This is a genomic window from Lentihominibacter sp., from assembly GCF_046951855.1.
Taxonomy (GTDB): Bacteria; Bacillota; Clostridia; order Peptostreptococcales; family Anaerovoracaceae; genus Lentihominibacter; species Lentihominibacter hominis.
In genome coordinates, this window is sequence record NZ_JBKTXS010000001.1 from 11,114 (window position 1) to 68,784 (window position 57,671).

Annotated in this window: 62 protein-coding genes and 2 pseudogenes (1 of these 64 cut by a window edge); 10 read left to right on the top strand and 54 right to left on the bottom strand. The window is 38.7% G+C overall.

Annotated elements, in window-relative coordinates; all coding sequences use genetic code 11:
- The 4 genes from ACLR96_RS00050 to ruvC form a co-directional block, all read right to left on the bottom strand.
- The coding region (locus ACLR96_RS00050) for an S-adenosylmethionine:tRNA ribosyltransferase-isomerase (protein ID WP_412265068.1) at nt 1-99 on the bottom strand (99 nt) is incomplete at its 3' end.
- Between the two features lie 12 nt (nt 100-111).
- Nucleotides 112-1,149: a Holliday junction branch migration DNA helicase RuvB gene (ruvB, locus tag ACLR96_RS00055; RefSeq protein ID WP_177270106.1), complete on the bottom strand. Its 1,038-nt coding sequence runs from the start codon at nt 1,147-1,149 to the stop codon at nt 112-114.
- Between the two features lie 12 nt (nt 1,150-1,161).
- A complete protein-coding gene (gene ruvA / locus ACLR96_RS00060) occupies nt 1,162-1,764 on the bottom strand; it encodes a Holliday junction branch migration protein RuvA (RefSeq protein WP_177270104.1) in 603 nt (200 codons plus the stop codon).
- Nucleotides 1,761-2,264 (bottom strand): crossover junction endodeoxyribonuclease RuvC, encoded by a 504-nt coding sequence (ruvC, locus tag ACLR96_RS00065; RefSeq protein ID WP_177270102.1) that lies wholly within the window; start codon nt 2,262-2,264, stop codon nt 1,761-1,763. The genes ruvA and ruvC overlap by 4 nt, the downstream gene beginning before the upstream one ends.
- Before the next feature lie 141 nt (nt 2,265-2,405).
- Here ruvC and ACLR96_RS00070 point away from each other — a divergent pair, with 141 nt between their 5' ends.
- The 3 genes from ACLR96_RS00070 (at nt 2,406) to recN (ending at nt 5,138) form a co-directional block, all read left to right on the top strand.
- A complete protein-coding gene (locus tag ACLR96_RS00070) occupies nt 2,406-2,774 on the top strand; it encodes a FeoB-associated Cys-rich membrane protein (RefSeq protein WP_177270100.1) in 369 nt (122 codons plus the stop codon).
- Between the two features lie 275 nt (nt 2,775-3,049).
- Entirely contained in the window at nt 3,050-3,502 is a 453-nt protein-coding gene (locus tag ACLR96_RS00075) for an arginine repressor (RefSeq protein ID WP_177270098.1), read from the top strand.
- Between the two features lie 16 nt (nt 3,503-3,518).
- Nucleotides 3,519-5,138, top strand: a complete 1,620-nt coding sequence (recN, locus tag ACLR96_RS00080) for a DNA repair protein RecN (protein ID WP_177270096.1) — start codon at nt 3,519-3,521, stop codon at nt 5,136-5,138.
- A gap of 29 nt (nt 5,139-5,167) precedes the next feature.
- On the opposite strand, the gene ACLR96_RS00085 is transcribed toward recN, so the two are convergent.
- The 13 genes from ACLR96_RS00085 to ACLR96_RS00145 form a co-directional block, all read right to left on the bottom strand.
- On the bottom strand, nt 5,168-5,671 hold the full coding sequence (locus ACLR96_RS00085) for a shikimate kinase (protein ID WP_177270094.1): 504 nt from the start codon (nt 5,669-5,671) through the stop codon (nt 5,168-5,170).
- On the bottom strand, nt 5,668-6,141 hold the full coding sequence (locus ACLR96_RS00090; RefSeq protein WP_177270092.1) for a 2-thiouracil desulfurase family protein: 474 nt from the start codon (nt 6,139-6,141) through the stop codon (nt 5,668-5,670). The genes ACLR96_RS00085 and ACLR96_RS00090 overlap by 4 nt, the downstream gene beginning before the upstream one ends.
- 75 nt (nt 6,142-6,216) lie before the next feature.
- Entirely contained in the window at nt 6,217-8,184 is a 1,968-nt protein-coding gene (locus tag ACLR96_RS00095; protein WP_177270090.1) for a bifunctional 4-hydroxy-3-methylbut-2-enyl diphosphate reductase/30S ribosomal protein S1, read from the bottom strand.
- On the bottom strand, nt 8,162-9,454 hold the full coding sequence (locus ACLR96_RS00100) for a replication-associated recombination protein A (protein ID WP_177270088.1): 1,293 nt from the start codon (nt 9,452-9,454) through the stop codon (nt 8,162-8,164). Before ACLR96_RS00100 ends, ACLR96_RS00095 begins: the two co-directional genes overlap by 23 nt.
- A gap of 40 nt (nt 9,455-9,494) precedes the next feature.
- Nucleotides 9,495-9,986 carry an SPOR domain-containing protein gene (locus tag ACLR96_RS00105; protein WP_177270086.1) on the bottom strand — a complete coding sequence of 164 codons (492 nt, stop codon included), beginning with the start codon at nt 9,984-9,986 and terminating at the stop codon, nt 9,495-9,497.
- Between the two features lie 167 nt (nt 9,987-10,153).
- A complete protein-coding gene (locus tag ACLR96_RS00110; protein WP_177270084.1) occupies nt 10,154-10,699 on the bottom strand; it encodes a DUF6382 domain-containing protein in 546 nt (181 codons plus the stop codon).
- A gap of 14 nt (nt 10,700-10,713) precedes the next feature.
- A complete protein-coding gene (locus ACLR96_RS00115) occupies nt 10,714-11,484 on the bottom strand; it encodes a hypothetical protein (protein WP_177270082.1) in 771 nt (256 codons plus the stop codon).
- Nucleotides 11,450-12,661, bottom strand: coding sequence for a DUF5702 domain-containing protein (locus ACLR96_RS00120; protein ID WP_412265057.1), 1,212 nt, complete (start codon nt 12,659-12,661; stop codon nt 11,450-11,452). The genes ACLR96_RS00115 and ACLR96_RS00120 overlap by 35 nt, the downstream gene beginning before the upstream one ends.
- A complete protein-coding gene (locus ACLR96_RS00125) occupies nt 12,654-13,025 on the bottom strand; it encodes a hypothetical protein (protein ID WP_177270078.1) in 372 nt (123 codons plus the stop codon). The genes ACLR96_RS00120 and ACLR96_RS00125 overlap by 8 nt, the downstream gene beginning before the upstream one ends.
- A 32-nt stretch (nt 13,026-13,057) precedes the next feature.
- A complete protein-coding gene (locus ACLR96_RS00130; protein WP_177270040.1) occupies nt 13,058-13,216 on the bottom strand; it encodes a Flp1 family type IVb pilin in 159 nt (52 codons plus the stop codon).
- A 54-nt stretch (nt 13,217-13,270) separates the two neighbouring features.
- On the bottom strand, nt 13,271-14,290 hold the full coding sequence (locus tag ACLR96_RS00135) for a hypothetical protein (RefSeq protein WP_177270076.1): 1,020 nt from the start codon (nt 14,288-14,290) through the stop codon (nt 13,271-13,273).
- A 13-nt stretch (nt 14,291-14,303) separates the two neighbouring features.
- A complete protein-coding gene (locus tag ACLR96_RS00140; protein ID WP_177270074.1) occupies nt 14,304-15,050 on the bottom strand; it encodes a type II secretion system F family protein in 747 nt (248 codons plus the stop codon).
- Between the two features lie 9 nt (nt 15,051-15,059).
- The gene (locus ACLR96_RS00145; RefSeq protein WP_177270072.1) at nt 15,060-16,289 is read right to left on the bottom strand and encodes an ATPase, T2SS/T4P/T4SS family; all 1,230 of its coding nucleotides are present in this window, start codon (nt 16,287-16,289) and stop codon (nt 15,060-15,062) included.
- A 218-nt stretch (nt 16,290-16,507) separates the two neighbouring features.
- On the opposite strand from ACLR96_RS00145, the gene ACLR96_RS00150 reads away from it, so the two are divergent.
- A complete protein-coding gene (locus ACLR96_RS00150) occupies nt 16,508-18,508 on the top strand; it encodes a papain-like cysteine protease family protein (protein WP_177270070.1) in 2,001 nt (666 codons plus the stop codon).
- A 41-nt stretch (nt 18,509-18,549) separates the two neighbouring features.
- Here ACLR96_RS00150 and ACLR96_RS00155 read toward each other — a convergent pair whose 3' ends face one another.
- Nucleotides 18,550-21,228 carry an NYN domain-containing protein gene (locus ACLR96_RS00155; RefSeq protein WP_177270068.1) on the bottom strand — a complete coding sequence of 893 codons (2,679 nt, stop codon included), beginning with the start codon at nt 21,226-21,228 and terminating at the stop codon, nt 18,550-18,552.
- A 178-nt stretch (nt 21,229-21,406) separates the two neighbouring features.
- Here ACLR96_RS00155 and ACLR96_RS00160 point away from each other — a divergent pair, with 178 nt between their 5' ends.
- Nucleotides 21,407-22,093, top strand: coding sequence for a YczE/YyaS/YitT family protein (locus tag ACLR96_RS00160; protein WP_177270066.1), 687 nt, complete (start codon nt 21,407-21,409; stop codon nt 22,091-22,093).
- A gap of 129 nt (nt 22,094-22,222) precedes the next feature.
- Here ACLR96_RS00160 and ACLR96_RS00165 read toward each other — a convergent pair whose 3' ends face one another.
- Together ACLR96_RS00165 and ACLR96_RS00170 are read right to left on the bottom strand one after the other, a co-directional pair.
- On the bottom strand, nt 22,223-23,971 hold the full coding sequence (locus ACLR96_RS00165) for a DUF4080 domain-containing protein (protein ID WP_177270064.1): 1,749 nt from the start codon (nt 23,969-23,971) through the stop codon (nt 22,223-22,225).
- The gene (locus ACLR96_RS00170; protein ID WP_177270062.1) at nt 23,968-24,720 is read right to left on the bottom strand and encodes a serine aminopeptidase domain-containing protein; all 753 of its coding nucleotides are present in this window, start codon (nt 24,718-24,720) and stop codon (nt 23,968-23,970) included. Before ACLR96_RS00170 ends, ACLR96_RS00165 begins: the two co-directional genes overlap by 4 nt.
- Before the next feature lie 135 nt (nt 24,721-24,855).
- On the opposite strand from ACLR96_RS00170, the gene ACLR96_RS00175 reads away from it, so the two are divergent.
- Complete coding sequence (locus tag ACLR96_RS00175) at nt 24,856-25,623, top strand: YlmH/Sll1252 family protein (protein WP_177270060.1); 768 nt, start codon at nt 24,856-24,858, stop codon at nt 25,621-25,623.
- A 140-nt stretch (nt 25,624-25,763) separates the two neighbouring features.
- On the opposite strand, the pseudogene ACLR96_RS00180 reads toward ACLR96_RS00175, so the two are convergent.
- The 25 genes and pseudogenes from ACLR96_RS00180 to ACLR96_RS00300 all read right to left on the bottom strand — a co-directional run.
- A pseudogene (locus tag ACLR96_RS00180) lies at nt 25,764-26,168 on the bottom strand (manganese catalase family protein); the annotation flags it as partial.
- A 79-nt stretch (nt 26,169-26,247) separates the two neighbouring features.
- Nucleotides 26,248-26,592: a hypothetical protein gene (locus ACLR96_RS00185; RefSeq protein ID WP_177270056.1), complete on the bottom strand. Its 345-nt coding sequence runs from the start codon at nt 26,590-26,592 to the stop codon at nt 26,248-26,250.
- A 9-nt stretch (nt 26,593-26,601) separates the two neighbouring features.
- Entirely contained in the window at nt 26,602-27,336 is a 735-nt protein-coding gene (locus ACLR96_RS00190; protein WP_177270054.1) for a peptidoglycan-binding protein, read from the bottom strand.
- Nucleotides 27,336-27,839: a Thoeris anti-defense Tad2 family protein gene (locus tag ACLR96_RS00195; RefSeq protein WP_177270052.1), complete on the bottom strand. Its 504-nt coding sequence runs from the start codon at nt 27,837-27,839 to the stop codon at nt 27,336-27,338. Before ACLR96_RS00195 ends, ACLR96_RS00190 begins: the two co-directional genes overlap by 1 nt.
- 1 nt (nt 27,840) lies before the next feature.
- Complete coding sequence (locus ACLR96_RS00200; protein ID WP_177270050.1) at nt 27,841-28,122, bottom strand: phage holin; 282 nt, start codon at nt 28,120-28,122, stop codon at nt 27,841-27,843.
- A gap of 177 nt (nt 28,123-28,299) precedes the next feature.
- A complete protein-coding gene (locus tag ACLR96_RS00205; RefSeq protein ID WP_177270048.1) occupies nt 28,300-28,611 on the bottom strand; it encodes a hypothetical protein in 312 nt (103 codons plus the stop codon).
- Nucleotides 28,612-29,012: 401 nt separating this feature from the next.
- Complete coding sequence (locus ACLR96_RS00210) at nt 29,013-29,417, bottom strand: hypothetical protein (protein ID WP_177270046.1); 405 nt, start codon at nt 29,415-29,417, stop codon at nt 29,013-29,015.
- Nucleotides 29,418-29,435: 18 nt separating this feature from the next.
- Nucleotides 29,436-29,849, bottom strand: a complete 414-nt coding sequence (locus tag ACLR96_RS00215; RefSeq protein WP_177270044.1) for a hypothetical protein — start codon at nt 29,847-29,849, stop codon at nt 29,436-29,438.
- Between the two features lie 33 nt (nt 29,850-29,882).
- Nucleotides 29,883-30,317, bottom strand: a complete 435-nt coding sequence (locus ACLR96_RS00220; RefSeq protein WP_412265058.1) for a hypothetical protein — start codon at nt 30,315-30,317, stop codon at nt 29,883-29,885.
- A 15-nt stretch (nt 30,318-30,332) separates the two neighbouring features.
- Nucleotides 30,333-32,264, bottom strand: coding sequence for a DUF859 family phage minor structural protein (locus tag ACLR96_RS00225; RefSeq protein ID WP_177270042.1), 1,932 nt, complete (start codon nt 32,262-32,264; stop codon nt 30,333-30,335).
- A 3-nt stretch (nt 32,265-32,267) separates the two neighbouring features.
- Nucleotides 32,268-35,615, bottom strand: a complete 3,348-nt coding sequence (locus tag ACLR96_RS00230; protein WP_412265059.1) for a phage tail spike protein — start codon at nt 35,613-35,615, stop codon at nt 32,268-32,270.
- Entirely contained in the window at nt 35,612-37,654 is a 2,043-nt protein-coding gene (locus tag ACLR96_RS00235; RefSeq protein WP_177270699.1) for a distal tail protein Dit, read from the bottom strand. The genes ACLR96_RS00230 and ACLR96_RS00235 overlap by 4 nt, the downstream gene beginning before the upstream one ends.
- Complete coding sequence (locus ACLR96_RS00240) at nt 37,654-39,813, bottom strand: hypothetical protein (protein ID WP_177270698.1); 2,160 nt, start codon at nt 39,811-39,813, stop codon at nt 37,654-37,656. Before ACLR96_RS00240 ends, ACLR96_RS00235 begins: the two co-directional genes overlap by 1 nt.
- Before the next feature lies 1 nt (nt 39,814).
- Entirely contained in the window at nt 39,815-40,051 is a 237-nt protein-coding gene (locus ACLR96_RS00245) for a hypothetical protein (protein WP_177270697.1), read from the bottom strand.
- Between the two features lie 110 nt (nt 40,052-40,161).
- Nucleotides 40,162-40,533, bottom strand: coding sequence for a tail assembly chaperone (locus tag ACLR96_RS00250; protein ID WP_177270696.1), 372 nt, complete (start codon nt 40,531-40,533; stop codon nt 40,162-40,164).
- A gap of 84 nt (nt 40,534-40,617) precedes the next feature.
- Entirely contained in the window at nt 40,618-41,121 is a 504-nt protein-coding gene (locus ACLR96_RS00255; RefSeq protein ID WP_177270695.1) for a phage major tail protein, TP901-1 family, read from the bottom strand.
- Between the two features lie 11 nt (nt 41,122-41,132).
- Complete coding sequence (locus ACLR96_RS00260; protein WP_177270694.1) at nt 41,133-41,516, bottom strand: hypothetical protein; 384 nt, start codon at nt 41,514-41,516, stop codon at nt 41,133-41,135.
- Nucleotides 41,517-41,658: 142 nt separating this feature from the next.
- Nucleotides 41,659-41,979, bottom strand: coding sequence for a hypothetical protein (locus ACLR96_RS00265; protein ID WP_412265060.1), 321 nt, complete (start codon nt 41,977-41,979; stop codon nt 41,659-41,661).
- A gap of 219 nt (nt 41,980-42,198) precedes the next feature.
- Entirely contained in the window at nt 42,199-42,615 is a 417-nt protein-coding gene (locus tag ACLR96_RS00270) for a hypothetical protein (RefSeq protein WP_177270692.1), read from the bottom strand.
- Between the two features lie 41 nt (nt 42,616-42,656).
- Nucleotides 42,657-42,782, bottom strand: a complete 126-nt coding sequence (locus tag ACLR96_RS00275) for a hypothetical protein (RefSeq protein WP_412265061.1) — start codon at nt 42,780-42,782, stop codon at nt 42,657-42,659.
- Between the two features lie 281 nt (nt 42,783-43,063).
- Nucleotides 43,064-44,884 carry a DUF927 domain-containing protein gene (locus ACLR96_RS00280; protein WP_177270691.1) on the bottom strand — a complete coding sequence of 607 codons (1,821 nt, stop codon included), beginning with the start codon at nt 44,882-44,884 and terminating at the stop codon, nt 43,064-43,066.
- Nucleotides 44,860-45,381: a CHC2 zinc finger domain-containing protein gene (locus ACLR96_RS00285; RefSeq protein ID WP_177270690.1), complete on the bottom strand. Its 522-nt coding sequence runs from the start codon at nt 45,379-45,381 to the stop codon at nt 44,860-44,862. Before ACLR96_RS00285 ends, ACLR96_RS00280 begins: the two co-directional genes overlap by 25 nt.
- On the bottom strand, nt 45,371-45,529 hold the full coding sequence (locus ACLR96_RS00290) for a hypothetical protein (RefSeq protein ID WP_177270689.1): 159 nt from the start codon (nt 45,527-45,529) through the stop codon (nt 45,371-45,373). Before ACLR96_RS00290 ends, ACLR96_RS00285 begins: the two co-directional genes overlap by 11 nt.
- Nucleotides 45,530-45,559: 30 nt before the next feature.
- Entirely contained in the window at nt 45,560-45,715 is a 156-nt protein-coding gene (locus ACLR96_RS00295; RefSeq protein WP_177270688.1) for a hypothetical protein, read from the bottom strand.
- 57 nt (nt 45,716-45,772) lie between these two features.
- Nucleotides 45,773-45,985 (bottom strand): hypothetical protein, encoded by a 213-nt coding sequence (locus tag ACLR96_RS00300; RefSeq protein WP_177270687.1) that lies wholly within the window; start codon nt 45,983-45,985, stop codon nt 45,773-45,775.
- A 182-nt stretch (nt 45,986-46,167) separates the two neighbouring features.
- Between ACLR96_RS00300 and ACLR96_RS00305 the strand changes: the two genes are divergently transcribed.
- The 3 genes from ACLR96_RS00305 (at nt 46,168) to ACLR96_RS00315 (ending at nt 48,731) form a co-directional block, all read left to right on the top strand.
- Nucleotides 46,168-46,491, top strand: coding sequence for a helix-turn-helix domain-containing protein (locus ACLR96_RS00305; RefSeq protein ID WP_412265062.1), 324 nt, complete (start codon nt 46,168-46,170; stop codon nt 46,489-46,491).
- A 23-nt stretch (nt 46,492-46,514) separates the two neighbouring features.
- Nucleotides 46,515-46,898, top strand: coding sequence for an ImmA/IrrE family metallo-endopeptidase (locus ACLR96_RS00310; RefSeq protein ID WP_177270686.1), 384 nt, complete (start codon nt 46,515-46,517; stop codon nt 46,896-46,898).
- A gap of 207 nt (nt 46,899-47,105) precedes the next feature.
- On the top strand, nt 47,106-48,731 hold the full coding sequence (locus tag ACLR96_RS00315; protein WP_177270680.1) for a recombinase family protein: 1,626 nt from the start codon (nt 47,106-47,108) through the stop codon (nt 48,729-48,731).
- Between the two features lie 12 nt (nt 48,732-48,743).
- On the opposite strand, the pseudogene ACLR96_RS00320 reads toward ACLR96_RS00315, so the two are convergent.
- The 6 genes and pseudogenes from ACLR96_RS00320 to ACLR96_RS00345 form a co-directional block, all read right to left on the bottom strand.
- Nucleotides 48,744-48,950 (bottom strand): annotated as a pseudogene (locus ACLR96_RS00320) (manganese catalase family protein); the annotation flags it as partial.
- Between the two features lie 3 nt (nt 48,951-48,953).
- Nucleotides 48,954-49,208 (bottom strand): spore coat protein CotJB, encoded by a 255-nt coding sequence (locus ACLR96_RS00325; protein ID WP_187525661.1) that lies wholly within the window; start codon nt 49,206-49,208, stop codon nt 48,954-48,956.
- Nucleotides 49,205-49,435: a spore coat associated protein CotJA gene (locus ACLR96_RS00330; protein ID WP_243206969.1), complete on the bottom strand. Its 231-nt coding sequence runs from the start codon at nt 49,433-49,435 to the stop codon at nt 49,205-49,207. Before ACLR96_RS00330 ends, ACLR96_RS00325 begins: the two co-directional genes overlap by 4 nt.
- A gap of 69 nt (nt 49,436-49,504) precedes the next feature.
- Nucleotides 49,505-50,116 (bottom strand): hypothetical protein, encoded by a 612-nt coding sequence (locus ACLR96_RS00335; protein WP_177267621.1) that lies wholly within the window; start codon nt 50,114-50,116, stop codon nt 49,505-49,507.
- 3 nt (nt 50,117-50,119) lie between these two features.
- The gene (locus ACLR96_RS00340; protein WP_177267622.1) at nt 50,120-51,352 is read right to left on the bottom strand and encodes an MFS transporter; all 1,233 of its coding nucleotides are present in this window, start codon (nt 51,350-51,352) and stop codon (nt 50,120-50,122) included.
- Nucleotides 51,353-51,492: 140 nt separating this feature from the next.
- On the bottom strand, nt 51,493-52,716 hold the full coding sequence (locus ACLR96_RS00345) for a saccharopine dehydrogenase NADP-binding domain-containing protein (protein WP_177267832.1): 1,224 nt from the start codon (nt 52,714-52,716) through the stop codon (nt 51,493-51,495).
- Between the two features lie 365 nt (nt 52,717-53,081).
- Here ACLR96_RS00345 and ACLR96_RS00350 point away from each other — a divergent pair, with 365 nt between their 5' ends.
- Nucleotides 53,082-54,026, top strand: coding sequence for a cation transporter (locus ACLR96_RS00350; RefSeq protein ID WP_177267833.1), 945 nt, complete (start codon nt 53,082-53,084; stop codon nt 54,024-54,026).
- A gap of 64 nt (nt 54,027-54,090) precedes the next feature.
- Here ACLR96_RS00350 and ACLR96_RS00355 read toward each other — a convergent pair whose 3' ends face one another.
- The 3 genes in view from ACLR96_RS00355 to ACLR96_RS00365 are tightly spaced (at most 22 nt apart) and all read right to left on the bottom strand, a layout consistent with a single transcriptional unit that may run on beyond the window.
- Nucleotides 54,091-56,397 (bottom strand): cation:proton antiporter, encoded by a 2,307-nt coding sequence (locus ACLR96_RS00355; RefSeq protein WP_177267834.1) that lies wholly within the window; start codon nt 56,395-56,397, stop codon nt 54,091-54,093.
- Nucleotides 56,398-56,419: 22 nt separating this feature from the next.
- The gene (locus ACLR96_RS00360) at nt 56,420-57,385 is read right to left on the bottom strand and encodes a sensor histidine kinase (protein WP_177267835.1); all 966 of its coding nucleotides are present in this window, start codon (nt 57,383-57,385) and stop codon (nt 56,420-56,422) included.
- Nucleotides 57,382-57,671 carry the final stretch of a response regulator transcription factor gene (locus ACLR96_RS00365; protein ID WP_177267836.1) on the bottom strand. It continues 400 nt past the right edge of the window, so 290 of the gene's 690 nt are visible here — the last part of the coding sequence; its start codon lies beyond the right edge, outside the window; it ends in the stop codon at nt 57,382-57,384. Before ACLR96_RS00365 ends, ACLR96_RS00360 begins: the two co-directional genes overlap by 4 nt.

Genomic DNA, 57,671 nt, shown 5'->3' on the forward strand with positions numbered 1-57,671 from the left:
TCTATGAACCACCAAAAGTCTGGAACTGTCTCTTCTTTCAGCCGGTTTCTGAGCTATAAGCTCTTCCGGCAGATTATAGTCAAAATCACTGATTCTCATGCAAATATCCTCTTAATCACTTATTGTAACAGTAAATTGTTTTTCTCCATCATCTGCTGCTATTCCCAGATGCTTATAAGCTGCCTCAGAGACAACTCTTCCTTTTTGCGTCCTATGAAGAAACCCTATCTGGATAAGATATGGCTCATAAACATCCTCAATAGTAACCCTTTCCTCGCCTATAGACGCGGCTATTGTATCTATGCCCACAGGTCCTCCTCTAAAGCGCTGTATAATCGTCCTCAGAATCTCTCTATCAAGGCTTTCAAGTCCCATCTCATCTACGCCCAGAGCTTTTAGCGCTTTATTTGTTATATCTATATCTATATTCCCCGTACCTTTTACCTGAGAAAAATCACGAACTCGTTTAAGCATCCTATTGGCCACACGCGGCGTTCCCCGTGAACGCTTGGCCATCTCATTCATGGACGCTTCATCAGCTGATACCCCCAGAATCTCCGCTGATCTTCCTATTATTTTTTTCAGCTCTTCTGCCGTATACATTTCAAATTTACAACTGACTCCGAATCTATCCCGCAGAGGCGCTGATAAACTGCCTGCTCTGGTAGTTGCCCCTATGAGAGTGAATCTGGCAATATCAAGTCTTATAGATCTTGCAGAAGGACCTTTTCCTATTATTATATCAAGAGCAAAATCTTCCATAGCAGAATACAGGACTTCTTCAACAGACCTGTTTAGTCTATGTATCTCATCAATAAAAAGCACATCATTTTCATTAAGATTTGTGAGTATTGCCGCCAGATCTCCTGCCCTTTCTATCGCAGGGCCCGACGTTATCCTTATATCTACGCCCATTTCATTAGCTATTATACCGGCAAGGGTAGTTTTGCCCAGACCGGGAGGACCATAAAAAAGCACATGATCCAAAGGTTCTTTCCTTATCTTTGCGGCCTCTATAAAAATTTTCAAATTATCCGTTGCTTTTTTCTGCCCTATATAATCCTGCAGAGTCTGCGGTCTAAGAGTGATCTCAGATCGTCCCTCTCCTTGTCCCAACTCTGCCGCAGTTATTCTTTCTTCATAATCCATTATGCTGTTCCTCTAAAATAAGTTTTTAAGCGCTCGTTTTATATATTCTTCTGCCGTCAAATCGTTGTCAGTAATGGAAGCCAACGCTCCACTCGCCTCTCCTCTTGTATATCCCAAAGATATAAGAGCACTGACAGCTTCACTCCTGCCGTCTGACAAGATCTGTCCGCGATCGCTGCTTTCCTCTGTATCAGAAGCAGATATACACTCTTCTGTACTAAACTTATCTTTAAGTTCCAGAACAATTCTTTCCGCTGTCTTTTTTCCTATGCCATTAGCTTTTGTAAGAGTCTTAACATCTTCAAATACTATAGCCTGCTGAAGCTGTTCAAGTGAAAAGGCTGACAATACAGAAACAGCCGCTTTAGCTCCTACCCCACTTACCGTTATCAGTTTTCGAAAAGCATCCAGCTCTCCTTTACGCATAAAACCATAAAGGCTGACATCATCTTCTCTGACAGTCATAGCTGTATAAACCATTACTTCACTGCCTTCGCTGCTCAGATAAGCGCGGGAATTGGCCGGAACAAATATCTCATACCCTACTCCATTGACATCTACTATTATATATCCATCGCCTTTTTCGGCAAGAGATCCTCGTATAAAACCTATCATCTTATATCAAGCTCCTTTAATCTTTTTCTCGTCTCGGCTGAATGACCGTGACATATGGCCGCCGCCAGTGCATCCGCTGTATCATCAGGTTTGGGAATCTTTTTAAGGTTCAGTATAGTTTTCACCATCATCTGTACCTGTTTTTTATCAGCTCTGCCATAGCCTACCAGCGCCTGCTTTATCTGCAGTGGAGTATATTCTTCAATCTCAAGACCTCCTTTTACACATGCCAAAACAGCAACCCCCCTTGCCTGCCCCACAAGGATAGCAGTCTTCGCATTGGTATTGAAAAACAGCTGCTCTATGGATGCTACGTCGGGCTTCTCCTCATCTATTATCTCTCTAAGAGAATCATATAGGTATTCCAGCCTGTCAGTCATATCCATAGAAGCATCTGTTGTCACCGCCCCATAACTGCACACTTTAAATCTATTTCCTATTTTTTCCACTATGCCGTATCCTAAGATCGCATATCCCGGATCTATGCCTAAAATCTTCATAAAACATCCTTTGCTGATATTCATAATAATTATATAAGTATACCATAAACACATTAGTAATGAAACAACTGTTCTTTGTTTATTGACTAATACCCTATATGGGTATATAATATATTAAAAAATTCAGGAGGTATGAGATTAATGAAAAACATAATAATATTTCTTGTTATCGCAGTTATCCTTATTTTTGCAATACGCTCCAGTATAAAACATTTCAAAGGACAAAGCAGCTGCTGCGGAGGAAACGGAAACTCAAAATTAAAAAAGAAAAAACTTCAAGGGCCTAAAACGGCAGAAAAAATCATATATATCGAAGGTATGCACTGCGAACACTGTAAACAAAATGTAGAACAAAGGATAAACGAAATAAACGGTGCAGTAGCGAAAGTAAATTTGAACAAAAATATGGCTGTAGTCTCTACGGACCGTCCTATCAGCGATGAAATTCTTATTAAAGCAGTCGAAAAAGCAAACTTCAAAGTCCGGGATATAAAAACTACGTTATCCTGAATGCCGGTCATATTTAAGAGGCTCCCGAATGCCTCTTATTTTATTTTTTAAGGGAAGAGTAAAAATCTCACCTTAAAACGGCAGCCTCTATACAATGTATATATCTTTAAATCCTTCCTACATATTTTTATCACAGAAAAAATACATAACACTTGAGAATATTTTTCATTTCATGGTATAATTATAAATATATCCCACCCTGCGTCAAGACAAGTTGCAAACCATCTGCAATCGTCTGCGCAGACCGACGGCTAAATATTTTCGGAGGAATTAACATGCGAATCTCAAGACAGAATAAAATACTCGAACTCATTGAAACTTATGAGATTGAGACACAGGATAAACTTGTATCCATGCTCAGAGATTTCGGCTACGAAGTCACTCAGGCAACTATTTCAAGAGATATAAAAGAACTTCAGTTAGTCAAAACTTTATCATCTACAGGGAAGTATAAATATGCACAGCCATCTCAGGCAGACGGTCCTATGTCTGACAGATTTTCAAATATTTTCAGAGAAACTGTCAAATCTACAGCCCATTCCGGAAACATAGTTCTTCTCAAAACATTATCCGGATGTGCAAGCGCAGCAGCTGAAGCTCTTGATTCCATAGGCCTTCCCAATGTTATCGGCTCTGTAGCCGGAGACAATACTATAATGTTTGTCATAGATGATCCTGAAAACGCTCCCAAAGTAGTGGAAATTTTAGAAAACATGCTAAAAAAATAACAGAGGTATACTATAAATGATCAGACATCTCAAAATAAAAGATTTTGCCGTAATAGAAAACGCAGAAATAGATTTTTACGATGGACTTAATATCATTACCGGAGAAACCGGTGCAGGTAAATCAATAGTAATAGAAGCAGTGAGCCTTGCTCTGGGAAGCCGGGCAGATACTGCTTTTATTCGTTCAGGTAAAAAAAAGGCACTGATACAGATGATCGCAGATCATGATGGAAAAGAATATATAATAACCAGAGAAATCTCGGCTTCAGGCAAAAATATTTGCAAGATAAACGATGAGATAGTAACTTTAACTCATCTGAATTCTCTTTGCAAAAAACTCGCTGATATCCACGGGCAATATGACCACCAGTCTCTTCTCAACCCGGATTACCATATCAATCTTATTGATCTATACCACAAAGAAGAGATAAAACCTGCAAAAGACAAAGTCATTGAAGAATACGAAAATTACTCCGAAATAAGATCAAAGCTTAAAGTTCTTCTTGCAGATGTGGCGAAAGGAAATCGTGAACGCGATTTTATGCAGTATGAATTTGATGAACTTCAGAATGCAAAATTAGTAAAAGGAGAAGACGATGATTTAGAAGAAAAAGTCCGGCTTCTTCAAAATAGTGAAAAAATATATGAAAACCTGGCAGGCGCCTATCAAGTTGCTTCTGAAGATGAATACTCAGCACTTTCCGCATTAAAACGTATTTCGGATATGATTGGAGAAATATCTTCGTATTCTCCGGAAATAGAAATGCTGAGCAAAAGGCTCAGTGAGCTTTATTATGATTTTGAAGATATCTCTTCTTCTATAAGAGATTGTCGAGACAATACAGTCTTTTCACCGAATGAGCTTGATATGTGTATATCTCGCTTGGAAACTATTAATAAACTGAAAAACAAACATGGAAAATCCATAGAAGAACTGATCCAGTATAAAAAACAACTTGATGAAAAGCTCTCTTCAATACAATCTGCAGATAATATTAAAGAAACACTTGAAAAAAAGCTTGCCAAACACCGAAAAGCTCTCATTTCAGCTTGCGAAAATCTTTCGCTTATCCGAAAAGAGGCAGCAAAACAGTTGGAGGAAAAAATAACAGCCGAACTTAAAGAGCTGAATTTCAATGATGCCAAATTTTCCATACAATTTAAAAAGGCAGACGCTTTCACATCCAACGGATCAGATATTGCGGAATTCATGATAAGTACCAATAAGGGAGAACCTCTTAAACCATTGAGTAAAATCGCTTCCGGAGGAGAAATGTCAAGAATAATGCTTGCTTTTAAAAAAATTATCGGAGATTACGACGAGATCCCTACTATGATTTTCGATGAAATAGACAGTGGCATAAGCGGAATAACTGCCAGCATTGTCGGAAATAAACTCGAAGAAATAGCACAAAGTCATCAGATCATATGTATCACTCACCTTCCGCAGATAGCAGCTTATGGTGTACATAACTACAAAATCTCGAAGATTTCTGACGATACGATGACATATACTACCATTCTTCCCCTTTCACATGAAGAAAAAATCCATGAAATAGCAAGGCTTTTAGGGGGATCCAACATAACAGATACTACACTCAAATCAGCAGAAGAACTGATAGAAGCCTCACATTAAAAAATTAAGAAGCAATACAAAAAAATATTTTACCTGTAATTTTTAACTGCATCTATTATAGCAGCAACTGTATTTTCCGAATGATATTTATCGGAGACCACCTTACAATCAGCATACTTTTCATAAAGCGGAACTCTCATTTCATACAAACTGCTTATAGTCTGCCCCTTTTCCATCGCAACGCCTCTTGTTTTTATATTTTTGAGGCGTTTTTTTATTACAGAAAGAGAAGCCTCTATATACACTACTATACCGTTTTCTTTCAGATGTTTCATGGCCGAATCATAATAAACAGCGCTCCCCCCTGTAGCAATTACTGTATTTTGCACAGTTACGGAACTGATTACCTGTTCTTCCAGTTTTTTAAAAACCTCAATTCCATCATTGTTTATTATATCCTGAAGCCCCTTTCCGGCCTCTTCCTGTATCAGCAGATCCGTATCCAAAAAATTCATCTTTAACGATTTTGCTAAAACCACACCTGTAACACTTTTACCGCATGCCGGCATTCCTATCAAAACTATGTTTTTCATCTTATAGCTCCTTCTTCTTCATCTATTAACGACTGTACATCATTTATCTGATTCTCCGAAAAAACCCGAAATCCTGATTTTCTTAAAAGCTCTGTAGTCACACCTTCTCCTTTTACTGTTTTTCCCGAAAAACTTCCATCATATATCATATTGCTTCCGCACGAAGGACTCTTTTCTTTCATTAATGCACATATCACATTGTAAGCTCTGGCAAGTCTTACAGCTTCTATGGCGCCTTTCATATACGATTCAGTCACATCCACTCCCTGTCTGGTCACTACTTTATGTTGTCTTCTCTGGGCATCTGATCTGGGGACCGTAAGTCCTCCAAAAACCTCAGGACATACAGGAATCAAACGACCTTCAGCCTTCCACCGCAGGAATCGCTCATCATTTTCAGCTTTAGATTTACCATCATATCTAACAGGACAGCCCCCATACAAGCATTGACTTACCAAAATTTTTTTCATTGTATACCATCCCTTCTTTCATGATAAAAAACAGGAGATGGTTCGCCATCTCCTGAATTTTTTATCATGTTCGCTCTATGCTTCTTCTGCAATCTCAGCTGCTTCTTCAACTTCCTGTGCTGCAGCTTCTTCCTCCGTAGGAGGATCTATCGTCTCTCTGATGCTTAGGCTGATTCTTTTTCTGTCTTTATCGATTTCGAGAATCTTAGCAGTAACTGTCTGCCCAATTTCAAGTTCATCATTTATGTTTCCGACTCTCTTATGAGCTACTTCGGAAATATGTACGAGTCCGTCAAGTCCAGGTTCCAATTCAACAAAAGCGCCGTATTCTTTAATCTGAACAACTTTTCCTTCGATAACCTGTCCAATTTGATAATTCTCATCAATCACGCTCCAAGGCTCCGGCTGATTCTGCTTAAGCCCCAGCGAAATCTTTCCTTTTTCTGCATTCATCGAAAGCACCTTCACATTGATCTTTTCGCCTATGCTGAGAACTTCCTGCGGATGCTTAAGCCTGCCCCATGATATCTCTGAAATATGAAGAAGACCGTCTATTCCGCCGATATCTACGAATGCGCCGTAATCGGTAAATCTCATTACGGTACCTTCAACAACATCATCTACATTGAGATTTTCCCAAATTTCCGCAACAAGCTTATCCTTTTCTTCATTAAGGAACAGTTTATGTGAAAATACAGCTCTGTTTCTTCTCTGATCTACTCTGGAAACCCTTACCTCCATAGTCTGACCAACAAATTCTTCTGCATTTTCAACATAATGATCGGAAAGCTGAGAAAGCGGAATGAATCCTGAGACTTCCTTATATTCAGCAATAACTCCTCCGTTTACCGGTCTAGTTACTTTAACTTCAAGTATTGTTTTATCTTCAAGCGCCTTGACAATTTCATCCCAATTAGCGCTGATTTCCAACTTTTTCTTTGAAAGCAAGATGCCGCCATCACCATCGTCTGTTTTTATAACTTTCGCTTGGATCTCGTCATCGACTTTAAAAGCGTCTGATAAAGTCTGCCCTTCTTCCAAGCTCACCTCTGAGATAGGGAGAATTCCATCCTTTTTGCATCCTAGATTTACAATAACTTCTTTGTCAGTAACTTGGTGAACCTTCCCTGTGACGATCTCGCCACCTCTCGGTAATCTCAGGGACTTCTCTATTTCGTCCATAAGATCGTTCATGTTCAATTCATTGTTTTCAAGTGTAACATCACTCATTCTGGCAATAACCTCCTTAATAGTGCATTCAGGTGTCGAAGCACCTGCCGCTACTCCTATTCTATTACATTTTTGAAGTTCTTTCAACGGTAAATCTTTAATATTTTCAACAAAAAAGGTATTTTTGCAGAATTTTTTGGAAATTTCACATAATTTTTTAGTATTTGAACTTTTTCTCCCGCCTATGACTATCATAATATCTGATTCTTTTGCCAGCTTTTCACATGATTTCTGCCGTTTAGTTGTCGCACTACAAATAGTATTATTGACATGAAACACCTTATTTTTATCTTCCAGTGCTTTTATTACATCAAACAACACCTCTTCTCTTATAGTCGTCTGAGTTACTACAAAAAGATCATCTTCTTTTATCGCTGCCGCTTCATCGTATGAGCTGATCACAAGAGCAGGCTTCCTACACCATCCGAATATTCCCATTACTTCCGGATGCTCTTTGTCACCAACTATAACCACCTGCTTATCTGTATCATGAACAAGATTATGTATCTTTGCCACAAATGGACATGTCGCATCTACAAGCTGTATTTTTTTTATATCCGCCTCGTCATAAAAATTTTTCCCTTCACCATGGGATCTTATTATAACCTTATCCCCTTCACTGACTTCATTCAGATTATTGATTATCTTTATCCCTTTTGCTTCAAGATCTTGCGTCACTCTTTCATTATGGATCAAGGATCCCATGGAAAATATATCGCCAATACTGTTTCGCGCAGCTTCTTCAGCCTTTTCTATAGCCTGTCTTACACCAAAACAAAATCCGGCATATTCAGCTCTTATTATTTTTCTCATCTATATTCTCCAATTCTTCCAGATATCGTTTAAATGATCCTTCACTTCCGTTTTCCGTAGGGAAATAGTATTTAACTCGTTCCTCATATAAATTATTCGGTAAATACTGCTGCGTCACATAACCTCCATATGAATGAGGATATTTATAATCAAGTCCTCTTCCTAAACTGTTAGCTCCTTTATAATGGGAATCTTTAAGATGATCAGGAACATCATCTATCTTTCTGCTGTGCAAATCAGACAAAGCTTTATTTAGTGCCTCATTCGAAGCGTTGGATTTAGGGCACGAGGCCATTAATACTACGGCCTGTGCAAGATTGATCCTTGCCTCCGGCAATCCCACCATCTGCGCTGCCTGAACGCATGAAGTAACTATAGTAACAGCATTCGGATAAGCCATACCTATATCTTCGCTTGCCATTACCATAAGCCTTCGCCCTATCATAACTATATCCGCTCCGCCCTCAAGAAGTCTCGCCAGATAATGAACTGCTGCATGAGGATCACTTCCCCTTACAGATTTCTGAAGTGCCGAGAGCAGGTTATATTTATCTTCTTCTTTATCATAAAACGTAGTCTGCTTCTGCATAGCTTCTCCTACGATCTTCCTGTCTATAACTTTTCCCTCGCTTAGATTATCCACAATAAACCCCAGAGTATCCAAAGCTACTCTGCAGTCTCCATTACTCATATCTGCCAGTATACGAAGTGCATCGTCATCATATTTTATGTCAAGTCCACCAAAGCCTTTTTCCTTATCTTTAAGGGTTCTTTCCAATATAGATAAAATTTCATTCGTCTCGAGCCTTCTGAATTCATATATATTTCTTACACGGCTTATCACAGCATTATTTACAGAAAAATATGGATTCTCGGTTGTACTTCCGATAAACTTTATAACACCGTCTTCAAGAGCTTTAAGTAATGAATCCTGCTGTAATTTGTTCCATCTGTGTACTTCATCTACATAAAGACATGTAGTTTCCTGCTGAAGACCATAAAATCTTGTAGATGCATTATCCAAAATAACCTTTAACTCCTTAGTCCCTGTAGTAGAGGCGTTTATCTCGACAAAACTACTGTCTATTTCTTTTGCTATAAGTCTCGCCAATGTGGTTTTTCCTGTACCCGAAGGTCCGAAAAAAATGGCGGAATCAAAGGTTCTGTTTTTTATAGAATTATAAAACAGCGATCCCTCAAACATAAAATGAGTTTGTCCAACAAACTCTCCAAGCTTTGAAGGCCTCATTCTGGTAGATAATGGTATCATTCTTATTCCTTTTCCTGATGTTTTTTATTCTAAAGACGGTTTATTTATATATCGTTGTCACAAAAGCTTTGTCGACACCTGATGATTTAAGAGCTTCCTTCGCCTTATCCTTACTATCAAATATCTCTCCTGTGATTTTATACATCTTGTTCTGTTCAATAACCTGCAGACCGGAAATACCTAACGAAGACATGGCACTTTCTGCAGCAGCTTTGCTGGAATAACAGCCAAATTGTACTGCATATCCGGCTACCTGAGTTTCCTGAACCTTTATATCATCTTCTACTACACTCGATCCGTTGCTGCTTTTGTCGGTATTTTTGGTCCCGTCCGTTTTCTCCTCATCTGTTTTTTTCTCATTTTCTGCAGTAAGCTGTGGAACATAATTGACTACCGGATCAACAACATATTTTGCTGTAGCGTATCCACATCCGACAGATAGGCAGAGAATAAGTATGACCGGTATAAAGTTGGGCTTAACACTCCTTCTCTGTGAGCTCCTGTAACTTCTTGGACGCCTTTTTTTTCGCATTCCTTTTCCCTCTCTTCCTATAGTATATTAAATACTATTAAAAAAGCGAGAGCTTTATTCCAATATAAGACAAGATGTTAAATAAATATATCCTACATTATACTACAACTTTTTTCAAATGCCAAAGCTTCAAAACATCATATAATAAAATTATATATCTTTCAGTTTTAAGACTTTCCGGCATTCTCCTCAGTATATACCTGCCTTTTCAAAACCCCCACCTTGTTTATCATCTCCCGCAAATAATAATTATGGAAATAAATATACTTAGCTGCTTCTACAAGATAATTCTCTTTATCATCGCGAATTTCTGATTTTAACTGTCCTATAAATTTAACCAAATTTTTTTTCAAATTCATCTCTTCCTTTAAAAGAGGTACATAAGCTATTTTGACCTGTCCCGTATCTTTATTGTAAAAAACAGTTTCATTTGTAATCTTTACTTTTGACGGATCAATAAAATACTCAACTGATCTTTTTAAAATTAACAGAACATTTTCCAAAATATATAATGCATCTTCAGTACGTTCGATACGATAACTGTTTAGAGGTGCAAATCCGCTGCAGTTATAACTTCCGTATTCTCCACTGCCTTCTCTTATAAAACCCATAGGTATAAAAATACTGCACTCTCCGGAAGTAAGCATTATCTTTTCAAAATCTTTCATAGAATTTTCTTCAAGTCTTATTCTGAATTCCTTGTTTTCCCACATAACCTCTTCTCCTTTTATCCACCGCATTTGCTACATTTTCTATAACCTTTTTTCTCCGCTTCGGTTTTATCAATTTTTACACATCTTCTTTTTATAGATCTGCATACTCCCCTATGATATGAAGTGCCGTCACTTTTGAAACAAAACACCATGCTTCCTGAATTGAGATCCCCAGATTTACAGATTCCACATGGGTCATATTTATTTTTGACACTGCTTGTGAGTATCACAGGACTTACAGAAGCTTTTATATATGTACAGTTTTCCTTATGAAACTTTTTGCCTGACTGGGGAAATATCCATACAGGCTGTTGCGCCTGACTGTTTTCAAGTCCTGAAGCACCAAGAGGACTTCCGTCGGTTTTTCTTCCGACAAACCCTCTGAACTTCACTTTGATTGTCATGGTAAACTCTTTCTTGAAAATCAGCGGAAATTCAACGTATTCTGATGCTTTCATCTCATATGAAATCAAACTGTCATTATGAAAATCCGAATGCATAATTCTTATATTATCCACTTCTATTGTATCCAGTTCTTTATTATCTTCTGTTACACGATTCTTTATTTTCTCCTCAATCATCATCGTTTCTACAGGACTATATGACTTAGAAGCTATCACCGAACTCTCATCTATGGCTCCGTGTATACAGTTTTCCCAAAGCCCCTCAATTTTAATGAAATAACCAAGAGACAATATTGCTAATATTACAAAAGGAAGAAAAACAGCAGCTTCCAATGTATAAAATCCCTTAATACTTTTTCTCATATCCGTAATATGTACCATTAACCTCTGCTTCTATCGTTATTCCCACTGAATGTTCATTTATTAAAAAATCTCCATCATATATCATTCTTGTATTGATCTGTATAAGATCAAGTATCCTGCTTATTTTTACATTCTCGTCTTTAAAAAACAACAATATCTGAAGATACTGATTATAGTCATAACCCTTATTGGCATCTGGCTTTATAGTTCCCCCTGTCAATCCTTCTACAGCATTGTCCAGATTTATGGCCCATGTAGTCTTATCTTTATTCACAGGGACTTTATATCCTTGCCAAAGCAATTCTACATCATTATCAGATTCTGCATATGCCCATGTCGCTGCAAGAGCTGCCTGTGTAGCCGGTGCTGCTGCCCCCGGAGTCATCACCTCAGCCAAAGCAAAAGTTTCTGCTCTTTTTTCCGGATCGCTGTATATATGGGCCAAATTCAAAGGAAACCGCATTGCTTTTAAAGCCATATCAACACGTTTCTCATTTTTTCCATCGGAAAGTTCTCCTCCTAATATATATTCCGCTTCATTTCGGAAAAAATGCTGATGGCTTATAGTTTTATTTTTATTATTAAAATGTTTAAGAATATACTGATTTATCATATATGTATCTGTCCCTTTTTTAAAAACATTCTTTATTTCTTTTATATTATCTGCTGCCGACTCCGCTGTTGAAGTCAAACTTTTATCGGGAATTGCCGCAGAAGGAAGCGACACAGCAGTAGGACCATGTTTCAAAATTCTGTTTTCTGATATTTCATCACTTCTTTCCTTTTCTGTATCGCTCCTTCGTACATCGGACCTGCCTTCAGCACTCGCCAACTCCATATATTCCAAAATCTGATCTTTTATCAGATCAATATTGGCCGCAGAAAATCTGCTTCCCGAAACATTTATACTCTCAACTTTCACAGCTCTCATATCATTTATCGAATATTTTACAAATTCCATCAGTTTTTCTTCCATTTGTCTGTCATTTCCCTTAAGGAAAAATAAGCCATACTCTTCCTGAATATGATAATTATATTCAGACATAACTGAATCGCCTGCCAAGCTCATTATTCCATCTGTACGGCTTTTCACACATTCTTCTCTGATTCCATATATGAGGGATAATGTTATAGATATCAGAGCAGCCAATATCACCATAAGGAATACCGCACTGCTTCCCCTTTTACTATTCATTCCTCATATCCTCCATAAGTCTGTGATATCTCACATAGGCAGGCCCGTCAGTGCCTGTGCATTTTCCCGTGACAAGAAACACGCCTTTCTTTTCCAGAATTCCTTTGTATTTCATTATAAGATATTTTTTCCCATTCACCTCGCATCCTGTGAGCTTCTTATCCGTATATATTTCTATTTCATCATTAAAATCATTTTCATCCTCTTCAAAATATACAGTTCTGCCTGTGGCTGCTCCGGCTTCACTCCTTATAGCTATATGAAGCCTGCATTGATCTGTAATCTGACTGTAAAAAAACATAATTATTAAAGCCACAGTTATGACAGCAAATATAATCATCGGAAGCACTATTGATGCCTCCATTATATAACTTCCCCTCTTACTGTTTTCTATTTTCAATTAAAATCACTTAATCCCTCAAATGTCTTATTTACAAAATCAGTTATTTCTGTTTTGAATATAAGTCCGAGTGCTACTGCCAATGCAACCAGGATGGCTACCTGCACAAGTTCCATTCCTTTTTTGCTTTTAAATTTTATAATACTGAATTTCACGATTTTTCCTCCATTCTCAATTCTGTTTTTGTATCTTTTCCCGTCTCAAAATAATCAAAGTTCCAGTAAAGCAGGTGCAATTGTTATAACTATCAGTACCATCAGAAATATCATAAGAGGTAAAGTAAGCTTCGTTTCCGCAAGACGACCTCTTTCTTCGCAGGCTTTCTTACGGCTCAACCATAACAACTCACTCTCTGCATGAAGTTTATCAGTAAGCTGCACCCCTTTTCTGACATTATCATTTATTATATTGGATACTCTCATGAGCTCCCTTACCCCACACTCCTTAGCCATCGTTTTTAATTCACTGTGCATCGAACCATTGGCAGTTTTACACGACGTATATATCTCCCTAAGCCTTCTGTAAAAATAATCTCCTTCATTTTCCGAGTCAAAACTTTCCTCTATTGATTTCTCAAAAGCACTTGTGAGAACAAGCCCTGCGTTAAGCAACAGAACAAGTCTATTTACGAATTCAGGAAGCTGCCTTATAACTGATTCACCATCCTTCTTTTTCTGCTTCTCTATCATAGCAAATCTGTTTTTATAGATAAAAAAGGCAATCATAATTATAAGAATTGTTATCGGAACAGCATTAGACGACATGTTATCTTGAATTTCCCATGAAATTCTCTGCCCTGTATCGAGGGTATCCGGAAGTTTTACCCTACTTTCTGTTCTGTCACTGTTCAAATGCAAAACTGTATTTCTAAGCCCGGATTCGATTTGTTCACGTTCAGTGCTCTCAAAGCTTTCATCATGTTCTTTTTTCTCCGCTTTGCTTTTATCGTCGTAAGATTTTATAGTGACACCCATCTTTTTTTCCAATGTATCTTTTTTTCCAACTACTTTCACCTTGAACATCAGCTGTTTTGAATTCTGCCCCTCCATGGGGCGTGTAACATATAACTGTCCGCCCGATTCCATCACTTGTATATCTTTTTCGGAAAATGATATAATCAAATCTATAATCAGCAGGATGATTCCTGCAATCACTACTGCTGTAATCTGCTTTCTTGCATTTTCAGCGGCTGCCTCTTTAGTAATCCCACTGCCTTTATTACTCTCCATAATTGTTGCCCTCTCAAACCCGTATTTCTGAAATTTTCTCCATCAGACATATTCCATAAAATGTAGCTGCCAATGCTGCCGTCATCAATAGTCTTCCTGTTAATGTGATATACAAGGGTTCAATATACGAATAGGAAAAAATATTCAACATCAGCAACATCAGCAGCGGCATTACAGATATTATCCTGCCCTCAACTTTCTTCTGAGAAGTTATGGTTTTTATCTCCCTGTCTATGTTCATCTTATCTGTCAATATCTCCGTCGTATGTCCTATTATCTTTTCTAAATTCCCTCCCATATTCCTGCAGATGATATATACCTGCACGAAATTATTTATATCTTCGCTTCTGCTCCTTGAAGCGAAATCTTTCAGTAATGCTTTATCGCTCTCTTTGTTTTCTGTCATACTTATTTTCATACGCCTCAGTTCCTTCATAATTGGCTCATCCTTTTCATACATAGATGAAAGATCTTCTTCCGCTTCTATCAAAGCGTCTTCCATCTGACGGCCGGCTGCCACAGAGGCGGATAATGAATACAGCATGTCCTTAAACTGTATATTCAACACAGCTAATCTCCTGGCTGCCATACGTTTTCTGAAATATGGAACAGCCTTATGTACCAATACCCCCGATACAAGAGACAATATCATGCTGTGGTAAAAAAGATAAACGACAACAAATATGCATACATACCCTACCAAATAAAAAAGTAACTTTTCTTTAACCGACAATTCATATACAGAGTAATCACGTACCATGCCATCCCCCTAAAAACCATCTTCGCTATATCCTGCCAGATACAATTTTTCACAATGCAAAAGCTTACTGTCTGCCAGTCTTCTACCTCTTTTAAAAAGGGAATTGACTTTTATTTTCCCATCTTTCAAACCTTCAAGCTCCGCAATCTCAAGAACTCTTCTGCTTCCATCCTTCATTCTGCTCATATGTACCATTACATCTATCCCTTCAGTTATCTGACTCCTTATAGCTTCAACTGGAAAATCTGCAGCTTGAAGAAACATTGCCTCAAGCCTTTTAAGCATACCTTCTATGCTATTCGCATGGCCTGTGCTTAAGCTTCCGTCATGACCTGTATTGAGAGCCTGTATCATATCCATCACCTCCTTTCCTCTTACTTCTCCTATGACAATGCGATCAGGCCTTATTCTCAGACTTGCTTTTACAAGGTGTGACATATCAACTTCTCCTTTTCCCTGAACATTGGCGCTCCTGCATTCCAGCCGGACTATATTCTCTACCTGTTCTATCTGAAGTTCTGCGGAATCTTCTATTACCACCACCCTTTCATGAATAGGAATAAACTGTGACAACACATTTAACATAGTCGTCTTTCCTGATGAAGTTCCCCCACATATAAAACAATTGTATCCTGAAATAACCAGCGCCTTCAAAAAATTCGCTTCATCTTTTGTTATTGTTCCGCTTTTTATCATATCTTCCATTTTCATTACATTTTCAGGAAATTTTCTTATAGTAAGAATAGGGCCATTTAAAGCAATATTTTTATATATGGCATTTACTCTGGAGCCATCCGAAAGTCTGGCGTCAACGATAGGATTCAGCTCATTTATTTCCCTATGTACTCTTGAAGCTATGCGCCTTATCAGCTCCTCCAAATCCTCAGTACTGTCAAAAGTAAGTTTTACTCGTTCGGGAATGCCATTCCTTTCTATGAAGATATGATCTTTTCCATTTACCATTATCTCTGATATTGATTTATCTTCCACATATGGCTGTAATATGTCCATCTCTCTTCTGAGAGAAAGAAAAAGACGTTCTATCAGCATTCTGTTTTCTCTATGGCTACAGCTCTGGGCTTTTTCCAGAGAAAAAACAAATATCTCTATTTTCTCAAGAGCCTCTTCATCGCTTAAGTTTCCTTCCGAATCTGTTATCATCAGTCTCACTTCAGATAAATATTTTTTTATATCCTCAGGCTGATAAAAACCTTTTTGTTCTTTTTCATGTTTTTCCATAATTAACATTTTTTTCCTTTCAATGATATAATACATTATTTGTAAATTTTTTACAATCAATTCTGTTCGACAAATTTCGACATATATGCATTAAAGAGCTTTTTTCATTCGCAATCTTTTTATTTACACTATAAATTTTATTATATATATTGAATTTTTATAATATTCAATATATAATGAATTTTACAACTAAGAGAATGAAGGAGGGTATAGAAAAAATGAAAAAATTAACAGCAATTATAGTTTCTCTTTCAATGGTATTGATGTTCGGTCTTTACGGTTGCGGCAGCAGCAACAAAGCTGAAGCCGACAAGACTGCCCCCGAACATTTCATACTGACAGGCGAATACAGCGATAATCTCATAAATTTTACAGAGATAAGTGATGACGCCGAAGTAGTCATGTGGGATGCAGAAAGCGAAAAATTCAAAGAAAGCGAACTATCTGAAGAAACTATAGTAGGCAATTTCACCAAACTTTCAGAGAAAGATGAAAATGGCGTTGCCGGAAAAGTCGAGATTGTTCCTTATGAGGACAAAGCAGATTTCTGGGATGAAGATACCGCATGGATTGAAGGTGCTGGTATAGATTCCGATCCTGCCGTTGATGATGAAACGGGCGAAAAGGTTTTTTCGGCAGAATACAGAATCCCTATGGGTGAACGTATCCTTTCCGGATTCAAACTTGGAGACTACAGCGGTACGACAGATTTTGCCAATGTTAATAAAATAAACTACTGGTCCGACAATGACTATTATCATGCGACTTCAAATGATACCCTCACAATGCTTACAGGTTATAAAACTTATCTGCAAACTACCAGCTGGACATGCGGATTATCTTCTATCGCCAGTGTCCTCGAATGGTATGGCGTGAGAGATGGTCTTAATGATCTGGATCTGGCCGCCCTTAGAGGCGCTAAAGACGGAGATCAGTTTGCTCGCGGAACAGACCTTGATGAAATGGTCAATGTCTTCCATAAACTGACTGATCTCGGAATAACAGGAGAATGGGATATCATTACTTCCGATGACAAAGACGGAGCCGAGCTTCTTTATGACCCTGAATGGATACAGAACCAATTAAAGGAAGGGCATCCTATCATAGTTGGTTGGAATTCATATGGCGCTCATTATCAGACGATCATCGGATACGATAATATGGGAACGGAAGATACTCTTGATGATGTTCTCATCATCATGGATCCATATGACACTACAGATCAAGATAACGACGGCTATACCATCGAATCTTACGAAAGACTTTCCAGCGGCTTATTCACTATGGATTCAGAAGTTTCCGGAACTAAATTTATAACAGCAGCACCTGCTGAAGGCTGGAAATATGAACAGACTATAGGTGACGGTATAAATACTGATTACGATAATGCCGGCGTATTCACAGATGATAATAAAATGTCTTATGGAAAGACTGCTGAAGATATCAAAAAATACTATCCGGATACAGAATATCTGGGAGATAACGGCTTGGCAGGCGCAGCTACAGGAGGCTATGAACGTTCAGGCGATCATAACTATTCGCCATATTACAAATTCCTCGATTTTTATAATATGGAAAGCAACGATACATTGAAAATACTTACTCATTTCAAAACACTCCAGCAATCTACCGAATGGACTTGCGGAGCCACCTCTGCAGCTATGGTGATGAATTGGTTTAATATGTCCGAAGGAGAAACAGATGTAAGTCTGGCGAAACATCGGCAGGATGGAGATACAGGAGCCACTTATCTGAGCGGAATGGAGGAAATATTCACCTACATGAACGAAGAACATGATCAAGACTGGATCTGGTTTACAAACAAGGATCTTGATGATCCTGAAGGAGAAGAGTCCTACATAGGAGATTACTGTCTGCAGGCCGGCACTACAGAAGACTGGTATGGGCTGATCCCCTATCTTCTGGAAAACGATATCCCTATAATGATAGGATGGGATGAATGGGGCGGACACTGGCAGGTTATTGTAGGGTATGACGACATGGGTACCCCTGACGCAACACAGGATGACGTCCTTATCCTTGCAGATGCATACGACACTACAGACCATAACCAAGACGGTTACGTTATCGAAAGTTTCGAACGCCTGGTCTATGGATGGTATTCAAGCTATGATGAGGATAACATGCACAATGAATTCATAGTAGCATTTCCTAAATCACAACATGAAGATGTTGTAAAAGCTCTTGATCTGAATTAATCACATAAAAGACGGTTTCCATTATACGAAACCGTCTTTTTCTATATCTTTGGAATCACTATCCCATTTCTGTTCTGCTGTCTGTTTTTCATATTATGATTTTCTATGAACTTTGTTATCTCCGTACTGGCCTGCTGCACTTCCAATCGAAATTCATCGGCAGAAATTTTAAATGCTCCGCTTCCCGTTATTATCATCTGCTCAAGTCTGTCAGAAGTGGCGACTCTTACATGGAATTCTTTACTCTTTTCATGAGCTGTTTTTTCTATATACATATCAGCTGTTTCTGCTTCACGAGTATATACTACATCTATTTCATTATATCTTTCTACATGTCGTTTCCCATCCTTTACCTTATAAGCATCAAATACAATTATAACACGGCATCGCTTATACCCCTGGTAATTAGACAATATCTCTATCAACGCCGCTCTGGCCGAATCCATATTTATTTTTGCCAATTCTTTTAAGTCTTCCCATGAAAAAATTATATTATAACCATCTACCAATAGATATTCTTCAGTAATCCTAATAGGCTTTGTCTTTTTTTTGTCCTCATGAATAATCTCTTTCTTAGGTATTATTTTTCTTGATTTTGGTTTGCCATAAGTCATTTCAAATATCTTATCCAGCTCTTCTTCCTCTGATTGACTCCTACCCATTCCCATCGTCTTGCCTGAATTAAGATTATATACAGATGGTTTTGAAAAACCGCACTCTTTGCAACCGATGTCATCGTCACAGAAAGATTTTCTTTGTATGTGCAAATATCTATCTGCTTGATCCCATTTTACTGTAAAACCGGATCCATTGATGCAAAATACAGAGTCACCTGTATTATCCGGATCACTGTCAGGATCATAAGCTACAGAATTTATAACTTTATCCTGATTATGACACTCTTCATATCCCAACAGAGAACATGACAGCCTTCCCCGGCCTTTAGTGTATGAAGCCACATCTACAGCATAATCTTTCATTTCCGAAACAGGAGCCTTGCCTGAGATAACCGCTGTATGTCCGAATGTTTCCGGATCTTCCATTTCTCCACTCATTCTCTGTATATCCGACATAGCTCTGCCTATCACCTCTGTAGGTATTTCGAGTCTAAACTCATACCAAGGTTCTAAAAGTATATTATTGGCTTTTCTTAAGCCCTGTCTCAGCGCCCGGTAAGTAGCCTGTCTGAAATCTCCTCCTTCAGTATGCTTAAGATGAGCCCGACCGGTAAGTACCGTTATTTTCATATCCGTAATCGGAGAACCTGTAAGAACCCCGATATGTTCTTTTTCCTCAAGGTGAGTCATAATAAGTCGCTGCCAGTTTCTGTCCAGCACATCCTCACTGCATCGAGAATCAATCGTAAGCCCGCTGCCCCTTTCTGCCGGCTCCATAAGAAGATGAACTTCTGCATAATGACGAAGCGGTTCAAAATGCCCTGCTCCTATTACCGGATCCTTTATGGTCTCTTTATACGTTATTGAACCTTGCCCAAACTCTACATCAAATCCAAATCTCTCTTTGATAATATTTTTCAGTATTTCAGTCTGTACCTGTCCCATCAGCTGCATCTGAATCTCCTCATGCTGCCGATCCCATGAAACGTGAAGCTGCGGATCTTCTTCGGCAAGCAGCATGAGCTTCTCAAATGCTTTATGAATATCTATATCCTGCGGCAGCCCCAGCCGATACATCAAAACAGATTCAAGAAGCGGTTCCGAAGCTTCATCTTCAAATCCCAATCCCTGACCTGCATATGTGTTTTTAAACCCTATAACTGCGCATATATCGCCCGGAACAGCTGTATCTGAATTTCTGAACTTTTTCCCGGAATATATTCGTATCTGCTCCACCTTTTCATTTTGTTCCTGATCTTCTTCACAGCCCTCCGGCAAAGTTTTTACAGATTCTTTTACGCGGAGACTACCACCTGTTATCTTCATATGTGTAAGGCGGCCGCCGTGAATATCTCTGGTTATCTTATACACCTTTGCACCAAACTCATCAGGATATGTTTTATCCGAACAGAATTTTGCCAGGCCGTCCAAAAATATATCTGTACATTCAAGTTTTAAAGCTGAACCAAAATAACACGGGAATATTTTTCTGTCTGATATAGCTCTCCTAATACTCCTTATACTTATAGATCCCGTATCTATAAGTTCTTCAAGAAGTCCTTCCTCGCATACAGCCACCTGTTCCATCCATTCTCCGCCGATATCACTCCCGAATTTTACACAGCACTCATCAAGGCTGCACTGGAGCTGATTTATAACAGCATTTTCTTCCGCACCGCCGAGATCCATTTTATTAACGAAAATAAATACAGGTATTCCATATTTTTTCAGCAGTCTCCACAAAGTAACAGTATGCCCCTGCACACCGTCTTTGCCACTTATAACTAACACAGCATAATCAAGAACTTGCAGTGTCCGTTCCATTTCTGCGGAAAAATCCACATGACCCGGAGTATCCAGCAGCATGAATGTCCTGCCGCCATATTCCATTTCAGCTTGTTTTGAAAAAATAGTTATCCCTCTGGCTCTTTCCTGGAAATCAGTATCAAAAAAAGTATCCTGATGATCTACTCTTCCCAGTTTTGTTATTGCTCCGGATTCGAAAAGCAATGCCTCTGACAATGTAGTCTTACCTGCATCAACATGAGCCAAAAGACCTATACAAATATGACTCTGTGGTTTATTCCCGAATGTATTATTCATCGGAAAGCCCCTTCCTTCTATGTTATAATTCAGTAATTATAACATAGAAACAATCAGAAGTCGATTTTGCACGAAAACTGAAGAGCAAATCAATTTGCCTACTTGAAACAATGTCCTTATTTGCGTATAATAAATATGTATGGTCTTTAGCAAGACAAATTTTTAGAAGGGTGAAAACATGGACAAGCAACAATTAAATCGTTATTTCTTTTATGTACTGGGCGTTATTTTACTTTCAGCCGGAATCACTTTAAACACAAAAACAGCTCTTGGAGTATCTCCGCTGATCTCATTGCCTTACTCAGTTTCTCAAATATGGGATCTCAGTTTCCCTGCTATGACTTTTATATTATATTCGTTCTTTGTTGTACTTCAATTCATTTTAAAAAGAAAAAACAGGCAGATGAAAGATCTTCTGCAAATACCTCTTTCAATAGTATTCAGTTTATTTCTGGACATTTTCGGTGATGGTTATGATACATTTATCAGCCTTTCCGGTCTTCAGGACGATTCTCTTTTTATAAGAGTCATCATGCTCATTATAGCAGTTGCAATGACCGGAATAGGGGCTTCAATGATGATTTCTATGGATCTGATCCCTAATCCTGCCGATGGACTGGCTAAAACAGTAGGTGACGTTCTCGAAAAAGGGTTGGGATTCGGCAAAAATTTTATAGATTTTTCCAGTGTAGCAGTAACTGCTGTAATAGGAATCATTGCCAGCGGACACTTAGTGGGTGTCGGTATAGGAACAATAATAGGCATGATCGGCGTAGGAAGATGTATAGCTGCTTTTAATTATTTCTTCCACAATAAGATGATGCTGGCCATAGGCAATAATCATATGCCTATGTCATTAGAATAAAATAATATATAAAAAGCTGACACATTAGTATATAAGTTTATGTGCCAGCTTTTTTATATGAAATTCCAAAAATAAAAATTTATCTTTATTCTCATCACTTAAAGCCGAACGATATAAGTAAAGTTGTAATCACTTCATTATCTCTGTTATTTTGGCATTATTGTTCATAGGGTTACGCTTCGTATAATCAAATAAATAGTATCTGTCATCTATTTTCTCAAGATGTGTAAGTTTTCTGAGAAGACGAGGATCGTCAGTATCATATCTTCCTCCTGACAAATACCTATGTTCCCGTGATTCTCTGCTGTAAAAAACTTTAGAGAAATCCTTCTCAACACTGTCTTTTCCAAGAAAAGCAGGTCTGGTTTTAACGTTTTCTCTTGAATAATAATCATATATCATAGCTTTTTGCAGCATATCTGTATTTTCCTGCGGAACATATTCATATCCGAACTCCAAAAGTTTTTCATACCGCTGATTCCTTGAAAAATTCAGCATTTCCAAACGCTTTTCTTCATACCACATCGCAAGGGCTTCAAATAACCTAAAAGGGCTTTCCGTATATTGAAGGATAAATTTCAGTGTGTTCATAAACTGACCACTGTTATAATACACTTCAACCATTTCTTCTATGGTTTTCAGCTTTATCAGTTCATCATATGATATCCACTTGGTTTCAAGTATTTCATAAGGTGGATATTCAGTATATTTCATACCATATTTAGACACACCCTTTTCTATAGGCGAACCTTTAAGCACTTTCAAAAATCCCAGCTGAAGCTGATGAGGCTCCAGTGAAAAAACGTCATTGAAAGACTCTGCAAAACTGTTATAATCCTCAAAAGGCAGCCCTGCGATCAGATCAAGATGAAGATGGATATTACCTGATGATTTTATACGTCCTATAACCTGTCTTAGTCTTTTAAAATCCATAGGTCTGTTTATTTCATCAAGGGTTCTTTCATTAGTAGACTGAACACCTATTTCCAACTGGATCTGTCCCGGTCTCATACTTTCAAGCAAACTAAGCTCATCATCTGTCAGGATATCACCGGCAATTTCAAAATGAAAATTAGTTATTGCATTATCATGTTCTCTGAGGAAATCCCATATCTCCGTTGAATGCCTGTGATCACAATTGAATGTCCTGTCTATGAATTTGACCTGAGGAACTTTGTTTTTAAGAAAATGCCCCAGCTCTTTCTTAACAAGTTTCAGATCCCTGAAACGCAAAGATTTTTCCACTGACGAAAGACAGTAACTGCACCTGAAAGGACAGCCCCTACTGCTTTCATAATATATTATTCTGTTGCTGAAATCGCTGAGATTCTCGTAGGGGAACGGCACATCGCTCAGATTGATAGGGGCTTTACCCTCGCAACTTATTATCTCTCCTTCATCATTTCTGAAAACTATTCCTTCAAGATCCGCCAAATCCTTATCAAGTTTATCGCATTCTGTTTCTCGTCCATATACTTTAGCCAATCTGTAAAAAGTTTCTTCCCCCTCGCCGCATATTACCCCTTTTACTGCCGGCATTGAATCCAAAACATTCTCTGCATCAAAAGAAACTTCCGGACCTCCTATCCAAAGATGCTTTAAAGGCATTATCTTCCTTATATCGAAAGTCAGTTCCTCTATCTCTCTTTTATTCCATATATAACAGGACAACAAAATAAGATCCGGCTCTCTCCTGTATATATCAGATAAAATCTTTCCCATGGGCTGATTTATAGTATACTCAGCGATCTCTATTTCAGGTATCTCAAAGCATGTTCTGTCATATTTCATCTTTTTTGCTGCATAGGATGCCAAACTATGCACGGCCAGATTGGAATGTATATATTTAGCGTTTACCGCGATCAGCAGTATTCTCATTTTATATCACCTTTTAAAAATTCTATCGCCTCATTCAAAACTTTCTGAGGCGCTCCCGGAACAGAGAGTCTATGATCTCCTCCATCTACAGTTACCAACTCTATTCCGTATTTTTCCGCAAAAGCAGCAGCTCTTGCATAGGCGATATCCTCATCGTTGCTTCCATGTATCATTTTAAGTGACACAGCTTCCGCTTCAAAATATTCCATCAGATTGTGGCGCCTCAAATCTTCGATCAATTCTCGCGTCACTTTCAAATTCCTAAAACTGTCATTTATCACGAAATATCCATTTTTTTCAAGCTCTGATTTTTCCTGATCTGTAAGCTCCAAAAAGTATTCTGACATATTAACAGCTGCGCTTCTTAAAAAAGCTCTCACATGTCTGAGCTCATCATTCATAATGTATATTAAAGTTATATAAGCACCGAAACTTGATCCGAAATAACAGATCTCAGCTTTAGGACAAATCTTTCTCGTATATCTTTCAATATCTCTCAGATCTCTTACACAGTTGTCTACAGACAAAAAATCTCCATCTACGACGCTCTCACCATGAGCAGGAAAATCAAAAGCTATTATACCCATACCAACATCGGGGAATTTATCCATGAGCATATTTATAGTAGGACTCGCCTTACTGCTGGCAAATCCATGAACTGCAATCACTACCTTTCTGTCGTCAGCCTTTATTCTTGACACATATGGAATATCATAAAGACCTTCTCTTTTTATATATCCACTTATCATTTTGTATCCTCCCGTTTCCTGCTTTTTATATATTTTTATGATATCATACAGTACCGATTCTTTCCATACACAAAAACATTGCACAGTCTATTGCCGTTGAATATAATGAAATATGAAATTATAGGAGATACAAATATGGAAATAACAAAAGAAGATAAAATACTTTTAGCATCTGCTGAAGATAAATTCCGACAATGCCTGAATCAATATCGTATAACTTACACTAATTTTCTGGATCTCCATCAAAGATCGCTGATGGATGCTTTAATTAAAAATTTAGCGCAGGAAAGCAGTGATATCCGCTGTGTTTTCTATGGCGGATATGAAGATGCCGAACGTACTCTTGCCCTTTTTCTCCCTGATTATGCAAATGAAAAAGACATTCCTATCTCTGTTATACGCATAAAGGCTTCAAAAGGCGGACGCAAACTTACTCATCGTGACTATCTTGGCTCACTTACAGGTCTCGGCCTGAAACGTGAAATGGTAGGTGATATATTGGTTACGGAAACCGGAGCCGATATAATCGTCATGGACGATGTCAAAGATTTTATACTCATGAATTACAATCAAGCAGGTAAAGCGACTCTCACTTCTGAGATACTTCCAATATCCCAGCTTTACATACCTGAAGCAAAAACCCAATTCATAAAAGATACCGTAGCATCACTTCGGCTGGATAACCTTATTTCATCAGCATTTCAGATGTCAAGATCCAAAGCCGCTGAAGCCATACGCTCCGGCATAGTATTCATAAACAATATCCAAACTGAAAAAACAAATGCAAAAGTAAATGAAGGCGATAAGCTAGTTCTTAGGGGAAAAGGCAAGGCATATCTTCGTGAAGTAGGCGGACAAACCAGAAAAGACAGGATATTCATAACATTGGAGCGATATATATGATACAAATAAAATGGAGCTTTCGAACAACTGTCCAAAAACTCCATTTTTTACAACATATTAGATAATCTTTTTAAATTATCATATATTACCTGTCCACGCTTGCTTTTTCCTATTTCTGAGGCTTTCTCCTGTAAAACAAATTAAAGATCAAACGATGGATTTATCGCATAGAAATTCGTACTGTTGAGATTATCCTGAACATTTCTCAAAGTTTCACCGAAACGCTGAAAATGGACGACTTCACGTTCTCTCAGATACCGTATGGGATCTATCACATCAGGATCATCCACCATCCTCAGAATATTATCATACGTGGTCCTTGCCTTCTGTTCGGCAGCCATATCTTCCACAAGATCCGTAATAGCGTCTCCCTTCACAGCAAAAGACAGAGCATCAAAAGGAAACCCGGCTGCAGCCTGAGGATACACACCTGCTGTGTGATCCACAAAATAAGTTTCAAAACCGGCTGCCTTTATCTGCTCCATCGTCATACCTTTCGTAAGCTGATGAATTATAGCACTTACCATTTCCAGATGAGCCAGTTCAACCGCCCATCTATGATGGAAATGATTTTTAGATATTAAAAGCTTCCATAGATCAGCATCTAATAATCTTAAAGAGCTTTCAACACATCATTTCTTTGCCAACATAATATGGATTCCATTTTGTCCGTTCTTTAACCACAGGTAGCTCTTTGCACTTTTCGAAAATCTCTGTTCCTGTCCCGTTTCCCCCAAGTCCATGATATCCATTATATATTTCTTCCAAGCTTTCCAACTCCTCAAGTGTTATTTCTCCTGATAAAATATAAAATTTACCATATCGGAACAGTTTATCATGACTGTTGGCTTTTACTGCCTGAAATAAACCACTGAATTTTTTTATTGCCCATACAAGGGTTCCGGCTGCGAAACTGGCTACTCCTGAACATATAATCCCTACTATGTGTTCCTGAATTGCACTTAACATAACTGCCTCCTACACATTAATATGTACAGCATTACCCATCTGAGCAGTATTGGCATAACTATATGCAGCTCCATATTTGTAGGCCAATTTAACAACAGCATTTCTTCCGGCTGCTGTTGTGGTCACTCCCGGAATATAAATATCCGCTGCCCTACCTTTTGTATGTGCTGATCCACTGGCTCCTCCCACCTGCGCATTTCTGGTTTTGCACCTCTGGCCGGAAGTGATAGTTATCGGCTTGCCATATTCTACTCTAATGGCTTCTAAAATCTTAAGTAACTTCGCTGATGTATTACCGGCAGGGTAACCATTACAATATTTACCTCCACAGGTACATTTAAACTCTGACTTCGCGAAATGTTTCGAGCTGCCGCCTGAAGCCGAAGACGACGAGGAAGATAAAGAAGATCCGCTTCCGCTATTCGCCTTGGCCCAGAAATTTGTACCAGCGATTCCGTCCTGAGTAATACCCCATGCCTTCTGTTTTGCCTTTATGCCGGCTATAGTTTTGCTTCCCACAATACCGTCCTGCGTAGTGCCGACAACGCCCTGTAACACCTTAATTCGCTCTACCAGCTTAGCGTTAGTCTTCGCGCCATAAATGCCGTCCTGCATCAGTCCATGGCCTTTCTGGAACCGCTTGATGGCCGCCTTTGTGCCGCTCCCACAGATTCCGTCTATCGCGCCCGTGTAATAGGCATAGTAATGATATAAATTTTTCTGATACTGTTTTACCGATAACATTATTCCACTCCTTCCGCAAACACCCAGTCTTCAGCAAGCATGTCCGCCTGTGATGCGAGCCACCCCATCTGCACACCAGATGTACCCACAAACGCTATAGCCTTATTTCCGATAGCCTCATGCTCTGCATTAATGGTTTCATTAGAGCAATTCTTGTAACTAATTCCATACGCTAACTCTATATACTGTTTCTTTCCGTTCCAACCTTTTCTCGCAACTTTCATACCTCTTTTGATATATATAATCGCATCAGAAAAACTGAATGTTGCTTCGCCGCCAAGCTGTGGGCAATTCTTTTCATCAGCAATCTGCCATTCATCAGAACAGATATTAAGTGCGGTGTATTCCACCACCTCTGTCTCTCTGATATCCAGTTCCTTACCGTCTTTGGTATGCATCATGATGGATTTTTTATCTTCATCCCAGAACCAATACCCTCCCCATGAAGGGAGTTTTACTTTTGCACCCTTTTTCATCTCTTTAAATATTGTCTTGAAATTCATTTTACTCTACCTCCATTTCCCATACTGCGCCGTCAGAACCGTCTCCGTCTTCCTTAGCTGCCTTTAAGTGTCCCTGCATCTCCTGCGCCTGCTTGGTCATGTTATTATTTTTCCACCATGACCAGATGGCAGATATACCCGCCGCCGCTACCGTCAGCCATTCTGTTAATGCTGTTTCATCCAGCGGAATTGGATTCTTTCCGGCCACAGTAAGTACCATGTTTGCTGTCAGAACCAGCATTACGATTAGCCTAATAATTGCCTTTGTTTTTTCGTTTTTCATAATATAAAAGTCTCCCTTCGTTTTTTCATAATATAGCGAAACACCCTGAAAGCTTTCGCCCCCCAAGGTGTTTTTTTAACATGTATTCAATATGTATCGTATCTCTCGACCAGCCTATTTTAACTAAAGCCACAGAGTTTTCAAAAAATACAAGAGCCGCCTAAATAGGCGGCTCAATTATATATTCTGTAACTTCTTGCTATGCTCGTTTACTACGCGCTTTAAAATCTCCATATCAGCCTGTAAAGCTTCAATCTGTTCAACCCCAACAATATATCGTCTATATGTATCTGTATAGCAAGACTCTATATTTTGAAGCCGTGGAATTATATCATTTTCCAAGAGCAATCTTATATTCTGTGTTTCAAAATGATTTTCATCTTTGACTTGGTCTACCTTTTTATCTAATTGGTCGATTTTTTCATTTAATGGCTTTAGTTTTTTATCCAACATCTCGGATATCTGAATCAACAATTCATCGTTACTCATCTCTACCCACCTCCGCAGATATTATATCATAAAGCCATACCTTTGTGACACACATTTTATCTGAAATATATTATCGGATCAATGTATTCGCCACTTTCTTTTACTCTAAAATAAAAATGTGGACCTGTCGAATTTTTGCTGCTTCCATCGTATTTTATGCTGTCTTCTGCCCCTGCTTGTTATACATTTTCGCAAGTACTTGATAATTTACATCCTTCAAAGGATCATATGTAAATTTCTTCCTGTTTGTAACATTGTTAAGCGCTGAGTCTATTTACTACTGATATTTACTTTCATACATCTGCTGTTGATAGTCAGCCACTTTAGGTTTTTCTGCCATAGTATTTCTCCCTTTATTTTCTAAAAGGATATAAAAAGAGGCGAATCTCTCACCCTTATGATTATTTATAATATCCTTTTATGAGTATATTCACATAGTGCTTTCCCGACATTGGGACGCTTCCCACCCTTCCATACAATGTAAACTGATGCTGACTGTCCGTCAAAATAGCTCCCGGAGTAAAAACAACATCTGCACTCCTGTTGTCGCCCATATATCTACTCTGCGTAAGTATTAAAGGTGCTTTATGCGAATCTTCCGTTGTTAAAATCGTAAACCCAGCAGGAAGTTTTATGATACTATATCCATTGGTAAATGTAGTATAACCAATAATCTTTATTTCCACCTCTCCGCTTACCCACTTTTTATAACTGTAATTTCCAGTGGTACCTTTTTCGATAACAAAATCTACAATCAAAGTGAGTCTCGTCACCACATCCTTGAGAACCTTTCGTAAACTAAACATGGCAACACCTCCAGTCGGTCATATAAGCCTTATGGCAAGTAGCTTTCCAGCGTATGTACAGCTTCCGGAATAATATCCGTAAGTAGTCAGCCTCACGCTCCCTTTTTCGGAAGTAACCTCTGCCAATGCCCACGACTGACAACCACCGCCTGCATTCATGGTTGAACGGCCCTGTGCTCCCATTAATATATTCACTCCTGATGCTGAATTTATGGCTGAAGCTAAAAGTGACGATACTCCTGCATCTACATTTGCGCTTACATTTCCAAATACGAGATAGGTTCCTTTTGGCAATAGTAAAGTGCATACTGTAAGGGAATTGTTTACCTTGTTCGATACCTGTGCCGACTCTTTGTAGTACTTGTTGCTCTTCGCATTCAAAATCTTTATGCCTTCCAAAATATCTCTCAAATACTTCCTTAAAGACAGCATGACAACCACCTCCAAGCAAAAACATTGGTACTTTTAATACCCCCCCCCCAGATAATTTCTGAGGGATTCTGGGATAACAGGCTCTATACCGACTATTTTTTTTATATTCATTTGTACCACCACACTGTGGCTTGAGTTTGGATTATGTAATATATATTTGCAGTGAGATATTGTAACGTTATCCCCATTGATACTCCCATAAACATATCCATTTATCGGAGTATCGTCTGTTCCTCCAGCATGATCTCCGTGAGATATTCGTATAATTCCTGATTGTGGATTTATAAACCCATTACCGTACCTTGTATATATTTCTGCAATCAAATATTTGGATAAGTTCTTTACAGTAATAGTATTACCCTTTGCTACAGTTCCTTCCCATAAAACTTTATTCTTAAACGACAGATACTCTTTCAGAGCCTTAACAAGCTCTGCAACATCTCTGAATCCTTTTAATGCTTCAAACATAATTTTCTCCTTTCCTTATATGGCAATACACTGCGGTAGTTTAAAATGTATCGAGCCATTTTTAGCAAGAACAAATCTCCAACCAAAGTATTCTGTATTTTCCCATCCTGCCCATCCGCTCATAGATGATGCAGTTCTTCTTAATACACACTTAACCCATTTTCCCGCCTCGATATTTGGCGTTTTCTCATAACAGTCGGTATTCGTAATCGCCGGAGATGAATAATTTACCCGGCTCCCGGACGAGTCTATCAAATTGATCTGTACCGGAATTTTACTGTCCCACGCGTCTACATCATCAACTTTAATATAGAAACTAAACTCAAATCCATTTGGTAACTTAGCTTTGGGTATAAATGGTGTAACACAATATGTGTAATATATTTCTGTTCTGCCTGACCCTTCTATACTTACTGTTGTAACACCATCCTCCGTACCCCACACCCATGGGTTCCCCGATTGAGCCAAATATTCATCACTGCTTATTCCTTGCGCATATGTTGTTCTGCTTCCGTGTTTCATTGAAACGGAATTTGGCAGAAGATTTTCGTTTCCGCCAGCAAATGCAGAATCCCACAGTTCTTCAAGCTCCGGATCATCCATCAGAATATCTCCTGTAAATGTAGCTGGCTTTCCACCTCCCACTTTAAATCCTGCGCCTGTTGATTCTTCAAACAATGCTACTCCGTCTCCGCCCGCGTGCCTGGATATAACCGGTCTTCCTGTCGTTCCATACGCCATAGCTGTCGACAGCTTGTCAGTGAGCTTTGCCTCAAAGTCATATGTAATCGTTCTGCTGTCTATCGCAAATGTCTTCGATACGGAAAATGTCCAGCTTGCCGCCGGTATCGTAACCGTCGTCTCGCTTCCATAAGCGGAAGCTGTCGACTTCTTGTATTTTATCTTCAGTGTCTTCGTATTCTTATTAACACCCTTTACCGTAACCGGTGATACAACACCATCTATGGTTACTACCGTATTCGCACTATCTGAAACGCAGGACACATTGGTTATCGCCGGGGATGAATACCCATAAACAGTGATATTTTTCGTTGTGGTCTTCATCCTGCCTCTGCTGTCTGTCACCGTAACAGACATGATCAGTGTGCCTGCCTTTGATATTGCCGCCGTCTGAAATTCCGTTCCTGTATATGTAATTCCATCAAATGTAGTCTTTATTGATGATATCGTACTCCCATATATACCGGCCGCTGTGATATTCACATTCAATTTCGATAGCGATGAAACATATATCCCGTTTCCAAATGCAGATTGTACCGCCGATACGGCTTCTGCTACCGATACGCCGGATATGGACGGTACTACCGTCGATGGCACTGTGACAGTCAGGTTTACATATTTCGTCCCGATAATCGTGTTCCCCGATTTTGTTGTCACCGTTACCGTTGCAATCGCTGATGTCCCGCTTATGGCATTGCACCATTCAATAGGTATAGTAAATGCTGTCCCCGATGTGACCGTTTTACTGTAACTTCCAAGCTTCACTGCGATAGTATCAGTAAAACCACTGGATTTCTTTGTTGCTGTTGCCGTTACTGTCGTTGAACCATCAGCAGGTACACTGGTCTTATTTACCGACAAATCAGAAACTCTTGGTATAACTGTAAGTGCTTTGCTGGCTGATGTCGTCAAAGTCCCCAGAGATACCCCTGTAACAAATCTTGCGCTGCATGATACTGTTTTCGCTCCGTTACTGTTGTGAGTTACCGTCTTGGATTTAGTCGCCAGAAGCTGCGCTGACGACGATGTCGTAAAATTATGACTGAATGAATATGATGTGCCGTCTATAACTATACTTCCCGACGGACCATTGGAGTTCCACGATACTCCGTTTCCATAATAATATAATTTAACCGTAACAACAGATGTGTTATTTGCCACATTTACACTCGATTCAGATATCGACATAGAAATTCTTGCTGCCATATATTAACCTCCAATCCATACATCATTAAGGTTTCCCCCGGCCCCCGGACGTATTGCCCAGTTGCCTCCGAACTTGATCTGATTATTTGTCGTAATATTTTCTGTCGTAAGCCCATCGTTTGCATAACTGGCAACTACGACATCACCGGAAAGAAAATCCAGTGATTCCTTTGTGAATCTCCCCACCATGCCAGATTCTGAGTCCCCTATAGTAATCGTAGCCCCAAGGGTCTCATCTTCTGTGATAGCTACATACCTATTGCGGCGCTCTAATTCTTCGACAGCACTGTCAACCTGTTTTTTGATGGTATCAAAGTCAAATGTGATTTTCCCATCCTCAATCAGCACGCTGGTGATCTGCTCTATCTGTTGTTTCAGTTTATCCATCGCCGCCTGTTTTTCTTCAATACCCGACACACTAAACGATATATCATCCGCAGTCTGCGTAACGTTGGTGATGCGATTTTCAAAGTCAGCAAGGACTTCATCTATTTGCTCTATATCTACGTTCACATCTTCCGGCGCCGGGCTCCAATCCGTAGCCTTATCCCCCGCTTCGAGCTTAAAATTCCTGTACTCTATCGTTGCGCCGGGCTCCGCGTTATTACCGTAGAGAATAATCACACATTTATCGGCTGGATTAGCGTTGTTTACGGTAAGCGTTCCGCTGACCCTCTGCCACATCCCATCCTTCTCCAGCGATATGTCGGTTGCGGCCCTGTCCTTAATAGACTCATCCTCTTTTCGAAACTCGAAATATATGTCAGTGGCTTTCGTTACCCCAGTCATCTTTATGTCCGCACTGAACACGTATGACATGCCCTTCTCAGCGGTAAGCTCATAGATAGGAACGGTACACTCAGGATATCTCCAAGCATTGTATGTTCCTTCGCTCCCCTCTGCGAAGGTTATCACTCCGCCTGTATCACGTTCTGTTTTATCGCTATAGTTTGAACCGTCAAGCGTTATCGTTGAACTATCCTTCAGCAGATTCCGCCCACCAATCTTCATCTTCTCCACTTTTTGAACAGTAAGGCTTATCTGATCTGCCTGCTGGGTAATATTACTCTCCGCCATCGTGACTCTGTCCGCAAGAGAATCCGCTGCACTTTGCGCCGCTGCTGCTGCATCTCCCGCTTCCATAGCCGCATTCTGCGCCTCTTCTACAGCTTCTTTAGCCGCTGCAAGCTGTTCATCTGTAACATCAGCTTGCTGTTTTAAGGCGGTATACTTGGTCTGTGCATCAGCTGCGTTCTGGGCTGCCTGATCTGCTGCTGTCTGGGCTGCTGCCGCATCCGCAAGAGCCTTGCTTGCATCTACATCAATCTCCTGTACCTTTCTGGCTGTAGACTGAATTTCAGAGGCATTCTGCTCTATACGTGTTCCAAGAGCTGTATTTACCTCTGTAAGCTCGCCTTTAGTAACATAATCCACAACCATTTCAGACTCAAGAATATCAAGGTGTTCTTTAAGATTATCTATCTGTTTATTTGCCTCAGCTATTTCTCCATTTACCTGAGTAAGCTGTGAAACTGCATTCTCTGCATTCTCTTTAGCTTCTTCTGCCACAATAACCGTATCATGGGCGGCTTGGTGAATTTCATTGAAAGACACTGCTGCTACCGGTTCCGAATAAGTAAGGATTTCCGGATTAGGCTCACTCCATTCTATACACCATCGTGTCCATAAATATCTTCCCGGCATCCATGACGGAATAATTCTAACCCATTCCCCGCCTGCCGGTTCTGTATCTGATTCAGACAAATAATACTGTTCTGTCATATTAACTATCGCAGGTGAACTAACGCCCGGGTCTCCATAAGCTCCTATAATTTTAGGTTCAAGATCTTCTTCAGAACTATCACTGTAAATCAGCGTTTCATAATTCCAAAGATATTTTTTCTCGGCTGACATTGCAGGAATAACTGTACTCCAGCCTTCTGACTGTATTGTTATCCCCTGTGCCAGATTGCTTACAAGATAATGTTCTGTTATACTAACAAGGCTTATCCCAAGATCGCCTTTATCTCCCTGTATTTTAGACCATTTATATACAGAAGGATCCGTAATATCCGGTATATCATTTACTCTGTTGGCCGATATTCCTATATATGCTTTTCCGACAGGATCTAAACTTATACCTGCGCCAGTTGAATCATCAGCATATGCTATCCATGTATAAAAAGACCTGCTTGCAGCAAGCTCTGAAAACTTGGAAGCAAGCATTTCCACTTTATCACTGATCCCGCTGTCCTTTATCAGATATTCACCGAACGTAGCTGTTTGAGTTCCTTCAGATACAGATGTTTTAAGCTGAAGAAGCCGTGCGGAAACATATAGTTGTCCACTATCATCTACAAGATTTACTCTGTCACCAATTCTTATATTCTCCGGCAGAACAGAAATATCAGCTTCGTAATTAACTTCCATTTCACATATAGACTTAAGCTGCATTAATGTATTCTCAAATAATATTTTCTGGCTGTCAGTATCATAACTATAAGTCTTTTCTATATGTCCTTCATAACCCGGCTTTTTTTTATCCCAGCAATATCTCGTCCATTTCTCAACAGCCTTTCTTGATTTAAGAATCCCATCTGTATCAACATAAAAATCCCCATCATCATATTTATAACCTTTAAGCGTTATCGCTTCATCTTCTCCTTCAGGAGCGCTTCCCGTTGCTTTTAACGCTGTAGCAAGATTAGCTACAGATTTTTTAACGATTATATTCTTCAAATGCCTGTTTATTCGCAGTTCTTCGCCTATATCAGTTCCCCGTTTCCTAAATATATTAATATACTTATTAGTAATTATCAGATTTTCTATATCAAAACTATAGCTGATTTCTGCGTCGTCAAACTGTGAAGCGATACTGTCCAGACGTTCTGTAACTGTAGATTCTGATGTCCATTTTAATTTTTTCTTAAGATTCGGTATCTCATTTATTCCTATCTCAAAACCACTGGACGCAGCCCATTTATCGATATACCATGCGATAGGATATGTCTCCGAAGCTTCATATTCTTCAGCCACCTCATTCAGCAGATCAAGTCCTGCATCTTCTGCATATATATAAATCTCATGAGCTTCAGGATCTATTTCTGTCTCGATTATGGTATAAAACTCATTCTCATCTGCATGCTTTCGCAGCAGATAATTTCCCGCTTCTGTCATGTGTTCTGCATTGAGCCTATTGTTGTCTTCAAAAGATATATAACAGCTGAAAGATGCCACTCCTGTATCAGTATCTTCTATTTTTTCATCATTAAACACAGTAAAGCCAAAAGGCAGGCTTGTACTTGCCTGCCCCAAAACATTCATATGTCTGTCTGCAAAATATATGATCATAAAAATGCCTCCCTATATCGTACCTTAAACACAGGTGCGTAATCATCAGTCACCCAATTTGAATAAGATATGCCTATTTGGTTCATGCCAGGTTTAAGATGAAAATTTTCCCAGTCATTTCCCAGCGCTCCAAGCTGCGGAGCTCTGTTTCCATTTAGATAAATCTCTCCGCTTTTGCAGTCTGCTTCCAGTATATCATTAGCACTGAATTTGTTAGGTATATCACTCCAAGTATCCCTGTTGTTTCTAATGAATCTTACCCATGACAGTCCATTATATGAAAGAGGATTCACTGTGCCATACTGTTCAAACCCCAAAACTATCTGTTCTGCTGCAGTATCTTTTATCATATCATCGGTAAAAACTTTCCTGCATCCCCCGACATCAAATATAATTTTTGCTCCGTCCTTGGCAATACTGGATGCACCTCCTGAACCTTTTCCAAAAGATTTGTTGGTATATGACAAATCTATCTCGCTGCTGTATACATTTTTATTATTTACATAAAAAAGAACGTTTGCAGTTTTCCCTGATTTATTCTTTAATATCCTCACACCTGCCAATATACCTCCCTCAGAATCTGCCAATATCGTCTGAAAAGCTCCCATCTGTTTTGTATCATTTCCTCCGGTTCCTATACTCATTCTCTGCTTATATGTAAAAGTAAAATCCAGCGACGGAGATACCTTTCGTCTTATTGTAGGCCCGTGATATTTACCTGAAGCAGTTCCGTATTCAGATGCAGTAAGATAATAAGAAGCCGGAACACTTTCTTGGTATGTACTTATTCTCAAATTGCTGCACGCTCTTGCATTTAATGTTCCCGACGAACCATGACTGTCTGTTCTGTCTACTTTAAACTGAATGCCTGTAAGAGCAGTTGCCGCACTGTTTAGCCCTGTAACAGTGAATCTCATATTAACAGTATGCGCTGACTTTCCCTTCCAGTTTGACGATGTGTTCTTAATAGTAACATTATGCCACGATCCACCCACATAAAGTGAACCTCTCAGCCCTAATCCTTTCCCAAAATACGAGGCGCTTGTTGCAAGGGAAGCAGTTACCGCAGCATCTACTGTTACTGCATTTGTTGTTCTTCCATAAGCTCTCAGTGAAACACTGTAATAAATATACGGGGATCCTACATTGCTTTTAGCACTGCTCAATATAGTTCCCGAAGTTGCCGCAGGACTTGATGCCACAGTATAATCACATGTTTTTATTCCTAAGGAACCTGACTGTACCACGTCTTCTGGTATTACTGTGCCGGAATTTTGAGACCATAAATTCTTCGCAGCTGTCCCCCATGATGAAACACTGTCAAAAGTTTGATTCACAAGAGTTTCTGATTTTCCCTGTATTATACTTCCGTCTTCTTCATCAGGATCACCAAGCTGTATAATCTTTTCGTCTCCATTGAAAAACGCTACATATCCACAATCGCCTTTTCCTGTAAGCGGCATTGTTTCATCTCCATCCGTCTCTACTTCACTGTAAAAATCAGCTTCCAACACAGGAAAAGTATTGTATGTTCCATTATAATTCACTAAAATACTTCCCGGATCATCAATAGAAGCCTCTGCTTCATACTCAACCACCGAATACTTCAGAGGATCAAAACAAGTTATCTCTATTTCTCCGGTTATTGCATTTCTTCCTTCAGGAACTTCTTCTATATATGTAGGCGTACCGATAAAATATTTATCCGGCTCATCGTTGAAAATAAGTTCCGCATCATTTACATTTAAAAGTATCCCCATTTTATTATAGGCTTCTCTAAAAGATAAAGAATCCGATGAAATAAGCTGATAGCCTACAGTGATAATCCTTTCCGGAAATCGTTTGTTCTTTCTTATAGAGCCATCCCGAGTACCTGTTTCCAATGTTTCAAATTCCGGAGACAGTGCCTCTCTTCCCTTGACATAAAGAGTCCTATATCCTTCTATTTCGGACTCAAGATAAACACCGTTAATCTGCATTGCCTCTGTCGGTATCGGGATAAGGGTTATATTTTCATTTATATCTCTAAATTCATACATTATCTTATCCCCCTTTTTCTGTTTTTCCTTGATTCCAGTTTATTCAAATCACTTTGTATATATGGAGCCGTAACCTTAGATACTTGTCTGCCGTCTATATTTACCGGAACTTCTATGATGTATGAACCACTATTTCCAAAAATATAATCATCCCCTAATGTACTGCCATATCCACCATAGGCCATAGCCAACTCCGGCTGTCTTATATTCGGTATACTGATAAGTCTTTCGGAAACCTTTTTCACATCACTAAATGTATCTTTTATTCCTACAGCCCATCCAAGTCCGAAGAATTCGCCTAATTTAGCAGTAACTTTAGATGGCGACGATATTTTTGCCTTTGCTTCAATAGCAGCTGCCGCCGCTTTCGCAAGCTGTGCTGCAACATTTTTTACAATCGGCAATGTGGCTTTCATACCGTTTGCAAGTCCCATTCCTATATTGTACCCTGCAAGATAAGATATTCCCTGTACTGACATCAAAGATGATATTATTTGCGACACCGCCAGCCTCACAGTAAGAACAGAACTGTTCAAGCCTGACCGAAGTGCTGTGGCAAACCCCATACCTGCTGTACTCCCGATAACAGAAAGCATTGCTGCCAATACACTCAGTGAAGAAATAATTGAAACAGAAACTATTGCCATTACTGTTCTTGCTTGCATCGCTCCCATAGACAATCCCATTGCCAGACCCATTCCTGCCATTAATCCTGCAGATGTAAGGGCCGGAACAAGCTGCCGAGCACTTGATATTATTAATGAAAAAGTAACTATAAACGGTTCGGCATTTGGCGGAATAATAACAAAGTTTGCAAAAGCATCTTTTAACATATTCACACTACTTACTATTCCTTCTGTCATAGTCGACAGCATAAGCAGTGATGCCGAGAACATTGATACAGTAGTTACGCCCATCATCATAGATGTTATAAGTATCTGCATAGCCTCTGCCACCTGCGGAAGATTCTTTCCCGATGATGACATTTCACCCATTCCAAGCGCAACTGCACCAAGAGATTTACCAATATCATAAAGTGACAGTTCCGAGATGATTTTTATCCCTTCAGCTACTGACTTAAATCCTTTACCTGCATTCTTTGCCGAAGTTCCTATAGCCTCTATTACGCCTGCAATACCCTCAAGTATGGAAACAAATCCTCCGCTGATGGCATCTATAACATCAGCTACACCTCCGCAAATCTTCACAAATCCATCACTTATAGAATCAGCTACTGTACTGATAACACTTCCGGCAGTCTCCATTACACTGCACAACGTACCACCTATAACATTTACTATAGTTGCAACTGCACCGGCAATAGCAGATACGACCTGTACTAATACACCCCCTACAGTAACCGCTATAGTGACAATGGCTCCTGTAATTGCTGATACAACCTGTACTATAGTGTTGCCTAATTGTTGTATCAGAAGAGCAAAAGCTATTATAAACGGAGTAGCCATATTCAATCCCACGCCAACAGCAAGTATAGTAGCTCCAAATGCCAGCATTGGTACTACTGCTTTATTCAATGCACCTCCAAAAGTAGCAAATATCTCCACAAGACCTGCTATGACAATTGCAAACATTCCCATAGAAATAACACCTTCAAGCCCTGTCTGAGCCAACGGAGCCATAGCTGACGCTATTAATGCAATTCCTTCAGAAAATGCTGTCAAACCTGCTTGATTCACACTGAGTTGTGCTCCTGTTTTGCTCATAACTACAGCAAGACCTGCCACAACAATGCCAAATGTGATTAAAGGTTCAATTGCTTTCTTACCCAGTGAAGCAAGACCTTCCAGAGCTCCTGCCAATGATGACAAAGAATTTATCATCCCCGAAATGCTATCTATTTTAGATAAAGAAAATGTTCCTTCAGATGCTTTCTCTGCACTATTTCCCATATCCTTAAAAATATCTGCCGCTGCTTTAATACTCTTAAAATAGGTTATCATTGTTGATATCTTTCCAGTTACTTCGGATATAATCTCAGAGTTATTTCCCAACATATTCGAGACTTTCCCTAACGAGCCGGATGAACTTTTAGCAACATCAGAAAATCCCGATGATAATCCTCTAAGATCTGTTTGAAGTGCCGAAGACATCTTATTCATTGCAGAAGACTGAACAACAATATCATAACTTTCAGCCATCTCAATCTCCCCCTTTCTTAAATAATTTACCTATACCTGAGAACTTACTTTTCTTTTTCCCCGGATACATGATTTCATCTATCGCCTTCTGACGGTCATAGAATTTATCAAATCTTGAAAATACAAGTTTTTCTTTATTTTTTCCGACTTTTTTCTTAGCACCTGCCTGTACATTTAAAAATGCCTGCATATGAATTCTGTAATCAAGATCTGCCTCCTTTAATTCCGCCGCTTTCATAAGCAACTCATATTCAGCTATTGTAAGGTTATCTATTTCATCAAAATTCTTAAAACCAAAATATCTAAAACAATTTAAAGCTATTTCCCAATATATCTGTTCAAAATCTTTTACGCTTTGTTCTCCTGCTTCATTGCCTCCGTCAGCTTTTTCGTAAGTCTGCCGGTAGCATTTGCTCTTTCTAAAAAATCCATCACCTTATTAAATAATTCATCTATATCTGTAGATTCATCATCAATATATCCTTCCAGAATATCTCTTGTTATTCTCGGACTATATCTTTTATTGGCTGCTTCCAACGCATCTACCACAGCAATAACATCTCCGTCTATTATCTTAGCTACAGTAAAAGCCAGTCCCACATCTTCTTTTACTCCTGTAACACCTTCGACTGGCTTCTGTATCCTTTTGTTTATATCTCTTACAAATCCGATTCCAAAATTAAATTGATATACCGTTCCATTTATTGTTAATTCAAACATATAATAAATCCTCCTGAATAACCCGGAAATGCCTTTGCAAGACATCTCCGGATAAATAAACATTAAGTACAAAACTTCTTATCTTTATGCTCCCGTTTTGTGTGTATCTGCGAATACATAGTTTGCAATTTCCTGCTGCTGTTCACTTACGGTAGCGTACCCATCTACTCCGTTCCCATTAACGCCAAATGTTAATGACACTTCAACGTGTTCTTCCGCATTGGATACAACTTCAAATTCTGTAAGATATCCTTGGAAATACTTTGCCTTAAACTTTCCTTCATCACTTTCAGTTCCCTTTTCCATAAGGTTTACTTCCCAGATTTCAACTGTTTCATCATTATCCAGCGCTTTCTCTAATTTATCGATCAGTGTATCACCCTTTGCAAGAATACTTGTAGCAGTAAGTTCTGCTTCTGCTATCCCCGGAGTTCTGACAGGACCATCTTTTGTAGCTGTGGATTCAGCCTCCTTACTTTTCGTTCTTCCGTTTTCTGTTGTAAACGCCAAAGCTGCCCCATCTGCTGTAGCCGCCTCGCTTAATAATCTGTAGAGATACACTATCTTTTTACCCTGTATAGCTTCCATAAAAATTCCTCCTAACTAAATCTAAACTCTAAATCCAACACACCATGTAAAATTGTCTGTTCTTTTATATCCTGCGCCAGTACCCTCTGCTCTGTGCTTCTTAAATACCAGCTTAGATCTCCAGTATTTTTAATATTGACCGCTGTATTCTTTATACCTATCAATATTTCAGATACAGACTGTCTCTCACTGAAATTATCATGCCACACATGAATTGTCTGATATACCGTTCCAAATATCGAAGACTTATTTACGCCATCTACCTGGCGGCTATCTGCCATATGTACAAATGGATATGAAATATCATCGGACGGAAAAGCTCCGTCATATACTTTATACCCCTTTTCTTTTAATTTCGTGAACAGTTCTTTAAAAAGCTCATTCTGTGGATCCATCCATATCACCTTCCTAACTGCTAAATCAGAAAAATTATTAACTTTGAATCTTTGCATTTTGAATATCAGCATTTTATTCAGAAGATATTTTACTTGCAAAATCATTCCCATTCCGACAATTCACTCTGCTTTTTCAGCTCATTTAACTTGTCTCAAAGTTTTCACCTCTGCGTAAAGTCCCTTTTTCTTTTGTTCTGATGGTCTGATCTTTGCTTGCGATAATATCACTTCCGGCTGATTCCCATTTCCTGCGCGCATTCGTGACTGCAGTTTTTACAGCCTTTTGAATTCTCCTGTCAAATTCTGACTGATTACCTTCAAGTCTTAAGAAATCATCAAATGATAAAGATCCATTTCTCATTCTGTTGTTGACGCTTCCGTTTTCGTTCCCAATATGGTCACCGTCCCCGTCTTCCTCAACAAATAACTGAATTAAAATTTTCCTTTTTCTCTCTTCTTTCATTTACATCCTTTCTGTCCCGGCCCGTTCATCGCCCGTTCCGTTACGTAGTTTATAGTCTTTTCGGACTGACTTGCCAGGCATACTGTACATAATCCGGATTTTTGAAAACAATGCCTGCAATCAAAAAACTCCCTATTGGGAGTTTTTCAATATATACTTTAATTATAGGAAATGCATATATGACCTTACCTATCTTTCCGTGATATCATTATATAACATCTATTTTGTTTTTTGTGTTTCACTTTGGGAATCCCAAAATCTTTTTAACTTAGCAGCTATACCTCCCCTTGTGTATCCCAGTTCATCTGCAATCTGTTCCTGAGTCCTTCCATTCCGGTACTGCATAATTAAAATATCACGTATCTGCGGATCTTCGATTGTTTTGAGCCACTCATCCATCTGGCTTACTTCCTTTTTGATAAGCAGAAGACGTCTTTCTATCTTTGTTTTCAGACTGTAATTGGGATGTCTTTCATACCCCGTTATACTAAGCCTTCTCGGATATCCTGTTCTGTAATCCTTAACTGAATCTGTAACAATATCTCCCGTTATGTATGGTGCAGCTTTCAATTCTTCCTGTAAATGTTCTGCTTCTTTTATCAATGCTCTTAATCTCTTAAGACGTACTTTTGTCATCGCTTCTATCTTCCTTTCCTTATTAATTTTCTGATATATAATTATATTTTTAGCTGTTTCGCCAAACGTTTCAATTCTCTCTCCAGAGCCTTCGGTGATTTTAAGATTATACTCAATATAAATTTTTTATACTCATATTCATATATCCGTTCTCTTATACTTTTCATTTCCAACTCCTTAATGTCCGTATCCTGTCCTTAATCAGCGTACGGGCACCCTATATACTTCAGTTTATATATTATCTGATACATCCGAACGTCCGAACACTTTCTGTACATATTCTGATAAAACATATTCCTTCCTATTATATTTGTAACGCCTGTATTATCTGATCTCCTTTATTCAGATCGGACGGCTCAATATCCTTTAAAAGTCTTTGAGTTACAATCAATCTATCAATATCACACTGTCCGAACCGTCAGCACATGATCCATTCATCTTCATGCATCTAATAAAATCCCCGTGATATTTCTCCTTCAGTTTTTAATATGACACATTGACATTTTACCCCATTCATTCTTATTCTTTTCGTATATCCTCTTCCTTCTGTTTCTATTCTCCCGTTTCGTTTTAGCCATGAAAGAAACGATGATGGATTATATCCATTTTCAATACAGGCTTTATTAAATACATCTCTTATTACAGCCACCTTATCAAAATTAATCTTTCCCCAGATTTCTGAAATATCGTCTTTTCCACTGAACTTTTTGCTGTTCTGTGCAATCCAGTCCATCATCCATTCCAAAGCTCTGATATTAGAAGAAACTTCACTGTGAGTAGATAAAAACTTCGTTATTTCATCCAACGTAAGACCATTGCCATCTTTGAATATAAACAAATCAGTAAGCGCATCTGCCGTCAAAATCAAGCTGGCGGCAAGAACTTGTTTTTCCGTTATATCTTTTCCTGACAGTTTTTCAAAAAAATTTTTTTGTGTATACTTTGCCAGCTTCATGACTTCTTTATCCATAAGTTTTTCAACAAATATTTTCCCGGCATATCCATAATTATCCTGGATAAACTCTGCTACATACCTGGCATCTTTAAAAAAATTAGTTCCCTCTGTATTTATCTCGATTATTCTGTTTACTGCTCCGGCCCCTGAATGAGAAGAAGTTATCGGGGACTCTCCATTAGTAATTATACAGTTCTTCCACGTATAGTTTTTTTGAAGACCTCCTGTCCTTGCACCTCTTACCCTTCCCACTCCCTCACACAATCTGTAAACAATTTTGTCAAAATCTTTTCTATCTTTCTGAATTTGTAATTCATCCAGTATTAATGGCATTGAATTTACGAAGCCGGCTGAAACCTCTTGTCCCACATCTGTACTATCGAATGTATGTATATACTCCCCGATGGCAGGATTAGCCCAGACTGATGCCGCCAGCATCAACGCTACTGTCTTCCCATTCCCTGATCCGTTCCAGAGATGAAGAAAAAAAGGAAGACAGTTGCATGGCTTCACCAATACCGAGGCAAATGATGCTGCCAGTACAATCTTAATAGGCACATTATCTTCTTTTCTTATTTCCCTTACAAAATTTATCCATCTGTCAGCATCTCCACTCTGAGTCACAGAGTCATAAAAACTCTGGAAAGTTGTATTCCCGTCAAATATAAGATCATCCACATATGGAGAAAACTTATCGGAACTAATCCACCCAAGCCGAGATACAGAACTGTATTCGGGAATATTTTCATAATTAAGATTTTCCACATCATGTATATACTGCACAAGATGTTTGGCTGTCTCTGAGGTTACTGCCACTCCGTAATCAGCTATTCCTATAATAGCTGATGAAGAGGCCAGCTGTTTTCTTTCAGATACAATACTGCGCCACCGGCTCCCTCTCCGGTAAGCAATTTTCAACTTCTCGATACCTGTATCAATATTTATCAGTCTTTCTACAGGAAGAATTGGATGTACACATGCTGTTATCTCCGACCCTAAAGGCCCTTCTCTGGTTATTCCCAAATCATCAGCTTGCCATATACCTGTGACTAAGTTCAGCGGCTGGCCTTCGAAATCCGTCACATTATCCACATACAAGCTTGTCTGAGCCAGCTTCATCTTCTTGCAATAACCTTTAAACAGTGTCTTAAAATTTCTCACCCCAAAGTCTTTTGCTATATGACACATCTTTTCTATCTGTATCTCCAATTCAAAAGGATCATCTATATATTTATAGACTTTCTCAAAAGGTGCTCCCCCGCTAAGAAAGTCTTCTTTCGTATATTCCTCTACGTTCTTATGGCTATTTCCCACGCTCTTGCCTCCTCTCCTGAAAAATCCTCGAGCAGCATATCAAGCTTTTCTACGATCTCTCTAAGCCAAATCTCACCTGCCATCAGCCTCCCATAAAGGACAGATCTCACTTCACAAATAGTAGAATACTCACTGCAAATACTCTTTTTCCATTTTATTTCTGCTTTTACTATGCACAGGTTCTCTACATGCTGCTTATGCTGCCTGTATGTCGGCCTTCTTTTCATTATTCTTAAATGAAAATCATTATCAAGCTTTGTAAGAGCCTCTGTGAACCTGATTTTGTGATACCGCATCATAAAATCTATTACATCTCCATATTCCCCACATCCGAAACACTTATAATGTTCATTTTTCACAGACATACTTGCTGTTTTTTCATGATGAAATGGGCATTTAGCAAATCCATATCTATTAAACCTGATCCCGTAAAACTCCATAACATCCCTTACCTTGACCGCTTCCCGTATTCTTTGAATATTCTCCTTATCTATCATTTTCCTCTCTTAAAGGCACTGCAATACACGCAACTATCGGCAGCAGCCACTCGGTTCCAACTGCGAATTCTCCCCGCTGTATATACTCAATTAAAATTACTGACGTACAAATAATAATGATAATCACTGCCGCTGCCCTGACTGTCATGACTTGTCCTCCTTTTATATATCCGGAAATCTATCCCGGAAACCCTTTTACTCCTTTCACGAGATCTAAAGCCGCTTTTTTAAACCTCCTCGTGCGATACTCTCTTTCCTTCTCTGTCAGCTCAGGTCTTTGTATTTTTACATAAGCATTCGAGTATTTCACTTCTTTCACATTCTTTTTAAACATCTCATCACCTCTTTAAAATTTATATAAGATGTAATTTTGTCCTATTCTTATAGAATCTCAGATATTCTGTTCTTCTATCTGTTCAAAAAGATAATCGAGAGAATATTCCGGAAAAAATGTCCTCTTTATTTCTAACATCTCCTTTCTGTTGAATTCAGTCCTACAGGAAATTTTATTTGATATAGATTTTTCATCTCTGTTTATTACTCCAGCGAGATCTCTGTATAAAATATCCTTCCTGGCCATTTCTGCTATAAGATTCTTTAACATTGCTTAACTCCTTTCTACCTTACAAGGTAATTCTTTCCCACACTATACTACTATGCAGGGTATTAGTCAATATTTTTTTACCTTTTATCGTAGTATTTTTTTATATAAGGTAAAATTATTACTTTACAAGGGAATAAATTTACGTTAAAATTACTTTAAAACAATAGAAAGGAGTTCTGAGGATGAGTTTTCTCACAAAATTAGATAAGCTGATGAAAGACAAGAATATAAACAAAAGTCAGCTGTCCAAAGATTCAGGTGTTCCTTACACTACCATAGATGGATTCTATAAAAAGGGAACTGAAAACATAAAACTTTCAACCTTAAAAAAGCTCTCATCATATTTCGGTTGCTCACTGGACTATCTGGCAGATGACGATATTCCAGAAAACAGTATATCTGTCCATACTATTGCTGCCCATCACGACAAAGAAGACTGGACAGATGAGGAACTCAATGAAATAGAAGAATTTAAAAAATTTGTTTTATCGAAAAGGAACAGATAATTGTTATTATGTGAGGTGACATCATGACAAAACATGAACAGCTCATGGCAGAATATGATAACCTGTATATAGAAGAGCGGCCAATGAAAAATGACGGTTTATATGCCGACGGCTGTATATGGATAAATAAAAATATGCCGTCAGTCAAAAGGTATTCCATACTTGCAGAAGAAATAGGACACTACGAAACAAGCAGCGGAGACATACTTGACCAAAACAACATCAGCAATCGAAAGCAGGAACTGCTCGCCAGAAAATGGGCATATGAAAAAATAGTTCCTATAGAATACATACATTTTGCTATTTCCGACGGTCATACAGAAATATGGGATATGGCCGATTATCTGGATATTGACGAGGAATTTTTGAGAGATGCATTAAAATATTATAGAATTTTAGATGTCTAAAAATATCAATCTGACGTAAAGTATACCTTTGAAGCTTTTTCCCTTGACAGCATTTCTTTTGCAAGAAGGATTGGCGCAGCCTAAAAGCATTTTATTTTGTAAAGCTGAAAGATGATACAAATCTAATATTATTCAGACCCGGTTTTATCAAATTCCGGGTATTTTTATACCCATTTTTAAATATTTTATATGGGAGGGATGTATTATATGTTCCGTGAAATGATACAGTTTTCTAACAATGAAGTAATTGAATACTTAAGAAAATCCCGTTCTGACGATCCTCTTATGTCCGTCGGGGAAGTCCTTGAGAAACATGAAAAACTCCTCATGGAATACTCTGAAAGAAATCTCGGAGGGAAAATTCCCGAAAAAAATATCTATCGTGAAATCGCTTCTTCCGAAACCATAGACGGCAGACCGGAAATGCTTAAACTCTTAAAAGAAATAGAGTCGCCTCAGATAAAAGCTGTTCTTGTTGTGGAGGTTCAAAGGCTGTCCCGTGGGGACCTTGAAGATGCCGGCCGCCTTATAAAGCTGCTTCGTTATACAGGAACCTTTGTCCTTACTCCATATAAGGTATATGATCTTACCGATGATTATGACCGTGATGCATTTGAACGCGAACTTAAGCGGGGAAATGAATATCTGGAATATTTTAAAAAGATACAATCCAGAGGCAGGCTTCTTTCAGTGCAGGAAGGCAACTATCTGGGGTCAGTTCCGCCTTACGGCTATAACAAGATCTTTATAACGGAAGGAAAAAAGAAATGTCCTACTCTTGAAGAGAAGAAAAGCGAAGCCGATATCGTACGCATGATATTTCGACTCTACGCCGATGAGAACATGAGTAGAGACAGCATATGCAGATATTTAGACGACCTGAAGATAAAGCCGCCCAAAGGAGATTACTGGTCTTCTGCTACACTAAAGGATATGCTTTCCAATGTACACTACATAGGCAAAGTAAAATGGAATTGGCGAAAAGTAGAGAGAATCGTCTCAGATCAGGAAGTTATCAAGACCAGACCAAAGTCAAAAAATCATTTAGTATTCGAAGGAAAACATAAAGGAATCGTATCAACCAGCTTATTCATGAAGGCTCAGGAAAGAACCGGAAAAGTCCACAGGGCGAAAGCCAATACAAAAGTCAGAAATCCCCTTGCGGGACTTCTCTACTGTAAATGCGGAAGATCCATGTCTTTTCGTACATATAAAAATACCGACGGCACTCTCAGATCGGAGCCTCGCCTTTTATGCGACGGCCAGATCCACTGTAATACAGGGTCCGTCAAATACGATGAAATGATGGAACGTATCTGTGACGTTCTGACAAGCTGTATCAGCGAGTTTGAGATACTTATTGAAAAAGACTCCGGCGAAAACATAATACTTCATGAAAAGCTTGTAAAAGAGCTTGCGGTTAAGCTGAAAGAACTCGAAGATAAAGAAGTCAGGCAGTGGGAAATGTATACCGAAAGAGCCATGCCCAAGTCAGTATTCGACAGACTGAATGAAAAACTTCTGAAAGAAAAAAACGAAACACGAAAATCACTGCGAAAGGCTTACGACACTATGCCTAAAAAAGAAAACTATCAGGAGAAAATAATAAAATTCTCAGATTCGCTTGCCGCACTTAAAAATCCGGAGGTATCAGCAGAGCTGAAAAACAACTATCTGAAAAGCATAATCGAACGGATAGACTACACGAGAGAATCACCCGTGAGGATCACTAAAAAGAACTGCCTAAGCTATGGAATAGACCCCAAAGACTTAAAGTCGGGAGGTAACTGGTATTCCCCTCCCTTTCATATAGATATAAAACTGCGTCTGTAATCATTTCCATCACAGATGAGCCAGTTCTTCAGTTCCCACATCAGTCAGTGTAGCTTTTGCCTCATTATAAGGCATAGAATACCGCTGCGACAGATAGCGCTGCGATGCAGCAAGTTCTCCGTCAGGACCTCCCACCTGGCTTATGATAAATTTAGCCATGGCAGGGTTTGGATTCTTTATATTAACCGGATACTCCAGTCTTTTCTCATACGTCCACATAAACTATTCCTCTCCTTCCCACGGCCACGGCCCGTCAAGCCATGACCAGCCATTCCCTGCAGTATCAATGCCATCATAACTCAAAGGACCATACCTGTCCTCATACTCTTTTCTGACTCTGAGATATTCCATTCGTACCCGAGCATACATAGCCAGCGCATTCTGACAGTCCGGCTGATTATCAAGATACAGTGCAAGCTCAATCATTGCAAAATTAAACTGCTGTATCTGTCTCAGCAAATCATTTTTGGAAGTCATCTGCGATCACCCCCACTGAAAGAAAGATCAAGACTCGGAAAAATAGTTCCCCGTCTTAGACCATTAGTCAAATCATAAAGATTTTCCCATGGCTGCATAGGTGTATAAGTCATTCCCACAGGAAATCTATTGTAATCCCATCCGTTTTCTCCGCAGCCTCCGGGCTGACGCCCAGAATCTTCGCAATATAATGAACATCTTTCATTAGATGTGTTGTTACAATTCAAAACAAAAATCTCCTTTCACATTAGTATCTTTTATAATATGACAAGAAATTTATTTCGTGCATCTGCCTGTTACTTTAAAATACTAAAGAGTATAATCCCTCCCTTTTCTTCAAAACCGGTATCCCAAAGCTCTCTGAGAGACAGCCAGTAACTTTTTCCGTAAGTAGCCGCCTTTATATAAAACCCATCTTCACGTATCTCATAACCTATAACAAGAAACCAGTGCCATTCAAAAAAATCAAACTTTTTATTATAGTGCTTAAGCATTAGATACGGCACCGGAATTCCGACATCTATCTTTTCTTTTATAGCTTCTTCTGCTGTTTCATAAAGTTCACTTCCCTCTATCCCGGAAACAGTAATGGTATCTTCTCCTATATCTTCAAGATAAATCTTTACTCCTTGTATATATGTATCAATATCTTTTATTCCTGATTGTCTGGGCTGAAGATAAGGTCTCACAGACATACCGAATTTTCTATATTGATGTTTCGTCATAGAATCCCCTTTATAAGGGCAAAGATGTGGTTTCTCTTTATAAAGAGAAAAGTATATCAAAGCATCGCACGTAGTCAGTGCCGCACACCCACCTACATGCATCCACGGATCCATCATCCATCTTTGATTTCCACCGTATGATTTCCCTATATTAAAATATTGCAGTTCCTTCTTTTCACTCATTCTTCATCCCTCTTTAAATTCATATATTCTTATCTTATCAACTACAGCAAATATAATAACAGCTCCTGCTACAGTTATGGCAGAACTTATAAGGAGAAGCGATTCTACCGATGATACATCAAGTATCCTTCCTCCCAATATACATCCAAGCACATTTCCGGCAGTTATGGCTGTTGTAAATACAGCCTGCCCTCTAACTGCTTCTTCTTTTGACATTATATTATCTATAAAACCCACCATGGCAGGAAACATTAGTCCATATCCAAGTATTTGGTTTATCTGAGCAATATATATCAATATCATTGAATCTGCTATATACATCATAATTATCTTCACTGAAAAAAATACAGCAGACAGCTTCAAAAGGAAAGTATAAGAAAAAAAACCTCTTATCCTGTCAAAAAATAACATAGCAGGCATTTCAAGCATAGCCATAACAAAAATAATTATTCCAAGCTGTTTAGTATCTCCTCCTATATTTTCTAAAATTTGTATGGTAAAATTTTCTAATATAACATTTCCAAAAAATAAAGCAACTACACCGGCGCTCAAAATGACAAATCTAATATTGCCAGTCATAAATTCTTTGAAATCTATGGTTCTATCAGAGATATTTACTTCATCTTTAATATTTGTATGCTTATTCCAAACATTATTTTCATTACATACCTTTTTATAACAGCGATCAGTCATTATAACGAAGCCTTCCATCAAAAACAGTATCACAAGTCCGGAGAAAGGTATCACATCCACTCCGAAACCAGTGACAAAGTATCCCATGACAAGCCCCAAAACTGCGGCGCTTAAAGAGCCCATACTTCTGCCTATCCCAAAGCTTATATGATATCCGCTTTCTTCCAATGTGAAACTTACAGAATTAATAAAAGGATGCAGCGCCGTATGAAAGACTATAAGAGCTGTATAAAATATTGTAAGCATCAAAGATCTGTGTCCGATCACCAATACTGATAAAGTCAGAATAAATAAAAAAGCAACAAGTATCTTTATCACCAATATGTTATTCAGACGTCTCGATTTATCAGTGGCATCAGCAAGAACACTTTGAAAAAATACAGCTATAATATTGCCGGCCGCAATGACAACTCCTATAGAAGTATTGGAATATCCTTTGCCTAACATATACACTGATACGAAAAGACCTGCCACAACATAAAAAGCCCAGTACATACCTTGTATTAAAGCGTAATCCAAATTCAGCAACACTTTTCTGCTCATATTCCATCTTCCTCCGAAGTCATTATAATATACTAAATATACCATTTCTTTACAAATACCACAATCAAAAAAGGAGTGATCGCACCGTAAGACGATGCGATCTTCTCCTTTTATTATATCATATATTCAAAGTTAACTAATTAAAGAGGCTTAACTTCAGTCTCAAGAGTGATGTCCAGTTTAGCAGCATATGCAAGATACTTGTCGCATTCTTCATATGTCAGCATATCTGATGAAAGAAGTCCTGTCTGATCATAATCATCATTTACAAACATCTTTGTGAATAATGATCCGCACTGTCCTGTCAGATACTGTTCTCCTGTAATACCTGCTCTCTTAAAGCTTTCCTCACATCCGGGCGCATAAAGGTATGTCTCTACCATTACCTTCTTGCCGTCCTTTGTTCCTGTCGCTTCTACTACGAATGCTCCTTCGTCCTTTACAAGGCCTTCATCTAAGATTTCCTTGATCTCATCATGATACTTTGGTGCAGGCGGCAGATGTGATACGATTACATCAAATGGGATGAATGTGTGTCCCTTATATGTCTCCTCTTCTCTGTTTAAAAGGCCTGCTCTGTAAAGCGGTGTTGAAAATTCGATTCCTACTCCGCCGTACTTGAAGTTGATGTTCTTTGCTCCCTTAAAATGAGTATCCTTGTTCAGTCCCATGTATACTGTCTCGTCATGGGCATGCTCTACAAGTGTTACTTCCTTTGCGCATCCCTTAAAGTGTCTTGTTACCGGCAGTGAATGCGGTTCTGTTTCCACAAGTACTCCGTCCTTAAGTGCAAATGTAGGGTCTGTCATGTCGGATAATGCTGTGAACGGTGACCACCAGAAAGGTAAGAATCTCTTAGCCTCTACTCCTTCATATACCATCATAAGGATATCATCACAAGTATCAAGATATCTCATTGAGCTCTTTGTTGCCACGCACATCATTCCGGGTGCTGATCCTGTACCTATAATAGCCAGTTTTCCGATCTCTGCGAATTTCTTGCCATAATCATTGTACATGATCTCTACGCATGTAGGCCACCATGGATCCAGTACGTCTGTAGCCGCAAAGTCCTGATAGTTTGCCTTTACTGCCAGCGCCGCATCAAGTACTTTTGGTGCGAATCTGATTGGCAGTGCGTTTACGATAAGGTCTACGCCTTCTGCTGCCTTCTTGATGCTTTCAACATCATCTGCATCTACGTAAGCTCCTTCTGCTTTCTTTAAGATCTTTACAAGCTCATCTACTGCTTTGTGATCGGCATCTGCACAGATGATCTTTTCAACATTTGCTTCTTCATCCATTCTCTGTGCTACTGTTGAACCCTGCGCGCCTGTTCCTAATACCAGTATTTTCTTACCCATTTTTGCTTTCTCCTTTTCTTTTTTCAGTTCATTGATTATGATTATTACCAACTTACAATGACTTCTCTATTAATAACAATACCACACTTATTATATCTAATGCAAGTCTTCCCTCCTTAATGGAAGACTGTACATCAGAAGCCCCTTAATGCCTTGATTTTATGCAATCAGAGGAGATTTTTCAATAACACTATAGTGTTATCTGCAGATTTGCAGCAATCTTATTTCTTTTTCTGCACAAAAAAATTATAATAATCATATTGCTGAAAAGCGCGCAACGCTTTTCAGCAATATAGTATTAAAATACAGCAATATAATAATATATGCACGATGTATAATTTATACTTGTAGAAAGGAGTGAAATTGTGGATGACAGTACGACATCACAAGATCTTAATTTAAAACAAAAACTAAAATCAGAAAAAAAAATTCTCAGATTATCTTTCATAGGCAGTACTCTCTTTCTCTTATCGGAATGCGCTGCCGCTTTCTTCACACATTCTCAAGCAGTCCTCATGGACTGCGTATACGATCTGGTGGATCTGGCCATGCTTGGGCCGTTCATGATACTTGTCCCCAAGCTATATAAACCTGTAACTGAAAAATGGCCATATGGTTTTGCTCAGATGGAATCTCTTTTTATAATAATAAAATGCGGAATTCTGTTTTTTCTCGATATACAGCTTCTCATTGACAGTGCTAAACTTATTTTGGACGGAGGTCATATTGTAAACGCAGGCGCTATAGCTGCATTCGAATTGTTCATATCAGTATCATGTATAGCCATGTATTTCATATTAAGGCATATGAACAGACATTTCTCATCACCTACGGTAAGCGCCGAGCTATATATATGGAAACTGGATGCTTACAGTACAGGCGGAGTAGGCCTGGCCTTCCTAATACAACTTCTTCTTCAGATAACACCTTTATCATGGATAGTCCCATATATCGATCCGGCCATAGCCATCATAATGGCTCTTCTTCTGGCAAAAGAACCTATAACTATGATATGGGATGCATTAAAAAGCCTTGTATTGATTGCGCCGGAAAAGGAAGTTGTCAGTGATATACGAACTGCCGCCAATGAAACTCTTGAAAGCTTTGACTTATATATTGATTTCCTTGATGTAGTAAAAACAGGAAGAAAGGTATGGGTAGATATATATATCACACAAAAGGATGATCTTATAAGCATAAATGCGCTTAAGCAGGCTCATAACGAAATAATCGAAAAACTGAAACCTCAATATCATGATATATTTGTCGAACTTATCCCCGAAATCGATCCTGATACGACACCCGCTTAAACATTATCATGTATAAAAAATAACGCAGCATTTTAAACTGCGTTATTTCTATATTTATTTTTCTTCACTGATCATCGAAGACTTTGCCCTTTACAAGAGAATCTGCCATTCGTTTGTTTCCCAGAGCCCATATGAGATCTCTCGGCTGTATTATCGTTTCCACATCAGGACTTATTATAGTCAGATTCCCTCTTTCTATACCTATTATTGTTCCTCTGTATTTCTCACGGATCCTTGAATGTTTTATAGATTTTTTACTGAATTCAGAACCCGGTTCAACATTTATAGGACAACAGATCAATTGTTCTTCAGGTGTGATACCATAGAAAGTTTGTCTGTATATATAATCTTTCAGGATTATATCGTCCTTATCGGTGTACTCGATACACTCATCCTTCTCCAAAAGTATAGTACATGCATCAATCTCGGCTTCTGTGCCCATCATATGAAGTATATCTCCCTCCATTACAGGTTCTGAAGATGTAGGGAGATTTATGTATTTATCCCCTCTTATGATCTTGATTATGGTTACTCTGAAAGCTCTGCTCTTTGTAAAATCATGAATAGTTTTATTTTCCACCGTATCTGTAACTTGGAATTCAGCTACTAACAATTCTTCATTAAGCCAGTGATACTCTCCTCTTATACCTCTTTCCCTTTTTTGTTTGGCCAAAGCTCTTTCTGAAAAGTTTTCAGTAAAACGCATTTCCATATTAATAGTCATTCCCTTTATATATTCAGATCTTACTATCAATATAATGCAGGCCAATGCGATGATCAAAAGTATTATAAACGGTATATGATATATTTTTCTGAGAACCATAGCCACAAATCCTGCCGCAATCAGTATTCTCACAGCCTTTAGAGTTAAAAGCGGAAGACGATTCGATCTCTGTTTCAACCATAACTTTGTAAACAGAGCATCATCAGCTCCATTCATAAGACTTACGAAAGGTACCATAGCTGCGCATATTACAACTGCTGTTACAAGATCAGCAAATATATCTGAAGAAATATACTGCAAAGCGATGGGCCTCAGCTGCTGTATGCCGAGCCAGTAAATTATATACATCACTACAGAACAGATCAGTGTTCTTGACAACACTTTCTTTATATAGGAAAACCAGTCCTTATCCTTATCCTTATTGCTTCTGTTTTCGGAAGTATTTTTCTTTATAAACACCCATAGGCCGTCAGGCAGTTTTTCATCCAAAAATTTATACACTTTTTCTGAGTTCTTTATGAACAGCGGCGTAGTAAACGTCGTTATTACGGATACACATACAACAACAGGATATAGAAAATCACTTATTACTCCTAAACTTGTTCCCAAAGTTGCGATAATGAAAGAAAACTCACCTATCTGAACCATACTGAATCCGCCTCTTATAGCTGTGTTGAGAGACTGTCCGGAAAGCAGTATGCCTATGGTTGCAAATACCATCTGTCCTAAAATAGTCACTATAGTAATTATGAGAATAGGAACTATATATTCCATAAGCAGATCCGGTTCAATCATCATTCCCACAGAAACAAAAAATATAGCGCCGAAAAGATCCTTTATGGGATTTATAAGTCTTTCTATATATCCAGCCTTGACTGTTCCTGCCAATATAGAACCAGCGACAAATGCTCCCAGAGCTTCTGAGAATCCTATAAAATTAGCTATGACCACCATACCCAGACAAATAGCTATGGATATTATAAGCATCATCTCATCATTCATCAGCCCTGAGATCTTTTTCAAAAGACTTGGTATCAGATATATACCTAAAAGCAGCCATATCACCAGATACATGAGAAGCATACCGATCTCCTGAAACATGGCAGCACCTGACACGCTCTGACTGACGGATATAGTGGAAAGTATTATCATCATAAATATCCCGACGATATCTTCTATCACCAGGGTACTTAAAACAAGCTGTGCAAACTTTTCATTTTTTAAATTATACTCTTCGTAAGCCTTTAGAATTATCATCGTAGAAGACATAGAAAGCATACTGCCTAAGAAAATACAGTCCATTTTGTCCCAGCCGAGAAGACTTCCCACACCGGTGCCTATTAAAATCATGGCCGTCATAACGGTCAATGCGACTATAAAAGCACTTCCGCCCACCGTTGCTAATTTTTTAAAGCTGAACTCAAGACCAAGTCCAAACATCAGAAATACTACACCTATATTAGCCCATACGTGTATGTCTGCAGATTCCACAACCGTAGGCATATATGAAAAATTAGGGCTTATCAGAAAACCCGCAACTATATACCCGAGTACTACGGGCAGCTTTATCTTCTTAAATATAAGAGTGACAACTCCCGCAGCAATAAGAATCAATGCTAAATCAGAAATCAAATAATCAAGATGCAATAAAGTTCTCCTTTCTGTTTATCTAAGTAATATCTTCTTCCTCCTTTTCAAATATGACAAAAAATGTCGTTCCCTTCCCCATCTGACTTTCAACTTTAAGTGATGCTCCGAAAAGAACAGCAATATGCTTTACTATGGACAGCCCCAGCCCGGTACCTCCGGCTTTTTTTGATCTCGACTTATCAACTCTGTAGAATCTTTCAAAAAGTCTTTCGTGATGTTCTTTCGATATGCCTATTCCTTCGTCCTTAACGCTTACAACCTTTTTCTCTCCGTCAAAAAAAGCGTTTACCCAGATATATTTTCCGTCATCTGAATATTTTATAGCATTTTCTATAAGGTTCATCATCATCTGTCGAAATCTGTCAACCGAACCGGTAATATCCATCATCTCATCCAGATCTGTCAGTATCGTTATATTTTTATGAGCTGCTATAGGTTTCAATGTTTCTACTGTACTTTCCACAGCAGTTTTTACATTAAACTCATCACAGCCTACGATTTTCTTATTCTCTATGTCAGACAGTACCAAAAGATCCTGTATAAGTCGTTTAAGTCTGGACGTTTCTATAGCTATTATATCTATGAATTTCGTACGTATCTCAGGATCATCAGCTGCTCCTGCCTGCAAAGTTTCTATGAATCCTGAAATGGAAGTAAGCGGTGTCTTAAGCTCATGACTCACATTAGCCACAAACTCTTTCCTTATAGCCTCGGACTTATTACTCTCCTCCACTGATTTTTCCATCTCGGATAACTTATCGGAATAAGGTTTTATTATGCAAAAATAGCCTTGGATACCTATCAAGGCCATAATTACTATATATATGATCGCAATAAATTTAACACCATTTCCGGTCAGTTCTAAAACATTGTCTGCCTGCTGGCTGCCAAATCCCGGTACAAAATAAAGTTTCCAAATAAGAAATACAGCCAATAAGTTTACTGCAGCAGCTTCTGCTATCAAAGCAATGTATTTGTTTTTCATCTGACTTTATAACCTTTTCCTCTAATGGTTTCTATATATTGCTCTTCATTTTCTCCATCTGAAAGTTTTTGTCTCAGATGTCTTATATGGACATCCACAGTCCTGGTTTCCCCTGCATAATCTATCCCCCAGACATTATTCAAAAGCTGATCTCTGGTAAACACATGACCTCTGTTTTCCACCAGATATCTGAGAAGCTCAAACTCCTTTAGCGTAAGATCTATATGCCTTTCTCCTACTTTTACTTCATGACATTCCACATTCATACACAAATCGCCGACAGAAA

Coding starts and splice junctions, on each gene's coding strand:
- ruvB (WP_177270106.1), bottom strand. CDS start 1,149: ATGGATTATGAAGAAAGAATAACTGCGGCAGAGTTGGGACAAGGAGAG.
- ruvA (WP_177270104.1), bottom strand. CDS start 1,764: ATGATAGGTTTTATACGAGGATCTCTTGCCGAAAAAGGCGATGGATAT.
- ruvC (WP_177270102.1), bottom strand. CDS start 2,264: ATGAAGATTTTAGGCATAGATCCGGGATATGCGATCTTAGGATACGGC.
- ACLR96_RS00070 (WP_177270100.1), top strand. CDS start 2,406: ATGAAAAACATAATAATATTTCTTGTTATCGCAGTTATCCTTATTTTT.
- ACLR96_RS00075 (WP_177270098.1), top strand. CDS start 3,050: ATGCGAATCTCAAGACAGAATAAAATACTCGAACTCATTGAAACTTAT.
- recN (WP_177270096.1), top strand. CDS start 3,519: ATGATCAGACATCTCAAAATAAAAGATTTTGCCGTAATAGAAAACGCA.
- ACLR96_RS00085 (WP_177270094.1), bottom strand. CDS start 5,671: ATGAAAAACATAGTTTTGATAGGAATGCCGGCATGCGGTAAAAGTGTT.
- ACLR96_RS00090 (WP_177270092.1), bottom strand. CDS start 6,141: ATGAAAAAAATTTTGGTAAGTCAATGCTTGTATGGGGGCTGTCCTGTT.
- ACLR96_RS00095 (WP_177270090.1), bottom strand. CDS start 8,184: ATGAGAAAAATAATAAGAGCTGAATATGCCGGATTTTGTTTTGGTGTA.
- ACLR96_RS00100 (WP_177270088.1), bottom strand. CDS start 9,454: ATGATACCATTATCTACCAGAATGAGGCCTTCAAAGCTTGGAGAGTTT.
- ACLR96_RS00105 (WP_177270086.1), bottom strand. CDS start 9,986: ATGCGAAAAAAAAGGCGTCCAAGAAGTTACAGGAGCTCACAGAGAAGG.
- ACLR96_RS00110 (WP_177270084.1), bottom strand. CDS start 10,699: ATGTGGGAAAACAAGGAATTCAGAATAAGACTTGAAGAAAATTCTATG.
- ACLR96_RS00115 (WP_177270082.1), bottom strand. CDS start 11,484: ATGGTACATATTACGGATATGAGAAAAAGTATTAAGGGATTTTATACA.
- ACLR96_RS00120 (WP_412265057.1), bottom strand. CDS start 12,661: ATGAATAGTAAAAGGGGAAGCAGTGCGGTATTCCTTATGGTGATATTG.
- ACLR96_RS00125 (WP_177270078.1), bottom strand. CDS start 13,025: ATGGAGGCATCAATAGTGCTTCCGATGATTATATTTGCTGTCATAACT.
- ACLR96_RS00135 (WP_177270076.1), bottom strand. CDS start 14,290: ATGGAGAGTAATAAAGGCAGTGGGATTACTAAAGAGGCAGCCGCTGAA.
- ACLR96_RS00140 (WP_177270074.1), bottom strand. CDS start 15,050: ATGGTACGTGATTACTCTGTATATGAATTGTCGGTTAAAGAAAAGTTA.
- ACLR96_RS00145 (WP_177270072.1), bottom strand. CDS start 16,289: ATGGAAAAACATGAAAAAGAACAAAAAGGTTTTTATCAGCCTGAGGAT.
- ACLR96_RS00150 (WP_177270070.1), top strand. CDS start 16,508: ATGAAAAAATTAACAGCAATTATAGTTTCTCTTTCAATGGTATTGATG.
- ACLR96_RS00155 (WP_177270068.1), bottom strand. CDS start 21,228: ATGAATAATACATTCGGGAATAAACCACAGAGTCATATTTGTATAGGT.
- ACLR96_RS00160 (WP_177270066.1), top strand. CDS start 21,407: ATGGACAAGCAACAATTAAATCGTTATTTCTTTTATGTACTGGGCGTT.
- ACLR96_RS00165 (WP_177270064.1), bottom strand. CDS start 23,971: ATGAGAATACTGCTGATCGCGGTAAACGCTAAATATATACATTCCAAT.
- ACLR96_RS00170 (WP_177270062.1), bottom strand. CDS start 24,720: ATGATAAGTGGATATATAAAAAGAGAAGGTCTTTATGATATTCCATAT.
- ACLR96_RS00175 (WP_177270060.1), top strand. CDS start 24,856: ATGGAAATAACAAAAGAAGATAAAATACTTTTAGCATCTGCTGAAGAT.
- ACLR96_RS00185 (WP_177270056.1), bottom strand. CDS start 26,592: ATGTTAAGTGCAATTCAGGAACACATAGTAGGGATTATATGTTCAGGA.
- ACLR96_RS00190 (WP_177270054.1), bottom strand. CDS start 27,336: ATGTTATCGGTAAAACAGTATCAGAAAAATTTATATCATTACTATGCC.
- ACLR96_RS00195 (WP_177270052.1), bottom strand. CDS start 27,839: ATGAATTTCAAGACAATATTTAAAGAGATGAAAAAGGGTGCAAAAGTA.
- ACLR96_RS00200 (WP_177270050.1), bottom strand. CDS start 28,122: ATGAAAAACGAAAAAACAAAGGCAATTATTAGGCTAATCGTAATGCTG.
- ACLR96_RS00205 (WP_177270048.1), bottom strand. CDS start 28,611: ATGAGTAACGATGAATTGTTGATTCAGATATCCGAGATGTTGGATAAA.
- ACLR96_RS00210 (WP_177270046.1), bottom strand. CDS start 29,417: ATGTTTAGTTTACGAAAGGTTCTCAAGGATGTGGTGACGAGACTCACT.
- ACLR96_RS00215 (WP_177270044.1), bottom strand. CDS start 29,849: ATGCTGTCTTTAAGGAAGTATTTGAGAGATATTTTGGAAGGCATAAAG.
- ACLR96_RS00220 (WP_412265058.1), bottom strand. CDS start 30,317: ATGTTTGAAGCATTAAAAGGATTCAGAGATGTTGCAGAGCTTGTTAAG.
- ACLR96_RS00225 (WP_177270042.1), bottom strand. CDS start 32,264: ATGGCAGCAAGAATTTCTATGTCGATATCTGAATCGAGTGTAAATGTG.
- ACLR96_RS00230 (WP_412265059.1), bottom strand. CDS start 35,615: ATGATCATATATTTTGCAGACAGACATATGAATGTTTTGGGGCAGGCA.
- ACLR96_RS00235 (WP_177270699.1), bottom strand. CDS start 37,654: ATGTATGAATTTAGAGATATAAATGAAAATATAACCCTTATCCCGATA.
- ACLR96_RS00240 (WP_177270698.1), bottom strand. CDS start 39,813: ATGGCTGAAAGTTATGATATTGTTGTTCAGTCTTCTGCAATGAATAAG.
- ACLR96_RS00245 (WP_177270697.1), bottom strand. CDS start 40,051: ATGAAAGCGGCGGAATTAAAGGAGGCAGATCTTGATTACAGAATTCAT.
- ACLR96_RS00250 (WP_177270696.1), bottom strand. CDS start 40,533: ATGTTTGAATTAACAATAAATGGAACGGTATATCAATTTAATTTTGGA.
- ACLR96_RS00255 (WP_177270695.1), bottom strand. CDS start 41,121: ATGGAAGCTATACAGGGTAAAAAGATAGTGTATCTCTACAGATTATTA.
- ACLR96_RS00260 (WP_177270694.1), bottom strand. CDS start 41,516: ATGGATCCACAGAATGAGCTTTTTAAAGAACTGTTCACGAAATTAAAA.
- ACLR96_RS00265 (WP_412265060.1), bottom strand. CDS start 41,979: ATGAAAGAAGAGAGAAAAAGGAAAATTTTAATTCAGTTATTTGTTGAG.
- ACLR96_RS00270 (WP_177270692.1), bottom strand. CDS start 42,615: ATGACAAAAGTACGTCTTAAGAGATTAAGAGCATTGATAAAAGAAGCA.
- ACLR96_RS00275 (WP_412265061.1), bottom strand. CDS start 42,782: ATGAAAAGTATAAGAGAACGGATATATGAATATGAGTATAAAAAATTT.
- ACLR96_RS00285 (WP_177270690.1), bottom strand. CDS start 45,381: ATGATAGATAAGGAGAATATTCAAAGAATACGGGAAGCGGTCAAGGTA.
- ACLR96_RS00290 (WP_177270689.1), bottom strand. CDS start 45,529: ATGACAGTCAGGGCAGCGGCAGTGATTATCATTATTATTTGTACGTCA.
- ACLR96_RS00295 (WP_177270688.1), bottom strand. CDS start 45,715: ATGTTTAAAAAGAATGTGAAAGAAGTGAAATACTCGAATGCTTATGTA.
- ACLR96_RS00300 (WP_177270687.1), bottom strand. CDS start 45,985: ATGTTAAAGAATCTTATAGCAGAAATGGCCAGGAAGGATATTTTATAC.
- ACLR96_RS00305 (WP_412265062.1), top strand. CDS start 46,168: ATGAGTTTTCTCACAAAATTAGATAAGCTGATGAAAGACAAGAATATA.
- ACLR96_RS00310 (WP_177270686.1), top strand. CDS start 46,515: ATGACAAAACATGAACAGCTCATGGCAGAATATGATAACCTGTATATA.
- ACLR96_RS00315 (WP_177270680.1), top strand. CDS start 47,106: ATGTTCCGTGAAATGATACAGTTTTCTAACAATGAAGTAATTGAATAC.
- ACLR96_RS00325 (WP_187525661.1), bottom strand. CDS start 49,208: ATGACTTCCAAAAATGATTTGCTGAGACAGATACAGCAGTTTAATTTT.
- ACLR96_RS00335 (WP_177267621.1), bottom strand. CDS start 50,116: ATGAGTGAAAAGAAGGAACTGCAATATTTTAATATAGGGAAATCATAC.
- ACLR96_RS00340 (WP_177267622.1), bottom strand. CDS start 51,352: ATGAGCAGAAAAGTGTTGCTGAATTTGGATTACGCTTTAATACAAGGT.
- ACLR96_RS00345 (WP_177267832.1), bottom strand. CDS start 52,716: ATGGGTAAGAAAATACTGGTATTAGGAACAGGCGCGCAGGGTTCAACA.
- ACLR96_RS00360 (WP_177267835.1), bottom strand. CDS start 57,385: ATGAAAAACAAATACATTGCTTTGATAGCAGAAGCTGCTGCAGTAAAC.